The sequence below is a fragment of the Azospirillum isscasi genome (assembly GCF_030849505.1).
In the GTDB taxonomy this organism is placed as follows: Bacteria; Pseudomonadota; Alphaproteobacteria; order Azospirillales; family Azospirillaceae; genus Azospirillum; species Azospirillum isscasi.
Genome location: NZ_JAUJFI010000010.1, coordinates 1 through 56612, shown reverse-complemented (window position 1 = coordinate 56612; position 56612 = coordinate 1). Strand labels below are relative to the sequence as shown.

At 69.4% G+C, this 56612-nt stretch carries 53 protein-coding genes (1 of these 53 running past the window's edge); 32 read left to right on the top strand and 21 right to left on the bottom strand.

Features of this window, described 5'->3' with window-relative positions:
- Together QSG27_RS04290 and QSG27_RS04285 are read left to right on the top strand one after the other, a co-directional pair.
- Positions 1-817 carry the 3' portion of a DHA2 family efflux MFS transporter permease subunit gene (locus tag QSG27_RS04290; RefSeq protein ID WP_306703893.1) on the top strand. Its footprint begins 869 nt before the window's first position, so only the last 817 of its 1686 coding nucleotides appear in the window; its start codon lies off the left edge, out of view; its stop codon occupies positions 815-817.
- 116 nt (positions 818-933) lie between these two features.
- Positions 934-1443 (top strand): hypothetical protein, encoded by a 510-nt coding sequence (locus QSG27_RS04285; protein WP_306703892.1) that lies wholly within the window; start codon positions 934-936, stop codon positions 1441-1443.
- 36 nt (positions 1444-1479) lie between these two features.
- Here QSG27_RS04285 and QSG27_RS04280 read toward each other — a convergent pair whose 3' ends face one another.
- On the bottom strand, positions 1480-1863 hold the full coding sequence (locus QSG27_RS04280) for a hypothetical protein (RefSeq protein WP_306703891.1): 384 nt from the start codon (positions 1861-1863) through the stop codon (positions 1480-1482).
- A gap of 95 nt (positions 1864-1958) precedes the next feature.
- A complete protein-coding gene (locus QSG27_RS04275; protein ID WP_306703890.1) occupies positions 1959-4475 on the bottom strand; it encodes a sensor domain-containing protein in 2517 nt (838 codons plus the stop codon).
- Positions 4476-4679: 204 nt separating this feature from the next.
- Between QSG27_RS04275 and recO the strand changes: the two genes are divergently transcribed.
- From recO to QSG27_RS04260, 3 genes are all read left to right on the top strand, one after another.
- A complete protein-coding gene (recO, locus tag QSG27_RS04270; RefSeq protein WP_306703889.1) occupies positions 4680-5402 on the top strand; it encodes a DNA repair protein RecO in 723 nt (240 codons plus the stop codon).
- Between the two features lie 18 nt (positions 5403-5420).
- Positions 5421-7679 carry a DNA topoisomerase IV subunit A gene (gene parC / locus QSG27_RS04265; protein ID WP_306703888.1) on the top strand — a complete coding sequence of 753 codons (2259 nt, stop codon included), beginning with the start codon at positions 5421-5423 and terminating at the stop codon, positions 7677-7679.
- Positions 7680-8117: 438 nt separating this feature from the next.
- On the top strand, positions 8118-9215 hold the full coding sequence (locus QSG27_RS04260; protein WP_306703887.1) for a TRAP transporter substrate-binding protein: 1098 nt from the start codon (positions 8118-8120) through the stop codon (positions 9213-9215).
- A gap of 111 nt (positions 9216-9326) precedes the next feature.
- Here the strand turns inward: QSG27_RS04260 and QSG27_RS04255 are convergent, their stop codons facing one another.
- The 6 genes from QSG27_RS04255 to QSG27_RS04230 all read right to left on the bottom strand — a co-directional run bounded on the left by QSG27_RS04255 (position 9327) and on the right by QSG27_RS04230 (position 16131).
- On the bottom strand, positions 9327-10838 hold the full coding sequence (locus QSG27_RS04255; RefSeq protein WP_306703886.1) for a TRAP transporter large permease: 1512 nt from the start codon (positions 10836-10838) through the stop codon (positions 9327-9329).
- Between the two features lie 18 nt (positions 10839-10856).
- Positions 10857-11396, bottom strand: a complete 540-nt coding sequence (locus QSG27_RS04250; RefSeq protein WP_306703885.1) for a TRAP transporter small permease subunit — start codon at positions 11394-11396, stop codon at positions 10857-10859.
- Positions 11397-11619: 223 nt separating this feature from the next.
- Entirely contained in the window at positions 11620-12360 is a 741-nt protein-coding gene (locus QSG27_RS04245) for an arginyltransferase (protein ID WP_306703884.1), read from the bottom strand.
- A 43-nt stretch (positions 12361-12403) separates the two neighbouring features.
- On the bottom strand, positions 12404-13381 hold the full coding sequence (locus QSG27_RS04240) for an alpha-E domain-containing protein (RefSeq protein WP_306703883.1): 978 nt from the start codon (positions 13379-13381) through the stop codon (positions 12404-12406).
- Complete coding sequence (locus QSG27_RS04235) at positions 13378-14862, bottom strand: circularly permuted type 2 ATP-grasp protein (RefSeq protein WP_306703882.1); 1485 nt, start codon at positions 14860-14862, stop codon at positions 13378-13380. Before QSG27_RS04235 ends, QSG27_RS04240 begins: the two co-directional genes overlap by 4 nt.
- A 198-nt stretch (positions 14863-15060) precedes the next feature.
- On the bottom strand, positions 15061-16131 hold the full coding sequence (locus QSG27_RS04230; protein WP_306703881.1) for a flagellar motor protein MotB: 1071 nt from the start codon (positions 16129-16131) through the stop codon (positions 15061-15063).
- Between the two features lie 228 nt (positions 16132-16359).
- Here QSG27_RS04230 and QSG27_RS04225 point away from each other — a divergent pair, with 228 nt between their 5' ends.
- The gene (locus tag QSG27_RS04225) at positions 16360-16839 is read left to right on the top strand and encodes a flavin reductase family protein (protein ID WP_306703880.1); all 480 of its coding nucleotides are present in this window, start codon (positions 16360-16362) and stop codon (positions 16837-16839) included.
- Between the two features lie 12 nt (positions 16840-16851).
- Here QSG27_RS04225 and QSG27_RS04220 read toward each other — a convergent pair whose 3' ends face one another.
- The 3 genes from QSG27_RS04220 to QSG27_RS04210 all read right to left on the bottom strand — a co-directional run bounded on the left by QSG27_RS04220 (position 16852) and on the right by QSG27_RS04210 (position 22874).
- Positions 16852-18081, bottom strand: coding sequence for a threonine ammonia-lyase (locus tag QSG27_RS04220; protein WP_306703879.1), 1230 nt, complete (start codon positions 18079-18081; stop codon positions 16852-16854).
- Positions 18078-20498: a penicillin acylase family protein gene (locus QSG27_RS04215; RefSeq protein ID WP_306703878.1), complete on the bottom strand. Its 2421-nt coding sequence runs from the start codon at positions 20496-20498 to the stop codon at positions 18078-18080. The genes QSG27_RS04220 and QSG27_RS04215 overlap by 4 nt, the downstream gene beginning before the upstream one ends.
- An 81-nt stretch (positions 20499-20579) precedes the next feature.
- Positions 20580-22874: a hybrid sensor histidine kinase/response regulator gene (locus tag QSG27_RS04210; protein WP_306703877.1), complete on the bottom strand. Its 2295-nt coding sequence runs from the start codon at positions 22872-22874 to the stop codon at positions 20580-20582.
- 165 nt (positions 22875-23039) lie between these two features.
- Here QSG27_RS04210 and QSG27_RS04205 point away from each other — a divergent pair, with 165 nt between their 5' ends.
- The 6 genes from QSG27_RS04205 to pyk all read left to right on the top strand — a co-directional run bounded on the left by QSG27_RS04205 (position 23040) and on the right by pyk (position 28585).
- The gene (locus QSG27_RS04205; RefSeq protein WP_306703876.1) at positions 23040-23576 is read left to right on the top strand and encodes a hypothetical protein; all 537 of its coding nucleotides are present in this window, start codon (positions 23040-23042) and stop codon (positions 23574-23576) included.
- Between the two features lie 76 nt (positions 23577-23652).
- On the top strand, positions 23653-24462 hold the full coding sequence (locus tag QSG27_RS04200) for a lytic transglycosylase domain-containing protein (protein WP_306703875.1): 810 nt from the start codon (positions 23653-23655) through the stop codon (positions 24460-24462).
- Positions 24463-24496: 34 nt separating this feature from the next.
- Complete coding sequence (locus QSG27_RS04195; RefSeq protein ID WP_306703900.1) at positions 24497-25342, top strand: alpha/beta fold hydrolase; 846 nt, start codon at positions 24497-24499, stop codon at positions 25340-25342.
- Positions 25343-25450: 108 nt separating this feature from the next.
- Positions 25451-26053: a hypothetical protein gene (locus QSG27_RS04190; RefSeq protein ID WP_306703874.1), complete on the top strand. Its 603-nt coding sequence runs from the start codon at positions 25451-25453 to the stop codon at positions 26051-26053.
- A gap of 52 nt (positions 26054-26105) precedes the next feature.
- Complete coding sequence (gene rsmA / locus QSG27_RS04185) at positions 26106-26972, top strand: 16S rRNA (adenine(1518)-N(6)/adenine(1519)-N(6))-dimethyltransferase RsmA (RefSeq protein ID WP_306703873.1); 867 nt, start codon at positions 26106-26108, stop codon at positions 26970-26972.
- A gap of 194 nt (positions 26973-27166) precedes the next feature.
- The gene (gene pyk, locus QSG27_RS04180) at positions 27167-28585 is read left to right on the top strand and encodes a pyruvate kinase (protein ID WP_306703872.1); all 1419 of its coding nucleotides are present in this window, start codon (positions 27167-27169) and stop codon (positions 28583-28585) included.
- Positions 28586-28600: 15 nt separating this feature from the next.
- Here the strand turns inward: pyk and QSG27_RS04175 are convergent, their stop codons facing one another.
- On the bottom strand, positions 28601-29599 hold the full coding sequence (locus tag QSG27_RS04175) for an aldo/keto reductase (protein ID WP_306703871.1): 999 nt from the start codon (positions 29597-29599) through the stop codon (positions 28601-28603).
- Positions 29600-29733: 134 nt separating this feature from the next.
- Here QSG27_RS04175 and QSG27_RS04170 point away from each other — a divergent pair, with 134 nt between their 5' ends.
- The gene (locus QSG27_RS04170; protein WP_306703870.1) at positions 29734-30639 is read left to right on the top strand and encodes a LysR family transcriptional regulator; all 906 of its coding nucleotides are present in this window, start codon (positions 29734-29736) and stop codon (positions 30637-30639) included.
- 4 nt (positions 30640-30643) lie between these two features.
- Here the strand turns inward: QSG27_RS04170 and QSG27_RS04165 are convergent, their stop codons facing one another.
- Both QSG27_RS04165 and QSG27_RS04160 read right to left on the bottom strand, forming a co-directional pair.
- Positions 30644-31504, bottom strand: coding sequence for a metallophosphoesterase family protein (locus QSG27_RS04165; RefSeq protein WP_306703869.1), 861 nt, complete (start codon positions 31502-31504; stop codon positions 30644-30646).
- Positions 31505-31644: 140 nt separating this feature from the next.
- Entirely contained in the window at positions 31645-32322 is a 678-nt protein-coding gene (locus QSG27_RS04160; protein WP_306703868.1) for a hypothetical protein, read from the bottom strand.
- A gap of 191 nt (positions 32323-32513) precedes the next feature.
- Between QSG27_RS04160 and QSG27_RS04155 the strand changes: the two genes are divergently transcribed.
- Positions 32514-34175 (top strand): CorA family divalent cation transporter, encoded by a 1662-nt coding sequence (locus tag QSG27_RS04155; protein ID WP_306703867.1) that lies wholly within the window; start codon positions 32514-32516, stop codon positions 34173-34175.
- 163 nt (positions 34176-34338) lie between these two features.
- Positions 34339-34497, top strand: coding sequence for a DUF3309 family protein (locus QSG27_RS04150; protein ID WP_149467102.1), 159 nt, complete (start codon positions 34339-34341; stop codon positions 34495-34497).
- Positions 34498-34542: 45 nt separating this feature from the next.
- On the opposite strand, the gene QSG27_RS04145 is transcribed toward QSG27_RS04150, so the two are convergent.
- On the bottom strand, positions 34543-34779 hold the full coding sequence (locus QSG27_RS04145; RefSeq protein WP_306703866.1) for a hypothetical protein: 237 nt from the start codon (positions 34777-34779) through the stop codon (positions 34543-34545).
- Positions 34780-34978: 199 nt separating this feature from the next.
- Here QSG27_RS04145 and QSG27_RS04140 point away from each other — a divergent pair, with 199 nt between their 5' ends.
- Positions 34979-35455 (top strand): CYTH domain-containing protein, encoded by a 477-nt coding sequence (locus QSG27_RS04140; protein WP_306703865.1) that lies wholly within the window; start codon positions 34979-34981, stop codon positions 35453-35455.
- 320 nt (positions 35456-35775) lie between these two features.
- Complete coding sequence (locus tag QSG27_RS04135) at positions 35776-36375, top strand: BON domain-containing protein (RefSeq protein ID WP_306703864.1); 600 nt, start codon at positions 35776-35778, stop codon at positions 36373-36375.
- Between the two features lie 74 nt (positions 36376-36449).
- On the opposite strand, the gene QSG27_RS04130 is transcribed toward QSG27_RS04135, so the two are convergent.
- Positions 36450-36872 carry a bacteriohemerythrin gene (locus tag QSG27_RS04130; RefSeq protein ID WP_306703863.1) on the bottom strand — a complete coding sequence of 141 codons (423 nt, stop codon included), beginning with the start codon at positions 36870-36872 and terminating at the stop codon, positions 36450-36452.
- A 221-nt stretch (positions 36873-37093) separates the two neighbouring features.
- Between QSG27_RS04130 and QSG27_RS04125 the strand changes: the two genes are divergently transcribed.
- Positions 37094-37876 carry a Fic family protein gene (locus tag QSG27_RS04125; protein ID WP_306703862.1) on the top strand — a complete coding sequence of 261 codons (783 nt, stop codon included), beginning with the start codon at positions 37094-37096 and terminating at the stop codon, positions 37874-37876.
- Between the two features lie 3 nt (positions 37877-37879).
- On the opposite strand, the gene QSG27_RS04120 is transcribed toward QSG27_RS04125, so the two are convergent.
- Both QSG27_RS04120 and QSG27_RS04115 read right to left on the bottom strand, forming a co-directional pair.
- Positions 37880-39568, bottom strand: coding sequence for a CocE/NonD family hydrolase (locus QSG27_RS04120; protein WP_306703861.1), 1689 nt, complete (start codon positions 39566-39568; stop codon positions 37880-37882).
- Between the two features lie 270 nt (positions 39569-39838).
- A complete protein-coding gene (locus tag QSG27_RS04115) occupies positions 39839-40354 on the bottom strand; it encodes an adenine phosphoribosyltransferase (RefSeq protein WP_306703899.1) in 516 nt (171 codons plus the stop codon).
- A gap of 200 nt (positions 40355-40554) precedes the next feature.
- Between QSG27_RS04115 and QSG27_RS04110 the strand changes: the two genes are divergently transcribed.
- The 5 genes from QSG27_RS04110 (at position 40555) to QSG27_RS04090 (ending at position 44988) form a co-directional block, all read left to right on the top strand.
- Complete coding sequence (locus QSG27_RS04110; protein ID WP_306703860.1) at positions 40555-41706, top strand: ABC transporter permease; 1152 nt, start codon at positions 40555-40557, stop codon at positions 41704-41706.
- 6 nt (positions 41707-41712) lie between these two features.
- The gene (locus QSG27_RS04105) at positions 41713-42522 is read left to right on the top strand and encodes an ABC transporter ATP-binding protein (RefSeq protein ID WP_306703859.1); all 810 of its coding nucleotides are present in this window, start codon (positions 41713-41715) and stop codon (positions 42520-42522) included.
- Positions 42523-42531: 9 nt separating this feature from the next.
- Positions 42532-43491: an MlaD family protein gene (locus tag QSG27_RS04100; RefSeq protein WP_306703858.1), complete on the top strand. Its 960-nt coding sequence runs from the start codon at positions 42532-42534 to the stop codon at positions 43489-43491.
- Complete coding sequence (locus QSG27_RS04095; RefSeq protein ID WP_306703857.1) at positions 43488-44147, top strand: ABC-type transport auxiliary lipoprotein family protein; 660 nt, start codon at positions 43488-43490, stop codon at positions 44145-44147. Before QSG27_RS04100 ends, QSG27_RS04095 begins: the two co-directional genes overlap by 4 nt.
- A gap of 79 nt (positions 44148-44226) precedes the next feature.
- Positions 44227-44988 carry a DUF6969 family protein gene (locus tag QSG27_RS04090; protein WP_306703856.1) on the top strand — a complete coding sequence of 254 codons (762 nt, stop codon included), beginning with the start codon at positions 44227-44229 and terminating at the stop codon, positions 44986-44988.
- A 151-nt stretch (positions 44989-45139) separates the two neighbouring features.
- On the opposite strand, the gene rpoH is transcribed toward QSG27_RS04090, so the two are convergent.
- The gene (gene rpoH / locus QSG27_RS04085) at positions 45140-46042 is read right to left on the bottom strand and encodes an RNA polymerase sigma factor RpoH (protein ID WP_306703855.1); all 903 of its coding nucleotides are present in this window, start codon (positions 46040-46042) and stop codon (positions 45140-45142) included.
- Between the two features lie 301 nt (positions 46043-46343).
- Here rpoH and QSG27_RS04080 point away from each other — a divergent pair, with 301 nt between their 5' ends.
- The 4 genes from QSG27_RS04080 (at position 46344) to pseG (ending at position 50630) form a co-directional block, all read left to right on the top strand.
- Positions 46344-47753, top strand: a complete 1410-nt coding sequence (locus tag QSG27_RS04080; protein WP_306703854.1) for a cytochrome ubiquinol oxidase subunit I — start codon at positions 46344-46346, stop codon at positions 47751-47753.
- Positions 47754-47758: 5 nt separating this feature from the next.
- Positions 47759-48766: a cytochrome d ubiquinol oxidase subunit II gene (gene cydB / locus QSG27_RS04075; RefSeq protein WP_306703853.1), complete on the top strand. Its 1008-nt coding sequence runs from the start codon at positions 47759-47761 to the stop codon at positions 48764-48766.
- 71 nt (positions 48767-48837) lie between these two features.
- On the top strand, positions 48838-49512 hold the full coding sequence (locus QSG27_RS04070) for a hypothetical protein (RefSeq protein ID WP_306703852.1): 675 nt from the start codon (positions 48838-48840) through the stop codon (positions 49510-49512).
- Positions 49513-49529: 17 nt separating this feature from the next.
- Entirely contained in the window at positions 49530-50630 is a 1101-nt protein-coding gene (gene pseG, locus QSG27_RS04065; RefSeq protein ID WP_306703851.1) for a UDP-2,4-diacetamido-2,4,6-trideoxy-beta-L-altropyranose hydrolase, read from the top strand.
- Here the strand turns inward: pseG and QSG27_RS04060 are convergent.
- Together QSG27_RS04060 and QSG27_RS04055 are read right to left on the bottom strand one after the other, a co-directional pair.
- Positions 50617-51387, bottom strand: a complete 771-nt coding sequence (locus tag QSG27_RS04060) for an SDR family NAD(P)-dependent oxidoreductase (protein WP_306703850.1) — start codon at positions 51385-51387, stop codon at positions 50617-50619. The two genes, pseG and QSG27_RS04060, sit on opposite strands and share 14 nt — an antisense overlap.
- Positions 51388-51399: 12 nt before the next feature.
- The gene (locus tag QSG27_RS04055; RefSeq protein ID WP_306703849.1) at positions 51400-52482 is read right to left on the bottom strand and encodes a 3-oxoacyl-ACP synthase III family protein; all 1083 of its coding nucleotides are present in this window, start codon (positions 52480-52482) and stop codon (positions 51400-51402) included.
- A gap of 105 nt (positions 52483-52587) precedes the next feature.
- Between QSG27_RS04055 and QSG27_RS04050 the strand changes: the two genes are divergently transcribed.
- From QSG27_RS04050 to QSG27_RS04030, 5 genes are all read left to right on the top strand, one after another.
- Complete coding sequence (locus tag QSG27_RS04050) at positions 52588-53727, top strand: aromatic ring-hydroxylating oxygenase subunit alpha (protein ID WP_306703848.1); 1140 nt, start codon at positions 52588-52590, stop codon at positions 53725-53727.
- Positions 53724-54482 carry an SDR family NAD(P)-dependent oxidoreductase gene (locus QSG27_RS04045; RefSeq protein WP_306703847.1) on the top strand — a complete coding sequence of 253 codons (759 nt, stop codon included), beginning with the start codon at positions 53724-53726 and terminating at the stop codon, positions 54480-54482. The genes QSG27_RS04050 and QSG27_RS04045 overlap by 4 nt, the downstream gene beginning before the upstream one ends.
- 29 nt (positions 54483-54511) lie before the next feature.
- Positions 54512-55063 carry a GNAT family N-acetyltransferase gene (locus tag QSG27_RS04040; protein WP_306703846.1) on the top strand — a complete coding sequence of 184 codons (552 nt, stop codon included), beginning with the start codon at positions 54512-54514 and terminating at the stop codon, positions 55061-55063.
- 146 nt (positions 55064-55209) lie between these two features.
- On the top strand, positions 55210-55935 hold the full coding sequence (locus QSG27_RS04035) for a sugar phosphate nucleotidyltransferase (protein ID WP_306703845.1): 726 nt from the start codon (positions 55210-55212) through the stop codon (positions 55933-55935).
- Positions 55936-55949: 14 nt separating this feature from the next.
- Positions 55950-56612: tetratricopeptide repeat protein (locus tag QSG27_RS04030; protein WP_306703844.1), on the top strand; the 663-nt coding region annotated here is incomplete at its 3' end.

Genomic DNA, 56612 nt, shown 5'->3' with positions numbered 1-56612 from the left:
GTCCGCGGTCGGCTTCTTCTGGCGGGTGCTGACCTATCACAACCCGATCGTGGAACTGCGCGCCTTCCTGGACCGCAACTTCGCCATCGGGTCGCTCTACAGCTTCATCATCGGCATCGGGCTTTACGGGGCGGTCTATCTTCAGCCGCTGTTCCTGGCGCGGGTGCGCGGGCTGAACAGTTTGCAGATCGGCACGATCATGTTCGTGACCGGCGCCTTCCAGTTCCTGTCCGCCCCGATCGCCGGCGCCCTGTCGAAAAAGATGGACCTGCGCGCCATGCTGGCGCTGGGGCTGCTGCTGTTCGGGACGGGGGTCTGGCTGAACGCCCACCTGACCAACCAGTCCGGCTTCTGGGAACTGTTCCTGCCGCAGGCGGTGCGCGGCCTGTCGCTGATGCTGTGCTTCATCCCGGTGAACAGCATCGCGCTGGGCACCCTGCCGCCGGAGCAGCTCAAGAACGCGTCCGGCCTCTACAACCTGATGCGCAATCTGGGCGGCGCCATCGGTCTGGCGGCGATCAACACGGTGCTGCTGGAGCGGGCGGCCCTGCACATGAACCGGCTGGGCGACAACCTGAACCTCGCCCGTCCGCTGGTGCAGGAGACGCTGGACGGGCTGGCCGCCAAATTCGACGGGCTGGTCGCCGATCCGCAGGCCGCCGCCATGAAGACGCTGGCCCGCATGGTGGAGCGCGAGGCCATGGTGCTGACCTTCAACGACTGCCTGCTGCTGATGGCCGGCGTGTTCTTCGGCGGGCTTCTGCTGATGCCGCTGGTGCGGCGTCCGGGCGGCAAGCCGGCGGCGGCGGATCACTGACCGCGCGGTTTCCGTCCCGCGGCGCCTTATCGTTGCGGCGGTGAAGCGTCCCGGTGACCGGCGCCCGTCTTCGTGCTATAGGGCAGGCCGTCGCGTCGAAGGGTCGGTCCGCCGTCATGAGCAAGCGTCAATACACCCGCGCCGAGGTCAAGGAACTGCTGTCCGCGCTGGAACGCCAGTGCCGGGAAGCGTCTAAGCTCGCCCAGCTGGCCGAGCACGAGGCGAGCAAGCACAGCTTCGGCGCCTACCGCGAGTTCCGCGACAAGGTGGGCGAGTTCCAGGCGCTGGTCATCCTGATCGAGCAGCGGCTGCGCAACCTCGTGGACACCCGCTCCGACGACCTGCGCGACCAGTTCGAGCGGCTGGACACGGTGATGCTGGCCCTCCTGGTGCGGGCCAGCATGCGCTTCTTCTTCGTGCTGTCGGCCAACCCGATCCTGCCCATGGGGGCGCGCGAGATCTTCGTGGCGGAGCTGCGCAGCCTGCACGACGCCCACGAGAAGCTGAAGCGCCCCAACTACGCCGGCAAGCTCGGCACGGATCTGGAGCGCGATCTGGAAACCGCCTCCCTGATCCTGGAGGAGATCATCGACAAGGCGCCCAGCCTGCTGAACTTCCGCGGGTGACCCGGCGCGGCGCCGGATCGCTCAGCGCCGAATCGCTCAGCGCTGGATCAGCGCGCTTTCCTTTCCGGACAGCACGAACACCTTGGCATAGGATTTCAAAAGCGCGTCGATCAGGGCGTTGACCGGCGGGCTGGACATGGCGCGGGGCTTGGCCGGATCGACGTGGAGGACGCAGCTGTCCTTCGTGTCGTTGAAGGCGGCCAGCGCGTGGATGCGGTCGGGGCGGAATTCGTCCGGGAAATTCTCGTCCATCAGCCAGAAGCACTGGAAGTTCCGGCAGGATTGCGGGCGCTCCTCATAGACGGTGCAGCCCTTGCCCTGGTCGCAGGAGACGCACCATTTGGCCGAGGGCTTCTTCAGTTCGGGCACGCCCATCAGCTTGCAGCACAGCGTGCATTCTCCGCAATTGCGGTCGGCCATAACGCGCGATCCTTGCCTGTCCTGGTGAGAAGGCGCGGACACTCGCACACATGGCGGTCCCAGGGAAAGTGTCCGTTGGACGGGGGCGGAAACGCCTACGCCAGGCTGGGAACGGCCAGCGGCTCGTCCGCCTCCCGGACCAGCAGCGCCTCGATGGCGTCGGCGGGGGCGGGGCGTGCGTAGAGATAGCCCTGCGCGTACTTGCACATGATGTCGCGCAGGAACTCCGACTCCAGCTCCGTCTCCACGCCTTCGGCCACGGCGTCCATGCCCAGGATGGCGGCCAGCGTGGCGATCACCTGCACGATGGCCGCGTTGCCCTCGCCCGACGAGATGGCCTGGACGAAGCTGCGGTCGATCTTCAGCGTGTCCGCCGGGAACTTGTGCAGATAGGACAGCGACGAATAGCCGGTGCCGAAATCGTCGATGGACAGGCGCACGTCCATGTCGCGGATGCGCTGCATCAGCACCCGGCACTTCGCCGGGTCCTTCATCAGCAGGCTTTCCGTGATCTCCAGCTTCAGGCTGGACGGCGGCACCCGGCTTTCCTCCAGAACCTCGCTCACCAGCCCGATCAGGTCGTCGTCGCTGAACTGGCGGGACGAGACGTTCACGCTCATGAACAGCGGGGCGGGGCGGGGGAAGCAGGACTGCCACCGGGCGAGCTGCCGCGCCGCCTCGCGCAGCGCCCAGCGGCCCATCGGCACGATCAGGCCCGATTCCTCGGCCAGCGGAATGAACTCGCCGGGCGGGACCAGCCCGCGTTCCGGGTGCTTCCAGCGCATCAGCGCTTCGAACCCGGCGATGCGGCCCGTGGCCAGAGCGACGATCGGCTGGTAGAACAGGACGAGCTGGTCCTGCTCCAGCGCCATGCGCAGGTCGGTTTCCGTGCGCATCTGGGCCATCGCCTGGCGGCGCAGGTTGCTGTCGAACACGTCGATCCGCGCCCGTCCGCCCGACTTGGCCCGGTACATGGCGAGGCTGGCGTCGCGCAGCATCTCCTCCGCCCGGTCGTAGCCGGACACGCTGAGCGCGATGCCGATGGAGGCGGACAGCACGAACTCGTGCCCGTCCAGCGCCAGCGGCATGGCGACGGCCTGGGCCATGCGTTCCGCCGCGGTCAGGGCGTCGCCCACGTCGTCGATGTTGTCCAGCAGCATGGCGAACTCGTCCGCCGACAGGCGGGCCAGCGTGTCGCCCATGCGGCGGGTGCCGTCCAGCCGCTCCGCGATGGTCTTCAGCAGCCGGTCGCCCACCGTGGAGCCCAGCGCGTCGTTGATCGACTTGAAGCGGTCCAGGTCGATGAAGATGACGGCGAAGGCCTTGCCGCCGGCCCGCCGGTTGCGGTCCAGCGCCTGCCCGATTCGGTCCAGAAGCAGGGTGCGGTTGGGCAGCCCGGTCATGCCGTCGTGGAAGGCGTCGAACAGAAGCTGCTGCTCCGCCCGCTTCTGGGCGGTGATGTCGGTCATCGAGCCGGCGATTCGCACCGACCGCCCCGACCCGTCGCGCACGGCAAGGCCGCGGACCAGCATCCACAGCTCGTCCCCATCGGCGGCGCGGATGCGGAAGACGTGCTGGAGATGCTCCCGCTCGCCGCTCAGATGCAGGTCGATGGCGGTGCGCAGCCCGGCCAGATCGTCCGGGTGCACGCGGTCGAACCATTCGGCGATGCGGTTGGACAGGCAATCCCCGTCGCAGCCCAGCATGGCCGCCCAGCGCGGGGAGTAATAGACCTCGTCCGTGTCCAGCCGCCAGTCCCACAGCCCGTCGTTGGCGCCCGCGGCGGCGAGCGCGTAGCGCTCCTCGCTCTGCGACAGGCGCTGTTCGGCGTTCTTGCGGCCGGTCACGTCGGCCTGGCTGCCGACCAGCCGCACCGGGCGGCCCTGGGCGTCCAGCACAGCGATGCCGCGGCAGGCCATCCAGCGGATGCCGCCGTCGGCGTGGCGCACGCGGTATTCGATCTGGAAGACGGTGCTGTCGCCGCCCAGCGCGTCCAGCGCCTCGCGCAGCGGGCGGCGGTCGTCCGGATGGACGCGCTCCATCCACTCGTCCGGGCTGCTGCCGACGCTGCCTTCCTCCAGCCCGAGCAGCGACAGCCAGCGCGGCGAGTAGTAGACGGTCCCGGCGTCGAGGTCCCAGTCCCACAACCCGTCATTGCTGGCCGCGGCGGCGAGCGCGTAGCGCTCCTCGCTCCGGCGGAGCTGGCGTTCGGCGTGCTTGCGGTCGGTGATGTCGGCGACCGAGCCGACCAGCCGGACCGGATCGCCCGCCTCGTCGATCACCGCCATGCCGCGGCACACCAGCCAGCGCCAGTTGGAGACGCCATCGCCCGGAGAAAGGCCGGTTCCCGTCCGGCGGACGCGGTGTTCGATCTGGAAAGGCAGCGAGACGCCGACCATCTGGCCTTCGAAGGAGGCGTAGAGCCAGTCGATGTCGTCCGGGTGCACGCGGTCGAGCCAATCTTCCGGGCGGTTGATCTCGCCCGGCGGCAGGCCGAGAAACTCCTTGAAGCGCGGCGACAGGAACATCGTATCGTTGCGGAGGTCCCAGTCCCAGACGCCTTCGGAGCCGGCTTTCTCGGCCAGCAGATATCGCTCGATCGTGCTGCTCAAAGCCCCCTCACCGCCGCGGCGTGCCCGCATTCTGCGCCCCGCACCATAGTGCCCGAATGGTGAATGAGAAATGAAGCCCCCTTGCGAAGGATTTGCGTCATGCTGGTGGAAAAGATGACCGGACCCGCCCCGCGGGCGCGTCGGGACCGTTCCGGACGCCATGGGCGAACCGGCTGTGCGCCGTCAACGTGAGGAAGCATGGGCATGGAATGGTCCGATCAAGCCGTTGTGCTGTCGGCGCGGCCGCATGGCGAGACCTCGGCGGTCGCCACCCTGCTGACTCGGGAGCACGGGCGGCACGCCGGCATGGTCATGGGCGGGCGGTCCAGCCGGATGCGGGCGGCGCTGGAGCCGGGCACGCTGGTGTCGGCGCGCTGGCGCGGGCGCCTGCCGGAGCATCTCGGCACCCTGACCGTGGAGGCGGTGCACGGCTATTCCGCCGCTTTTCTGGACGACCCGTTGCGACTCGCGACCTTGACCGCCGCCTGCGCGCTGCTCGAAGCCACCCTGCCGGAGCACCAGCCGCACCCCGCGCTGTTCGACGGCCTGCTGGCCCTGTTCGGCCTGCTGGGCGGCGACGCCTGGGCCGAATCCTACGTGCGGTGGGAGGTCGGGCTGCTGGCCGAGCTTGGATTCGGGCTGGATCTCGACCGCTGCGCGGTGACGGGGGCGAACGATTACCTCGCCTATGTCAGCCCGCGCACCGGGCGCGCGGTGTCGGCGTCCGCCGGGGAACCCTACCGCGACCGGCTGCTGCCGCTGCCCGGATTCCTCATCGGGCTGGGCGGCGGCGGGCCGCAGGCGGTGGAGGAGGGGCTGCGCCTGACCGGCCATTTCCTGGAGCGCCACCTGCTGAACGGCCCCCTGCCGCCCGCCCGCCTGCGATTAAGAGAACGTTACGCGAACGCGGTGGCGCGCCGCGGCTAGATTTGGTATCCACTCGCCATGACGTCCCAAGACCCCGTCCTCGACATCCAGGAGAAGCCGCTCCGCGACGCGCTGAGCGAGCGGTATCTGAGCTACGCGCTGTCCACGATCATGGCGCGGTCGCTGCCCGACGTGCGCGACGGGCTGAAGCCGGTGCACCGGCGGCTGCTCTACGCCATGAGCCAGTTGCGGCTCGATCCCTCGACTCCGCCGAAGAAGTCGGCCCGCGTGGTCGGCGACGTGATCGGCAAGTTCCACCCGCACGGCGACACCTCGGTCTATGACGCGCTGGTCCGTCTGGCGCAGGACTTCGCGGTGCGCTACCCGCTGGTGGACGGGCAGGGGAACTTCGGCAACATCGACGGCGACAACGCCGCGGCCATGCGTTACACTGAGGCACGCCTGACCGACGTCGCCAAGGCCCTGCTGGAAGGCATCGACGAGGACGCGGTCGATTTCCGTCCGACCTACGACGGCGACGGGGACGAGCCGGCGGTGCTGCCGGCCAACTTCCCCAACCTGCTGGCCAACGGCTCCAGCGGCATCGCGGTCGGCATGGCGACCAACATCCCGCCGCACAACGCCGCCCAGATCTGCTCCGCCCTGCGGCTGGTGCTGAAGCACAAGCAGGACTGCGTGAAGGCGGCGCTGGCCGGCAAGGAGAAGCCGGCCCCGACGAAGATCGAGGATCTGGTCACCCTGATCTCCGGCCCCGACTTCCCCACCGGCGGCGTGCTGGTCGAGCCGCGGGCCAACGTGGTCGAAGCCTACCGCACCGGGCGCGGCTCCTTCCGCCTGCGCGCGAAGTGGGAGGTGGAGAAGCTGGGCCAGGGCACTTGGCAGGTCGTCGTCACCGAGATCCCTTATCAGGTGCAGAAGGCCCGCCTGGTCGAGAAGATCGCCGAGCTTCTGACCAACCGCAAGCTGCTGCTTCTGGAGGACGTGCGCGACGAGTCGGCGGAGGACGTGCGCCTCGTCCTGGTGCCGAAGAGCCGCAACGTCGATCCCGAGGTTCTGATGGCCTCGCTGTTCCAGACGACCGATCTGGAAATCCGCTTCGCCATGAACATGAACGTGCTGGACAAGGACAACGTCCCGCGCGTCATGAACCTGTTCGAGGTGCTGGACGCCTTCCTGGACCACCGGATGGAGGTGCTGGAGCGGCGGTCCCGCCACCGGCTGGCCAAGATCGACCACCGGCTGGAGGTGCTGGGCGGCTACCTGATCGCCTATCTGAACCTGGACGAGGTGATCCGCATCATCCGCGAGGAGGACGAGCCCAAGCAGGCGTTGATGCGCGTCTTCTCGCTGAGCGAGGTGCAGGCCGAGGCCATCCTCAACATGCGGCTGCGCAACCTGCGCAAGCTGGAGGAGATGGAGATCCAGCGCGAGAACGACGCGCTGACCGCCGAGAGGGCCGGGCTGACCGAGCTGCTGTCCGACGAGTCCCTGCGCTGGAAGACCATCGGCAAGGAGACGGAGGAGACGCGCAAACGCTTCGGCGAGGACCGCCGGACGCAGGTGGCCGAGGCCGCCGCCATCATCGACATCCCCGTGGACGCCATGGTGGAGCGCGAGCCGCTGACCGTGCTGTGCTCCCAGAAGGGCTGGATCCGCGCGGTGCGCGGCCATCTGACCGAGGCCGAGCGCGACGACGTGAAGTACAAGGAGGGTGACAAGGAAGGCTTCTCGGTCCATTGCGAGACCACCGACAAGCTCCTCGTCTTCGGGACCAACGGCAAATTCTACACGCTGTCCGCCGACAAGCTGCCGCGCGGGCGCGGCTTCGGCGAGCCGGTGCGGCTGATGATCGACCTCGGCAACGAGGCGGACATCATCACCCTGTTCAAACACCAGCCGGACCGCCGCCTGCTGGTCGCGTCGGAGGACGGGCGCGGCTTCCAGGTCGAGGAGAACGAGGTCGTTGCCCAGACCCGGTCCGGCAAGCAGATCCTGAACCCCGACGACAACAAGGACGCCCGGATCTGCATCCCGGCGGAGGGCGACCATGTGGCCGTCATCGGCAACAACCGTCTGCTGCTGGTCTTCCCGCTGGATCAGGTGCCGGTGATGGCCCGCGGCAAGGGCGTCCAGCTCCAGAAGTACAAGGACGGCAGCCTGTCCGACCTGAAGGTCTTCACCATCGCCAACGGCCTGAGCTGGAAGCACGGCGAGCGGCAGTTCAACGTCACCAACCTGACCGGCTGGCTGGGCAACCGCGCGGGTGTCGGGAAAATGCCGCCGAACGGCTTCCCCAAGGTCAATCGTTTCACCTAAGGTTGCGCGCAATCGGGGGGCTGACGGCCCCCCGTTTCACTTTTGGCGGAATTCGGGACGGAAAATTCCCGAATTGGTAGGACCGAGCCATGCTCGGACTTGAACACTGCCCCGCGATTCCGGCATAGTCATGCCATCAAAACGGACTCGGTGCCGTCAGCCGAAGCGGTGCCCCGAACGGGGCGTCAGGGCCGGCGGAACATCGGGCATCAGGGGAGGCACGCGCATGGTCACCACAGATCCGTGTGAAGGCACAGAGGTGGCACGGGGACCCGGCGGTCCCGGCAGTTCCACCCAGTGACCCGCACGGTGACGTCGATCCGGCGTTGCCAAGAACTTTCACCAAACATCCTTTCGAATTGCACGCTGCGCTCCCTTCCGGGGGCCGGAATGGCGGCGTGCACCCGCGCCGGGACGAGAGGACCCAAGGAGACATCCATGAAACGCCGTGTTTTCCTCACCAGTGCCGGTGTCGGTGTCGCCGCCAGCACGCTGGCCGCCCCCGCCATCGCCCAGAGCAACCCCGAGATCAAGTGGCGCTGCGCCTCCAGCTTCCCAAAGAGCCTGGACACCATTTATGGCGGCGCCGAGCGGGTGGCCAAGCGCGTCGCGGAGATGACCGAGGGCAAGTTCCAGATCCGCACCTTCGCCAGCGGTGAGATCGTTCCCGGCCTCCAGGTTCTGGACGCCGTGAAGGACGGCACCGTGGAGTGCGGCCACACCGTGTCCTACTATTATGTCGGCAAGGACCCGACCTTTGCCTTCGACGCGGCGATGCCCTTCGGCCTGAACGCGCGCCAGCAGAACGCCTGGATGACTCACGGCGGCGGCATGGAGCTGATGCGCGAGTTCTTCAAGGGCTACAACATCATCCAGTTCGCGGCGGGCAACACCGGCACCCAGATGGGCGGCTGGTTCCGCAATGAGCTGAAGAACGTCGAGGATCTGAAGGGCCTGAAGTTCCGCATCGGCGGCTACGCCGGCACCATCCTTCAGCGTCTGGGCGTCGTGCCGCAGCAGATCGCCGGCGGCGACATCTACCCGGCGCTGGAAAAGGGCACCATCGACGCGGCGGAGTGGGTCGGCCCCTACGACGACGAGAAGCTGGGCTTCAACAAGGTCGCCAAGTACTACTACTACCCCGGCTGGTGGGAAGGCGGCCCGCAGGTGTCCTTCCTCGTCAGCCTGCCGCAGTGGGAGCAGTTGCCGAAGCACTACCAGGCCGTTCTGGAAGCCGCCTGCGCCGACGCGACCGCCGACATGGTCGGCAAGTACGACGTGGTGAACATGCACGCGCTGAAGCGTCTGGTGGGCGCCGGCACCGTGCTGAAGCCCTATCCGCGCGACATCCTGCAAGCCTGCTATCAGGCGACCTTCGATGTCTATGAGGAAGAGGCCGCGAAGAACGAGAAGTTCCGCAAGATCTACGAGCAGTGGCGCAAGTTCCGCGACGAGGAGTATCTGTGGTTCCGCGTCGCCGAGAACACCTTCGACAACTTCGTCTACTCGGCCCCGACGCCGAAGAAGAAGTCGTAAGGAAACAGGCCGAACACGAAAAAGCCCCGCGCAAGCGGGGCTTTTTTGTTGCCGGAACCATACCCCTCTCCCTGAACCCTCTCCCCGGCGGGGAGAGGGGGGAAGGGCCGGTTACTTGCCCTGCAACTGCCGCATGAGGTCGGCGTTGGGGTCCTCGGCGGGCTGTTCCGGCGCGCCGAAGGGCGGCGGAGGCTCGCCGGCATCGAAGGCCGGGATCTCGATCTTCACGTTGTCCAGATCGATCGGTTCGCCACGGTCCAGGCCGGAGAAGACCATCTCCGGGAACATGATGACCAGCGCCACCATGATCAGCTGGATGCAGACGAACGGCACCGCACCCCAGTAGATCTGGCCGGTCGTGATCTTTTTGATGATCTTTCCGGTGATCTTGTCCTTGTAATCCTCGCGCGGTGCGACGCTTCGCAGGAAGAACAGGGCGAAGCCGAAGGGCGGATGCATGAAGGAGGTCTGCATGTTGACGCCCAGCAGCACGCCGAACCAGATCAGGTCGATGCCCAGCTTCTCCGCGACCGGGGCGAGCAGCGGCACGATGATGAAGGCCAGCTCGAAGAAGTCGAGGAAGAAGGCGAGCAGGAAGACCATGATGTTGACGACGATCAGGAAGCCCAGTTCGCCGCCCGGCAGGCTGGTCAGCAGATGCTCCACCCACAGGTCGCCGTTCACGGCGCGGAACACCAGACCGAAGACCGTCGAGCCGATCAGGATGAAGATCACGAAGGAGGACAGCTTCGCCGTCGTGTCCATCGCCTGACGCATCAGCGACCAGCTCAGCTGCCGCTTCATGATCGCCAGGATCATGGCGCCCGCGGCACCCATGGCGCCGCCCTCCGTCGGCGTCGCGATGCCGAGGAAGATGGTGCCCAGCACCAGGAAGATCAGGACCAGCGGCGGCACCAGCGAGGTCAGCACCCGGAGGAGAAGCTGGAACCCGCGCAGGGAGCGCGCCTCCGGCGGCAGGGCCGGGGCGAATTCCGGCCGGACGATGCTGGTGACCAGGATGTAGCCGGCGTAGAGGCCGGTCAGCACCAGGCCGGGGACCAGGGCGCCGGCGTACATGTCGCCGACCGAACGGCCGAGCTGGTCGGCCAGGATGATCAGCACCAGCGACGGCGGGATGATCTGGGCCAGCGTGCCCGACGCCGCGATGACGCCCGACGCCAGCCGCCGGTCATAACCGTAGCGCAGCATGATCGGCAGCGAGATCAGCCCCATCGAGATGACCGACGCGGCCACCACGCCCGTCGTGGCGGCCAGCAGCGCGCCGACGAAGATCACCGCATAGGCCAGACCGCCGCGCAGCGGGCCGAAGAGCTGTCCGACCGTGTCGAGCAGATCCTCGGCCATGCCCGATCGTTCGAGGATCAGACCCATGAAGGTGAAGAAGGGAATGGCCAGCAGCGTGTCGTTGCGCATGATGCCAAAGACGCGCTCCGGCAGCGCCTGGAACAGCGCCGGGGTCAGCAGGCCCAGCTCGATGCCGATCAGGCCGAAGAGAAGGCCGTTCGCGGCGAGCGCGAAGGCGACGGGGAAACCCATCAGAAGGAAAAGAACAAGCGCCGCGAACATCAGCGGCGCCATGTTCTCGATGAGGAAGGCAGCCATCGTTTGGTCCCCGGTCTCTTAGGAGTGGCTGTGCATCTTCTCGCCGGGCTGGTCGGTGAGGCCGGCCAGGAAGGCGATGCGCTTGATCAGCTCGGACACCGCCTGCATGGTCAGCAGGAAGAAACCGGCGGGAACCAGGATCTTGGCCGGCCAGCGGATCAGACCGCCGGCGTCGCTCGACATCTCCTTGGTGATGAAGCTGTCCCAGAACATCGGCCAGGACAGCCACATGATCAGGATGGCCATCGGGAACAGGAAGAAGAGGATCCCGAAGATGTCCACCATGCACTGAACACGCCTGGAGAAGCGGCCAAGCACGATGTCGATCCGGATGTGTTCGTTGCGCAGGAACGTATAGCCCGAGCACAACAGGAAAATCGCGGAGAAGAGATACCATTGCAGCTCAAGCCAGGCGTTGGAGCTGTAATGGAGGCTGTAGCGGATGACGGCGTTGGCGGAACTGACGATCACGGCGACCAGCACCAGCCAATAGACGAGTTTGCCGATGCCGTTGTTGACAGCATCGATCAGCCCGCTGATTTGGAGCAGGAACCTCAACGGAGAGCCTCCCTGTTGGTTTGGACCGGGTCGCTGCCCGATCCGTTCCTTTTGTTGCCCTGTGAACGGTGGCGCTGGGCGCCGGTTCAATCTTTTATGGTAACACCAACGGGTGTTTTCTGCGGCAATATTCCGCAGGAGGCCCCGGTTGTGCAAGAGTTTGAAAGCCCTTATACGTGATTGCCCCAATATACCCATCGCAGGCAATCCGCCGGGCGGGCCGTCAGGCGGGCGGATCGTTCGGCAGGCGGAACCAGCCGTCCCGGCCCAGCGCCTCCAGCGGGCGGAACTTCGCCTTGTAGGCCATCTTCCGGCTCTGCTCGATCCAATAGCCGAGATAGACGTAGGGCAGCCCCTCGGCCTGCGCGCGCTCCAGCAGGCTGAGGATCATGAAGGTGCCCAGGCTGCGGCGGTCCTGGCGCGGGTCGTAGAAGCTGTAGACGGCGGAGAAGCCGTCGGTCAGGCGGTCGGTCAGCATGCAGCCGACCAGCCGCCCCTGGGCGTCGCGGGCCTCGAACAGGCTGGTGTCGGCCCGGCCCTCGTCGATCATGGCGGCGAAGTCGGCCATCGCCATGCGCGCCATGTCGGATTCGCCGTGGCGGGAATTCTGGTACAGGGTGAACAGCCGGTACTGCTCCGCCGTGGCGGCGGCGGGTGCTTCCGCCAGGGTCAGGTCGCCGTTGCCGCGGCTGACGCGCTTCTGCGACCGGGTGGGGGCGAAGGCGGCCACCGGGATGCGGACCGGGACGCAGGCCTGGCAGTTCGGGCAGACGGGGCGGTAGACGATGTCGTGGCTGCGCCGGAAGCCGGCGCGCGACAGGGTGGAGTTGACCTCCGCCGAATAGGGGCCCAACAGCCGGGTGAACAGCTTGCGCTCCACCCGCCCCGGCAGGTAGGGGCAGGGCATCGGCCCTGACCGGAAGAACTGCTGGAGCGGGCGGAGTTGCGGCTGGATGACCGACATCTGGATGACCGACTGAGGTCCGGCTGTTGGGGATCGGCGGCGGCTATTGCGACTGGCTCTGGGTCATGGGGACGACGGTCTGGCCGAAGAAGGCGCGTCCGATCTCGTTGGTGATCCCGCAAAGCTGGCCCTGCACCCCGTCCAGATACTCGTGCAGACCGTCCTGGATCACAACCTCGATCGGGCGGGCCAGCAGCGCGCCGAGCAGCTCGTCCACCTTCTCCATCGCCTCACTGCCGTTGCGCAGGGTGTAACGGGACTTCAGGCGGGTCAAGAGGCCGTCGATCTGTCGCACACACATCACAACGGACCGCGGAAACCCTTCGTTGAACATCATGAAGCCGGCGACCGTGGTGGGCGACATGCCGCGCGGGTAGACACGCCGGAAGGCGTGGTACCCGGCGGCGGAGCGCAGCACCGTCGTCCACTGGCTCATGTCCAGGGTCGAGCCGACCGCCACGGGGGAGGGCAGCAGCGTGTGGTACTTGATGTCCAGCAGGCGGGTGGTCTGGTCGGCCCGCTCGATGTACTTGCCGAGCTGGTAGAAGTACCAGCCCTGGTCGCGGTAGAAGGTGCCCTCGGTGATGCCGGTGTGGGTCTGGCACTCCTCCTTGATCCAGGTGCAGACCTTGGACAGGTTGGGCAGGGCCACGTCCTTGCCGTTCATCTCCACCAGCTTGTTGTGGAACACGTTGATCTGCGTCCACATCTCGGTGGAGATCCAGGGGCGCAGGACGCGGGCGTTCTCCCGCGCCATGCGCAGCATGGAGACCAGCGAGTTCGTGTGCTGGGTGTCGAACATGTAGTAGTGGACCACCGCTTCCGCCGTGGGGCGGTCGTGGCGGCTGAAGAAGTCCTTCTCGTCGGCGTTGAGCTGGACGATGGAGAACCAGTTGGTCATGCCCCGCGTGTCGCGCGCGAAGGTCTCGTGCACGTCGAGGATGCGGGCGAGATTCTCGGCGCGCTCCATGTAGCGCGCCATCCAGAAAATGCATTCGGCGTAACGGGCCAGCAGATTCACGACGCGCTCCCTTCCTGTGCCCCATCCTGGAGCACCCAGGTGTCCTTGGACCCGCCGCCCTGCGACGAGTTGACGATCAGCGTGCCCTTCTTCAGCGCCACGCGGGTCAGGCCGCCGGGCAGCACCCAGGTGTTCTTGCCCGTGATGGCGAAGGGCCGCAGATCGACATGGCGGGGATCGATGCCGTCGTCGGTCACGGTGGGGCAGACCGACAGGTCCACCACCGGCTGGCTGATGTAGTTGGACGGATCGGCCAGCAGCTTGGCCCGGCAATCCGCCAGCTCTTCCCTGCTGGCGCGCGGGCCGATGGTGATGCCGTAGCCGCCGGCCTCGCCGACCGGCTTCACCACCAGCTTGTCCAGGTTGTCCAGCGTGTATTGCAGCGCGTCGGCCTCGCGGCAGATGCGCGTGTCCACGTTGGGGATGATCGCCTCCTGGTCGAGGTAGTATTTGATCATCCGCGGGACGTAGCAGTAGATCGCCTTGTCGTCGGCGACACCGGTGCCGACGGCGTTGGCCAGCGCCACGTTGCCCTTGCGGTAGGCTTCCATGATGCCGGGGACGCCCAGCATGCTGTCCGGGTTGAAGGCCTTGGGGTCGAGGAAGGCGTCGTCGATGCGGCGGTAGATCGAATCGACCCGCGCCAGACCGTTGGTGGTCTTCATGTAGACGCGGTCGTTCTCCACCACCAGATCGCGCCCCTCGACCAGCGGCACGCCCATCTCCCGCGCCAGGAAGATGTGCTCGAAATAGGCGGAGTTGTAGGAGCCGGGCGACAGCAGCACGACCTGCGGGTCGGCCACGTCCTGCGGAGCGATCTCCATCATCGCGTCCAGCAGCTTGTGGCCGTAGTTGTCCACCGGGCGGATGCCGATGTCCTGCATCAGGTCGGGGAAGACGCGCTGCATCATGTGGCGGTTTTCGACCACGTAGGACACGCCGGACGGCACGCGCCCGTTGTCCTCCAGCACCCGGAAGGTGCCCTCGCGGTCGCGCACCAGATCCGTGCCCATGATGTGGATGTAGGTGTCGAACGGCACGTCCAGCCCGATCATCTGCGGGCGGAAGCAGCCGTTGCCCAGCACGAGATCGGCGGGAATCACCCCGTCCTTCAGGATCTTCTGGTCGTGGTAGATGTCGTGGAGGAACAGGTTCAGCGCGGTCACGCGCTGGGTGATTCCCGCCTCCAGATGCGCCCATTCCTTGGCCGAGATCACCCGGGGAATGATGTCGAAGGGGAGGATCCGGTCCACCGCGTCCTTGTTCGAGTAAACAAGGAAGGTGATGCCCAGATTGTACAGTTCACGTTCGGCGTCCTGCGACCGCCGCAACAGATCCCCGAAGTTCAGACCGGCCAGTCTCTGCCGGATCAGCGCCGTATGTTCGGCTGGGCAATCACGGCCTCCAAACAACTCGTCGAAATAAAGGCCGGGATCGTAGTTCGTCAAAAGGTCAGTCGCCTTGCCTTCGGGTACGCTCACAGACTCCCCCGCAGCTAACGCCCTTGATTGACCGATGCCGTATGGCAATGGTGTCTGCCGCGAAGTATGAACCATCGCTTCGCCTTTTGAACAGGGCAAACATTCCCCGCGTTGTGCGACGCAATGACAAAACAAGAAGGAGTATGGATAAAGGTAAGGAACTAACGCCTTGGTACCGGCGTCCGACCGGCTTTGGTATCAGCGCGGGACGGCGGCACCAGCCGAGGCTTCGCCTCCGGTCTTGCTTTCGCGCAGAAGGACCATGCTGATGCGGCGGTTGCGCGGGCTGCCGGGCTGGTCGGGCACCAGAAGCTCGCGGTCGGCGCGCCCGATCACATCCTGGACGCGCTCCTCCGGGATGCCCCCGGCGATCAGGGCGCGGCGCGTGGCGTTGGCGCGTTCCGTGGACAGGTCCCAGTTGTCGCGCCCGGCGCCCGACGTGAAGGGAATGCCGTCGGTGTGGCCGCTGATCGACAGCTTGTTCGGCAGCTTGGCGAGCGCCTTGGCCACCTGCATGACCAGCTGGCGGGTCTGCGGGTACATCTGGCCCGACCCGCCGGGGAACATCGAGACGCGGTCCTGGTCCACGATCTGGATTCGCAGGCCCTCCGGCGTCTGGTCGATCATCAGGTTCTGGGCCAGCGGCTCCAGCTCCGGCACGGACTGGATGGCCTGCCGGATCTCGGTGGCGGCCTGCTGGAACTGGCGAGCCTCCTTCTGGGCGTCCTGCAGCTTCTCGCCGCCTTCCTTCACGCGCTCGGCGAAGTCGGACAGCCGTTCCCCCGGCTTCTGGCCGGAAATGCCGAGCTGCTTGGCCTGCTCCTCCAGCCGCTTCTGGTAATCGAGCCGCGACTCGTTGGATTTCTGTTCGGTGGGCGTGGACGGCGGCGGGGCGGCGTCGGTCGGATCGTTGGCCTCCTCGTCCTCCTGGGTCGAATGGCCGGGCGGGCCGGAGACCGGAACGTCGGCGGACATCGGGGAGGAGGGGGAGATCTGGGCGCCCGGCGCGGTGATGGTGCGCCCGCCCAGCATGCCGCCGGACCCCGAATTCTCGCGGCTGACCGACATCGGCGAGAAATAGTCCGCGATGCCCTTGCGCTGGTCCGACGTGGTGACGTTCAGCAGCCACAGCAGCAGGAAGAAGGCCATCATCGCCGTCACGAAGTCGGCGTAGGCGACCTTCCAGGCGCCGCCGTGGTGGCCGCCGTGGCCGCCCTTCTTCTTCTTGATGATGATCGGCTGTTCGCCGCCGGACGGGTTCGCTGACATGAAGCCTTGCTGGGGTGGAGCCTTGCGGGGGCTGCGGTCGGGAATTCGTGGCCAGTGCGGACGCCCGAAGGTTGGCCTCTCATCCTTAAGATCCATTTAATGCGGCAGGCTGACGCTTCCGCCCCCTGCCGGGCAGATGCGGCTTGCGCCGACGGTCCGGCTGGGTTACTCCCGCTTCTTCGCCGCCGCTTCCTCGCCCCAATAACCGACGAGCCCACACAGGCCGCCATGACCTTCGATTCTCGGGCCTTCCGCAACGCCCTCGGATGCTTCGCCACCGGCATCACGGTCGTCACCACCATCGCCCCGGACGGGGAGCCGATCGGCGTGACCGTGAACTCCTTCTCGTCGGTGTCGCTCGACCCGCCGCTGGTGCAGTTCTGCCTGGGCCGGGCGGCGATGTCCTTCGACGCCTTCACCACCGCGCCGTCCTTCGCGGTGAACATCCTGGCGGAAGGGCAGGCGGAGCTGTCGAACCGCTTCTCCCGCCGCGATCTTCAGGAGCGCTGGGACGGGGTGGGGGTGGAGCGCTGGGACAGCGGCGTGCCGATCCTCACCGGCTGCCTCGCCAATCTGGAATGCGACCGGGAGCATGTCTATGACGGCGGCGACCACGTCATCGTCGTGGGCCGCGTGCGCCGCCTGTCCGGCAGCGAGGATGGAAAGCCGCTGCTCTATTTCCGCGGCGCCTACGGCCAGCTTCCCTGAGCCGGAACCGGGTCAGGAAATATCGGTCATCAGCTCGGTCGGGAAGCCCGCCTCCTCCATGCGGGCGACGAGGCGCTGGACGTGGCTGCGCCCGCGGGTTTCCAGAACCACGTCGATCTCCGCCATGCGCACCGGCACGTCGTGGAACAGGCGCTGGTGGTGCACCTCCACGATGTTGGCCCCGGCCTCGCCCAGCAGGCGGGCGACGCGGGCGAGCGCGCCGGGCGCGTCGGTGATGCCGATGCGCAGCCGCACCATGCGGCCCTCGTAGACCAGCCCGCGCGTCAGCACCTGCGCCAGGATGCGCGCGTCGATGTTGCCGCCGGACACGACGACGCCCACGCGCTTGCCGCGGAACCGCTCCGGATCGTCCAGCACGGCGGCCAGGGCGGCGGCCCCGGCGCCCTCGGCCACCAGCTTCTGCACGGTGGCGAGGCGGTAGACGGCCTCCTCCAGCCGCGGTTCGCCCACCTCCACCACATCGTCCACGTATCGGCGGACCAGCGGCAGGGTGACGGCGCCGGGGGCCTTGACCGCGATGCCGTCCGCGATGGTGGCGCCGCCGCAGGCGATGGGCTGCCCGGCCAGCGCCTGCCGCATGGACGGGAACATGGCGCACTCCACCCCGATCACCTGAACGCCGGGCCTCAAAGCCTTGGCGGCCACCGCCATGCCGCCGATCAGCCCGCCGCCGCCCACCGGCACCACCAGCATGTCCAGGTCCGGCGCGGCGTCGAGCAGCTCCAGCGCGGCGGTGCCCTGGCCGGCGGCGATCAGCGGGTCGTCGTAGGGATGCACGAAGACGAGGCCCTCGCGCTCCGCAAGCTCCCGCGCGTGGGCCGCGGCGTCGCTCAGCGTCTCGCCGTGCAACTCGACGCGGGCGCCCAGGCTTTCCGTGCGCTCCACCTTGGTGAAGGGGGTGAAGGCGGGCATGACGATGACCGAGCGGATGCCCAGCCGCGTGGCGTGGCAGGCCACCGCCTGGGCATGGTTGCCCGCCGACATGGCGATCACCCCGGCTTGGCGCTCCGCCTCGTCCAGCGACAGCAGCTTGTTGAGCGCTCCCCGCTCCTTGAACGAGCCGGTGAGATGCTGGTTCTCCAGCTTCAGGACCACCGAACAGCCGGTCATCTCCGACAGGCGGGGGGAAGCCTCGGTGGGGGTGATGGGCAGGCGGTCCCCGATCCGGGCGGCGGCGGCGCGGATGTCGTCCAGAGTCAGCGAAGGGGCCTGCTCGGTCATGGGGGACTCCCTGGAGTGCGGGGGGACAGCGTCAGCACCGTGGCTCCGTCGCGGGCCAGCGTGCCGCGGTCGCCGGCCAGCCGCAGGCCGGCGCCGTCGCGCCAGCCCCGCACCAGATCCCCCCAATGGGGCGACAACGGGTTGCCCGACTGGCCGGTGGCGATGGAGAAGCGGGAGTTGCCGAGGTCCGACAGGTCGTAGACCGCGCGCAGCCCCGGCCCGTGCACATGGGCGAAAGGGTCCTGCGGGTCGCGCACGCGGGTGGTGCCGCGGTTGACGGTGAAGGCGCCGCCGCCGGTCGGGACGGACAGGTCGAACAGGGGGCCGAGCAGCGGCACCCGGCCCAGCAGCCGGTGGTTCAGGGCGGCCTTGTGCTCATCCCCCCAGCGCCAGTTGGCCATGTCCGGTCCGTGGCGCCGTTCGATCTCGGCCAGGGCGGCTTTCAGCGCCCCGGCCAGCATGGCGGTGCAATCCTCGCGGGCCGGCGTGGTGCGGTCGTCGCACCATTGCGGCGATACGGTCAGCACGCGGTGGAGGGCGCGCGGGCGCAGGTCCCAATAGCCCTGGAACAGTGGCCCCAGCTCGTCGGCGAAGACGCTGCGGACCAGCTCCCGCTCCCACCAGGAGAAGATCAGCGGCTCCGCGCGGTCGCGGTCCATGCGCCCGTCCCAGCCGGCCAGCCGGTCCAGAGCGGCGCGGGCCTGCCCGTCGAGGCCGGGCGCCGGGCGCAGCGGTTCCAGCATCAGCGGCAGCAGGTCGCGCGCCGGCAGGGACAGCTCGTCCATCTGCTGGGCGGCCACCGCGTCGACCGTGTGGGGGCCATCGCCCAGCATCTGCACGATCCGCTCGGCGCGGGCGGGATCCGGCCATTCGGTCGCCAGGGCGTAGGGATAGCCGGGGCCGACCACCGCGTTGTTGGCGTTGACGAACTGGCCGGACGGCGGATCGACCGCCTGGGGCAACGCCTCGAAGGGGATGTAGCCGACCCAGTCGTTCTCGCCGGTCCAGCCCGGCACCGGCACGCGCCCGTCGCCGCCGCGCCGCACCGGAACCAGCGCCGGGGAGAGGAAGCCCAGCGTCCCCGCCGTGTCGGCGTAGAGGACGTTCTGCTGCGGCGCGACGTGGAGGAACAGCGCCTCGCGCACCGCGGCGGCGTCGGCGGCGTGGTTCAGCCGGTACAGCGCCTCCGCCGTGGTATCGGCGCCGGTCAGGCCGGGGAAGGCCAGGGCCAGCACATGGCCGTCCGGCGCGGCGGCGGCGGCCTCCGGCGTGGTCAGCACCGGGCCGTGGCGCGTCTCCCGAACGGTCAGCCGCTCCTCCGGCTGGCCGGCGATGCGGATGGTCTCGTTCCGGGTCTCGAACGGCGCGCTGCCGTCCGGGGTCAGGTAGCGTCCGGGGTCCTGCGGATCGAGCTTCTCGACGAACAGGTCCTGGGTGTCGCTGTGGGTGGTCGTGAAGCCCCAGGCGACGCGCCCGTTGTGACCCAGGACATGCAGCGGCACGCCGGGAATGGTCGCCCCGGCGATGCGGTGCCCGGGCGTCACGATGCGCGCCAGATACCAGAGGATCGGCGCCTCCAGCCCCAGATGGGGATCGTTGGCGAGGATCGGCTTGCCGGTCGCGCTGCGCGTCCCGGTCAGCGCCCATTCGTTGGACGCCGTGTCGAAGCCGAGGTCGGGCAATGCGGCCAGCGCGCTTTGCAGGTCCATCCCGTCCAGCGCCGCCGCCAGGGTCACCGGGGCGGCGGGGTCGGAATCGGGGAACAGGTCGCGCATCTGCTCCGGCGACAGGCTCTTCAGGGCGGCGGCGCGGAACAGCTCGTCCCGCGAATCGCCGGAAAGCTGGAGCGCCATCAGCTTGCCCCAGACGAGGCTGTCGGCGGGGCGCCAGGGCTCGGGGGTGTGGCGGAGGAGCTGGAACTCGATGGGCAGCGCCTCCGTGCGCGTCTCCATCCAGGCGTTCACCCCGGCGGCGTAGGCGTCGAAGGCGGCGCGGGCCTCCGGCGACATCTCCTCATAGGCGGCCTCGGCCCGGCGATAGACGCCCAGCGTGCGCATGGAGCGGTCGAGCCGCAGCGCCCAGTCGCCGAAGCGCGTGCCGACCAGCTCCGCCAGCCGCCCGGCGCCGCTGCGCCGCATCGTCTCCATCTGCCACAGCCGGTCCTGCGCGTGGACGTAGCCCAGCGCGAAATAGGCGTCCCGCTCGGTGGCGGCGAAGATGTGGGGAATGGCCTGCCGGTCGCGCAGGATCTCGACGGGCCGGTCCAGCCCCGGCACCGTGGCGGCGCCCTCATAGGCCGGCGTCTGTTGGCGGAGCCACAGCAGGAAGCCGCCCGCCCCCAGCGCTGGAACCACGGCCACCAGGGCGAGAAGGGCCAGCAGGACGGCCAGGGGCTTGCGGACGGCACGGGGAATCATTCAGGGACCGGGTCTTATGAGGCTTCTTGGATCGGTCCCCCATACATGGGTGCGCGGACCGCCGCCAGCCAGCCACGCCGCCTAGGCTGCCGATGTCAGCGCGTCGCGCAGCGCCTCGGGCGCCACCGGCTTGTGCAGCAGGCGGTGGCCGCTCTGCTGGACCTCGGCGATGCGGGCGGGGTCGGTGTCGCCGGTCAGCACCAGCGCCGGCACGCGCACCCCGCACACCCCGTAGATGTCGCGGATGGCCTGGAGCCCGGTCCGCCCCTCGCGCAGGCGGTAATCGGCGACGATCATGTCGGGCCGCTGCCCCAGGCTGGTCAGGGTGCCCACGGCCTCGTCGGCGGAGACGGCGGCCACCACCTCGTACCCCCACTCCTCAAGCATGGTCCGCATGGAGAGCAGGATGATCGCGTCGTCCTCCACCACCACGACCAGCCCCTTGCTGCCGTTGGCGGCGGGCTGGGAGGCGGGGCGGCAGGTCTTCATCACCGGGCGCGCCGCGACCGACGGCACGGTCAGGCCGAAGGCGCTGCCCCGCCCCGGTTCGGAGCGCAGCGTCACGCCATGGCCGAGCAGCCCGGCCAGCCGCCGCACGATGGCGAGGCCGAGCCCCAGCCCCTTGCGCCGGTCGCGTTCGGGGTTGGCGAGCTGGGAGAACTCGACGAACACCTCCTCCCGCTGGTCCTCGGGGATGCCGATGCCGGTGTCCAGCACCTCGATCCGCAGGCCGTTGCCGGTGCGGCGGCAGCCGATCAGCACCCGCCCGCTCTCGGTGTAGCGGATGGCGTTCTCCACGAGGTTGCGCAGGATGCGCTCGACCAGCGCCGGGTCGCTGCGCGTCCAGGCGCTGGTGGGGACGAGGCGCAGCGCGATCCCCGCCTCCTCCGCGCGGCCCCGGTACTCGTCGGCCAGACGGTGCAGCAGCGGCCCCAGCGCGAACTCCGTCACCGCGGGGGTGACCACCCCGGCGTCGAGCCGCGACACGTCGAGCAGGCTGTCCAGCAGCGTGCGCAGGCCGTTCAGCGACTCGCTCATGCTCGCCAGCAGGGGGGAGGCCGGGTGGCCGTTCAGCCGGTCGGACAGGGCGTGGGCGAAGAAGAACAGCGACTGCACCGGCTGGCGCAGGTCGTGGCTGGCCGCGGCCAGGAACTTGGTCTTCGCCATGTCGGCGCGCTGCGCGTCGTCGCGGGCGGCCAGGGCCTCCTCGCGGGCGCGCTCCGCCTCCGCCTTGGCGCGGTGCAGGGCGTCCTCCGCCGCCTTGCGGGCGGTGATGTCGCGCATGATGCCGGTGAACAGCCGCTGCCGCCCGTCGTGCCATTCGGCCACCGACAGCTCCAACGGGAAGGTGGAGCCGTCCTTGCGCCGGCCCTCCACCTCGCGCCCGATGCCGATGATCCGCCGCTCGCCCGTCTCGCGGAAATGGGCGATGTAGCCGTCATGGGCGGCGCGGTGCGGTTCCGGCATCAGGATGCGGACGTTCGCCCCGATGGCCTCCGCCGCGCCGTAGCCGAAGGTCGTCTCGGCGGCCCGGTTGAAGGACTGGATGATGCCCCTCTCGTCGATCACCACGATCGGGTCCACCGCCGTATCGACGACGGAGCGGTAGCGGGCCTCCTGCCCCGCCGCCCGTTCCGCCGAGAGGCGCCGGTCGAGCAGGACGGAGGCGAGCCCGAGCGACAGGATCAGCAGCGTCCCGACGCCCGTTCCGACCGCCAGCGACGGGGTGGACAGGACGAATCGGGCATCGTCCGCCAGATGGACCGCGTCCGGAAACGCGCCGTGCCCGGCGGCGCTGGCCGCGGCCATGCCGATGTAATGCATGCTGATCACCGCGGCGCCGAGCACCAGCGCGCCGGACAGGCGCTGCAGGGAACTGGCCGTGCGGAAGGCGAGCCAGAGGGCGGCGGTGGACGCGGCGATGGCGATGGCCACCGAAGCGGCGACCAGCGGCGCGTCGTAGGCCAGCGGCACCGGCAGCCGCATGCCGGCCATGCCGACGTAATGCATCGCCACGATGCCGAATCCGGTCAGCAGGCCAGCCGCCGGCAAGGTCATCCGCCGGCCCCGCCCATGCGCCACCGCGAACAGCCCGGCCCCCGACACCCCGACCGCCAGAAGGAAGGACAAGGCGGTCAGCGCGATGTCGTAGGACACCGGCACGGGCATGCGCATCGCCATCATGCCGATGAAATGCATGGACCAGATGCCCGCGCCCAGGGCGAGCGCCGCGGCGCCCAGCCAGCCGTTCCGCCCCCGTTCGGCATCCCGCGCGTGGGAGGCGAGGTCCAGCGCCACATAGCCGCCGAAGGACGCGACGACGACGGACAGCGCGACGAGGTAGGGATCGTAATGGCCGAGCACGATGGGACGCACCGGGAATTGCCGAAGGGACGGACGCGCGATGGCAGAAATGTTAGATAGTGGAAAGCCGCGCCGAACCCAACCCGGCGAAACGCCCCTGTACGCCTGACGAAAGACCTAATGGCTACCTCGAACGGAGAAAGCGGTTCTCAGACTTTGGGCCGGACGGTAGGCGTCTTGCTGCGCCGCTTCGTGTTGCGGCCCCTGCTGACCGCGGCGGCGCTGGTCTATTTCCTGATCGACGCGGTGGCGCTGGAGGCGCTGCGCCCGCTGGCCGCCTGGATCGGGCGGCAGCGCTTCGCCGAGCGGCTGGCGGCGCGCATCCGCCGGCTCGGCCCCTACCCGACGCTGGCCCTGTTCCTGATCCCGCTGGTGGTGCTGGAGCCGCTGAAGCCCGTCGGCCTCTATCTGATGGGGACCGGGCATCCGGTGCAGGGCACGTTGCTGCTGGGTGCGGTGGAGCTGGTGAAGGTCACCCTGGTGGAGCGGCTGTTCCACATCGGCAAGGACAAGCTGCTGACCATTCCGGCCTTCGCCTGGTGTTACGTCCGGGCGGTGCGCTGGCTCGTCTGGCTGACCGCACTGCCGCCCTGGCAGGCCGTGAGGCGGGCGGCGGGGAGGGTCCGCGAGGCGATTCGCCCGGCGCTGGCGGCGGTCCGCGGCTGGGCGCGGTCGCTGCGGACCCATGTGCGCGCCGTGTTGAAAAGGGGGTAATCACCTCCCGGACTTGCCGCTTCCCACGGGCGACCGCATATCAAGACGATTTTGCAGACCGTCCCAAGGCCCTCCCGTGCGTTTCCTCCCTTTGATTTTCGCCTGCCTCGCCGCCCTGGCGGCCCCCGCCGCCCTTGCCGCGGGCAAATCGGGCTCCGTCGCTTCGCGCGAAGCGCGCATGGCCGATTGCGAGGCGGCGGAGAAGGGCGACCCGGAAGCGTCCTACCGCATGGCGCGGCGGTTCCTGTTCGGCGTGGGGGTGAAACGCGACCAGCGCGTCGGCACGGCGTGGCTGCGCGCCGCGGCGTCGCGCGGCCACAAGGAGGCGCGGCGGCTGGTCGCCTATGTGCCGGGGCGCATGGGCCATGTCCGCCCCTGGTGCCGCCCCGGCGCCGCCCCCTTGCGCGAGGCGCTGCCCCCGCCGCCGGAAATCGTGGCGATGGTCCACAAGACGGCCACCCAGTACGGGCTGGACCCCGCGCTGGTGATGGCGGTGATCCGGGTGGAGAGCGCCTTCCGCTCCGACGCGGTGTCGCCGAAGGAGGCGGCGGGGCTGATGCAGCTCATCCCCGACACGGCGGAGCGCTTCGGCGTGTCCGACGTCTTCGACCCCGCCCAGAACATCCGCGGCGGCGTGCGTTACCTGCGCTGGCTCTTGGCCTATTTCCAGGGGGACGTTACGCTGGCCCTTGCCGGCTACAACGCGGGCGAGCGGGCCGTGGACCGTTACCGGGGCGTTCCGCCCTATGAGGAGACGCGGAACTACGTGCGCGCCATCCGCCGTCTGTACGACGCGCCGCGGCATCCCTTCGACGCCGCGGCGGCGGACCCGTCGCCGCTGGTCACCCGGCAGGCGGCGGAGCTGGCGCGGCCCGGCAAGGGCTAGGAACGAATCACAACAGGGAGGGCCGCCCGTGCCGATGTCCGAACGCAGCTTTCTCGGTCTCAGCGCGGCGGGGTTCCACCGCGTCGCCTACACCCAGTGGGGGCGGGAGGACGCGGCCCGCACCGCCGTGTGCGTGCATGGCCTGACCCGCAACGGGCGCGACTTCGACGCGCTGGCGCTCGATCTGGCCGACCGCTACCGAGTCGCCTGCCCGGACGTGGTGGGGCGGGGCAGGAGCGGCCGGCTGGGCAACCCGGCGCTTTACGGCTATCCGCAATACTGCGCCGACATGGCGGGGCTGATCGCCCGGCTGGGGGTGGAGTCGGTGGACTGGGTCGGCACCTCCATGGGCGGGCTGATCGGCATGCTGCTGGCCGCCCAGCCGGACAGCCCGATCCGCCGGCTGGTCGTCAACGACGTCGGCCCCTTCATCGCCCGCGCCGGGTTGCAGCGCATCGCCGATTACGTCGGCAAGGACCCGGTGTTCGAGGATCTGGCGGCGGTCGAGTCCTACCTGCGCTTCGTCCTGATGGGCTTCGGACGCCTGCCCGACGAGGCGTGGCGTCACATGGCCGAGCACAGCGCCCGCCCGCGCCCCGACGGCTGCTACGGCCTCGCCTACGACCCGGCCATCGCCGAAGCCTTCAAGGCGCAGCCGATGGAGGACGTGGATCTGTGGGCCGTCTGGGACCGCATCCGCTGCCCGGTGCTGGTGCTGCGCGGCGCCACCTCCGACATTCTGCTGGCGGACACCGCGGAGGAGATGACCCGCCGCGGCCCGAAGGCCCGCTTGGTGGAGTTCGCCCACACCGGCCACGCCCCGGCCCTGATGACCGAGGACCAGATCGCCGTGGTGCGCTCGTTCCTGCTGGAGGACTGACGGGTTACCCCGGCATGCGGCCCGGAATCGGGCTGGATATGGCGGCGGTCCTGCCGTAGCATCACGGGCACCCGTTGCGCCGCAACGATGGTCCGGAGGCCCGATGCCATGAGGGGTTTCGCCGCGCTCGTCCTGTTGCTGTCCTTCCTGTCCGGGCCGCCGCCCGCCCAAGCCCAAGCCCAAGCCCAAACCCAAACCCAGGCCCGTGACGGCACCCGCCGCGACGCGCTGGACTGGCTGTCGCAAGAGCCGGTGACCCTGCTCGACTGGGGGATGGCCCGGCTGCGCGGCGACCTGAACGACACGGTGGACGGGCTGTCCCGCGACCTGCGGACGGAGGTGTCGCGCAGCGGCGTCTTCTACCGTTTTCAGGACCGGCGGATCGTCGCCTACGCCAATTTCGTGGACCTGCCGCGCAACCGGACCGAGGCGGTGTGCAAGGACGTCTACGGCCGGCTGGCCGGCGCGCTGGTCCGCGGCGGGCCGCAGGGGGCCGGCGGGGCGGGCTGGTATCTGGAAAGCGTCTTCGGCCACGACTCGCACGCCGGCGACCGGCCCCCGGACCTGGGCGAGCAGCTGGCCGACCGGGTGGTGTTGCAGGTGACCATCGGGCCGGCGCCGTCCCTGGCCTTCGAAGACGGGCGCCGCATCACCTGCACGGGCCGTCTGGACGCCACGCCGGAGAACATCGCGCTCCGAAGCGAAGGGTGACGGCGGCGCGCGGAAGATGACGCGGGGCCTGCGCCGTCCTATAAGTGCGGCCATGACCGACGCCACGCCCGATTCCGCTTCCGCCTCTCCCGCCTTCGACCCGCAGGCCCTGCCGCCGCTGCGCGAGGTGATCGCCCGATTCGGGCTGGATGCCCGCAAGGCGCTGGGGCAGAATTTCCTGCTCGACCTCAACCTGACGGGCCGGATCGCGCGCTCGGCGGGCGACCTGACCGGCGTCACGGCCATCGAGATCGGCCCCGGCCCCGGCGGGCTGACCCGCGCGCTGCTGGCGACCGGGGCGAAGCAGGTGATCGCCATCGAGCGCGACCACCGCTTCATCGAGGCGTTGCAGGACGTGATCCGGGCGGCGGACGGGCGCCTGTCCATCGTCGAGGCCGACGCGCTGGACGTCGATCCGGTGGCGTTGGCTCCGGCCCCGCGGGCCATCGTGGCGAACCTGCCCTACAACGTGGCGACCCCGCTGCTGATCGGCTGGCTGGGCCGGATCGAGGAATTCGTCAGCCTGACGCTGATGTTCCAGAAGGAGGTCGCGGACCGTCTGGTCGCGAAGCCGGGCAGCAAGGCCTATGGCCGCCTGTCGGTCATCACGCAATGGCGGTCGGACGCGCGGGTGCTGTTCAACCTGCCGGCCAAGGCCTTCACCCCGCCGCCGAAGGTGGCCTCCACGGTGGTCCACCTGACCCCCCGCGCCAACCCGGAGCCGGCGGAGTGGAAGGCGCTGGAGCAGGTGACCGCCGCCGCCTTCGGCCAGCGCCGCAAGATGCTGCGCCAGAGCCTGAAGAGCCTGGGGGATGCGGAGGCGCTGCTCGCCGCCGCCGGCATCGAGCCGACGGCGCGGGCGGAGGAGGTGGATGTGGCGGGGTTCGCCGCGCTGGCCCGGGCGTTCCGGGCGCGCTGACGCAACGGGCACGCGGCTCGGGCCGCGGCGGGGAAGCCACAGCCGCGTCGATAATGCGTGCGCCGCGGTTGCCGGCGGGCCCACGCTCACCAATGTGAACGGGATCCGGGCGGTTCCTTGGCCGTCCGGGCTCCAACCGGCATGTCTGCCGTCCGACACTCCCCGAAGGAGGCGGCCCGAGAGGCCGAGACTGTATGCGTCGTCACCGCCGCGCGAAGATCGTTGCCACGGTCGGCCCCGCCAGCAACACGCCCGCGATGCTGAAGCGGCTGTTCCTGGCCGGCGTCGATACCTTCCGCCTGAATTTCAGCCACGGAACGCACGAGGACCACGCCCGGGTCCACGCCGCCATCCGCGCCCTGGAGGCCGAGATGGGCCGCCCCATCGGCATCCTTCAGGATTTGCAGGGACCGAAGATCCGCGTCGGCACGATCCGTGACGGCAAGCTCACCGTCGCGTCGGGCGAGACGATCCGCTTCGTGCTGTCCGGCGCCGACGGCGACAGGAACACCATTCCGCTGCCCCATCCGGAAATCTTCGCGGCGGTCATGCCGGGCCACAATCTGCTGATCGACGACGGGCGCGTGCGCGTCGCGGTGACCGGGCTGGGCGACGACTTCATCGACGCCAGGGTGGTGATCGGCGGGACCATCTCCAACCGCAAGGGCGTCAACCTGCCCGACACGGTGCTGGAGCTGTCGCCGCTGACCGCCAAGGACCGCATCGACCTCGCCTTCGGGCTGGAGTTGGGGGTCGATTGGGTGGCGATGTCCTTCGTGCAGAAGCCGGCGGACCTGCTGGAAGCTCGCGGGCTGATCGGCGACCGCGCCGGGCTGATGGCGAAGATCGAGAAGCCGGCGGCGCTGGAGCGGATCGACGACATCATCCGCCTGTCGGACTCCATCATGGTCGCCCGCGGCGACCTGGGCGTGGAAATCCCGCACGAGGAGGTGCCGGGCCGCCAGAAGGAGCTGGTGCGGGCCTGCCGTCTGGCGGTCAAGCCGGTGATCGTGGCGACGCAGATGCTGGATTCCATGGTCAACGCCCCGACCCCGACGCGGGCCGAGGCGTCCGACGTGGCGACCGCCATCTATGACGGCGCCGACGCGGTGATGCTGTCGGCGGAATCGGCCAGCGGCGCCTTCCCGGTGGAGGCGGTGGAGATGATGGACCGCATCATCCGCAGCACGGAGCAGCACAAGCTCTACCGCTCCATCATCGACGCCTCCGACCCCGGCGAGGAGCAGACGGCCCCGCACGCGGTGCCCCCCGCCGCCGCCGCCCTGGCCGACGTCATCCGCGCCACGGCCATCGTCGCCTATACCTCCAGCGGCACGACGGCGGCGCGCATCGCCCGCCGGCGTCCGGCGGTGCCGATCCTGGCGATCACGCCGCACGCCGCCGTGTCGCGCCGCCTGTCCCTGCTGTGGGGCGCGCACAGCGTCCTGTCCACCGACATCCACACCTACGAGGAGATGGTGGAGCGGGCGCTGGGCTTCGCCAGGGAGGAAGGCTTCGCGAAGCCCAACGACCAGATGGTCGTGGTGGCCGGCATTCCCTTCGCGAAGGCCGGGACCACCAACAACCTGCGCGTGGTGCAGGTGGAGGGTTAGGGAGGGGGCAAGGTTTCACCCCCTGTGAGTCTCGCTGTCCATATGGACGAGCTGCGCCGCCGGGTAGCGCTCGCCCGCCGCGGCGCCCGGCGGCAGGGCTTCGGCCAGCCGCGCCAGATCCTCTGCCGACAGGGCGAGGTCCAGCGCGCCCAGCGCCTCGGCCAGACGGTCGCGGCGGCGGGCGCCGACCAGCGGCACGATGTCCCGGCCCTGCGCCGCCACCCAGGCGATGGCGACCTGCGCGACCGACCCGCCGATCCGCCCGGCGATCTCGCGCAGACGCTCCACCAGCGCCAGATTCCGGTCCAGATTCTCCCCCTGGAAGCGCGGGCTGCGGCTGCGGAAGTCCTGGCCGGTCCGGTCCTTGCTCCAATGGCCGCTGATCAGGCCGCGCGACAGCACGCCGTAGGCGGTGACGCCGATGCCAAGCTCCCGGCAGGTGGGCAGGATGGCGTCCTCGATCCCGCGGGAGATCAGCGAATATTCGATCTGAAGGTCGCTGATGGGATGCACCGCGGCGGCGCGGCGGATCGTCTCCGGACCGACCTCCGACAGGCCGATGTGGCGGATGTGACCGGCCTTCACCAGATCGGCCATGGCGCCCACCGTGTCCTCGATGGGAACGTTCGGGTCGAGCCGCGCCGGGCGGTAGACGTCGATGTGGTCCACCCCCAGCCGGCGCAGCGAGTAGGTCAGGAAGTTCTTCACCGCCGCCGGGCGGGAGTCGTAGCCGTTCCACCCCATCTCCGGGTCGCGCAGCGCGCCGAACTTGACGCTGAGCAGCAGCTTGTCGCGGTCGCGCCCGCGCAGGGCGTCGCGGATCAGCAGCTCGTTGTGGCCCATGCCGTAGAAGTCGCCGGTGTCGAGCAGCGTGATCCCGGCGTCGAGCGCGGCGTGGATCGTGGCGATGCTCTCCTCCCGGTCGGCGGGGCCGTAGAAGTCCGACATGCCCATGCATCCGAGACCGATGACCGAGCTGACGGGGCCGGCGGCCCCGAGCGTGCGCTGTTCCATGTCCTTGGTCCTCTCCGTCCGTCGCGGCGCCGTGTCAGCGCCGCCTTGCCCTGGATGATGACCCGGCTCCATTGATCCGATAAGCTGGACAATGCCGAACGGGCTGTTCGGCTGGATGAACAACGGTGCCGGGAATGGACCACGCCGATCTGCGCGACCTGCAAGCCTTCGCCGCCGTCGCCCGCCACCGCAGCTTCCGCCGCGCGGCGCTGGAGCAGCGGGTGTCCGTCTCCAGCCTCAGCCAGCGGATGCGGGAGCTGGAGGAGCATCTCGGTGTCCGGCTGCTGAACCGCACGACCCGCAGCGTCGCCCCGACGGAGGCCGGGGAGCAGCTCCTCCGCCGGCTGGAACCGGCGCTCGGCGAGGTGGCCGGCGCCCTGTCCGACCTGCGGGAGCGCCAGGGACGCCCGGCGGGGCGGCTGCGCATCAACGCGCCGGCCCCGGCGGCCGATCTGGTGCTGGCCCCGATGGTCACGCCCTTCCTGACCCGTTTCCCGGATGTGGAGCTGGAAATCACCGTGGACATCGCCCTGATCGACATCGTGGCGCAGGGCTACGACGCGGGCGTGCGCTATGAGGAACATCTGGCGCAGGACATGATCGCGGTGCCGCTCGGCCCGCCGCAGCGCTTCGTGCTGTGCGCCGCGCCGTCCGTGCTGGACCGTTTCGGCGTGCCGGAGCGGCCCGAGGATCTGCTCGGCAAGCCCACCGTCTCCACGGTCTACGCCAGCGGCGCCCACCCGCCCTGGGAGTTCGAGAAGGACGGGCGCACCGTGCGCATCCAGCCCGGCGGCCCCTTCCACGCCGGCCATACCGGCATCCAGATCCGGGCGGCGCTGGACGGGCTGGGCTTCCTGCTGACCTTCGACGCCTATGTGCGGGAGCACATCGCCGCCGGGCGGCTCGTCGCCGTGCTGGAGGACTGGAGCCAGAGCTTTCCCGGCCCCTTCCTCTACTACCCGTCGCGCCGCCAGCCCCCGGCGTCGTTGCGCGCCTTTCTGGACTTCCTGAAGGACTGGCGCCGGCAGGCCCCGCCGTGAAACGTCACACGGTGCAGAGGAAACGCCGCTCGCCGCCCTCCAGCACCAGCGCGGTCAGGCGGTTGGAGGCGTAGGCTCCGGTGTCGATGCCGATGCGGTTGAAACGGACCTCCGGCTGTTCGGCGATGGTGTGGCCGTGCACCACGACCTTCCCGTGGTCGAGGTGGGAGGTCAGGAACTCCCGCCTTATCCACAGCAGATCCTCGTCCCGCTGGCGGTGCAGCGGCAGGCCGGGGCGGATGCCGGCGTGGACGAACAGGTAATCGCCGATGGCGATGCTGGAGCGCAGCCCGGCCAGGAAGGAGCGGTGATGCGCCGGCAAGGCCGCGGCGAAGCGCTGGCGGGCCTCCGCCACCTGCTCCGGCGGGGCGTCCCCGGCGGGTGCCGGAACGCCGTAGCTGGCGAGAGTCGCCCGCCCGCCGTATTCCAGCCAGTCCGCCCCGGCCTCCGGCTTCCCGATGAAGTCCAGCATCGCGGCCTCGTGGTTGCCGCGCAGGTGGATGGCGCCGAAGCCGGGCAGAGGGGCGCCGGACAGCCGTTCGATCACCATCGCGGAGTCCGGCCCGCGGTCCACGTAATCGCCCAGGAAGACCAGATACTTGACGAGATCGGCGCCGCTGGCCGCGTCGCGCCCGATCTGCGCCAGCATCTGGTCCAGCAGATCCAGGCGCCCGTGGATGTCGCCCACCGCGTAGACGCGCACCCCCCGCGGCACATGGCTCGCGGCGGGTTCCGGGTCCGACCACAGTTTGCGCGCAAAGCCGAACACGCTCCGCTCTCCTCCGTCCTCGATGCCGTCCGCGATGGGTTGCGCCTGCGTTGACAGGATGGTTGACAGGATGGGGATGGCGGCGCGCTCTCTCAAGCCGGACCTCCGCTTTGCCCGGACCGCCTCCACCGTTTCATCCGCATGGGTTTACTTCGACCGGGAAGGCGGGGCGCCGTCAAGCGGGCGGAATGGTTACTCCGGACGCCGGCTCCGGACGCTATCTGCGGACTCTGCCGTCAGGAGCCGGGCATGGCCCGGTCGAGGGCCTCCAGCAGGCCGTCCAGCCGGAATTCCACCGTCCGCCGGTCGAGCCGCGCCCAGTGATAGACCTGCGTCGCGGTGTTCGCTTCCATCTGGAACTCCAGCCGCAGCGGGCGGCCCGAGCGGATCGGCGGCAGCAGCCGTTCCATCGGGCCGCAGGTCAGGCCGATCCGCCGCGGCTCCTTGACCGCGGCGAAGCGTTTCAGCATCTCCGGCCCGGCGTCGTCGTCGGCGATGGCGCCCTCGGCCACCTGGCTCAGGAACCGGGTGAATTCCGGCGGACCCGCCGGCGGAACGGCGCCGGGCTGCGGTCCTTCGTCCAGGGCGCCGGCGAGGTCGGAAAGCTGCCGCGGGGTGTAGAAGCGCTGCGGCGGGGTGCCGTCCACCGTCAGGGTGACGGGCCGGGTGAGCGCGATGGGTTCGTCGAAGACGATGTGCAGGGTGGTGCAGGCCGCGTCGCGCACCGCGCTGATGCTCAGCTCGCCCAGGCCGCCGCGGTTGTCGGCGAAAGGCTGGACGGCGGACACGGTGCAGCGCTGCCCGGCGCCCTCCCCGGCGCAGACGGCGCCGGAAATGGGGGCTTCCACGGCCAGGGCGGGGGCCGCGGCACCCAGCCCGGCCAGCAGCACGAACAGCCCGATCCGGCGCGTCATCGGCAAAACCCCTCCTCCGGCGAATGGCCCGAACAAAGGGGGACGGTACCAGGACCGGGCTTTCGTCCTGGTTAATGGCCCGATCCATGGGGGCGGCGCGAAAGCCCGGCGCTTGTACCTTGGTGCGGCGTTTCCGCCGGCCCGGTCTCTGCTACCATGTGGGAAAAGAAGGACAAGGGGGGAGGGGCGCCATGGACGAGAGCCCGATCCGCGTGCGCCGGTTCCGCGAGATCCTGCTGTGGCCGGTGCAGTTGATGCCGCTGAAGGCGGGCGCGCAGATCCAGAACCATTGGGAACGGCTTGGCGGTCCGGACTGCCCCTGGCAGGAGGTGGCGGACGAATTCACCCGGGACCCCCGCGATTTCAGCGAACGCCACTACAGCGAATTCGTGTCCTTCCTGCCCTATGTGCAGCGCTTCCTCTACGGCGAGGGGGAGTCGCGCGACCACCGGCCCGGCTATGGCGGCTCCCCCATCCGCGTCTTCCGGCGGCGCGACGTGGCGGCGCTGGCGGTGACCCTGCGGCGGGGGCAGGAGCCGCTGCGCTTCGCCATCGCCCATGTCGATCTGCATTTCTTCCACGACGTGGACGTGGCGATCCTGGTGGTGGAGCTGTTCGCCGCGGATCTGCCGCTGGACCGCGTGCAGGACACGCTGTTCCGGCTGGGCCGCACCTACCCGCCCGCCTGGGAGCCGGACGGCAGTGCCGCCCAATGCCCGCACCGGGTGGAGTGGATCGGCGCGGACGGCGCCGTGCTGGCCGTCTCCGACTATGAGCGCAAGGAGGAGTATCTGTCCTTCGTGTGCCGCCACCGGGCGCCGCGCATCGCCGCCCACTGGTCCTTCCTGCTGCGCCCGCTGGTGCACCACCATTCGGAGGAGGCCGGGCTGCTGCGCTATCGCCAGCTCGAATATCAGCGGATGCCGGCCATGGCCTATCTGTCGCTGGACGAGCCGGAACGGCTGGAGCGGGCGGACTGGGTGCGGCTGGGCTTCGCCACGTCACCGGGGCCGGGGGCGGGAGCGGCGATGCCCTTCGCCCCCGCCTTCCTGGAGGGGTTCGAACAGCGCTATTGCTACGACCGCTATTGGGACCCGCAGGCGCCCGGCGCCTGGACGCGCAGCCGTATCCTGTGCTGCGGCCACTCGCTGGTCATGGCGGGGCCGGACGGCGACGCCTTTTTCACCGATGCGGAAACCGGGCTGCTGGGCCAGTTCCGGCACCAGTATTTCCTGCTGGGGCTGGTGGTGCATTTCCACCGGGCGGCGCTGGTCATGCTGTCGGACCGGCTGGTGCTGGCGGTCAGCCAGCTCGACATCGGGAACGTGGAGTCGGTGAAGCTGTTCAAGCGCGACATCCGGCAGATGTTCGAGATCTTCCTGCGCTTCACCCACCGCTACTGGTTCCACGAGCTGTCGATCCAGGGGCCGCTGCGCGACCTGTTCCGCCTGTGGGCCGGCCATCTCGGCACCGACCGCCTCTACGCCGAGGTGCGGGACGAGGTGCAGGACATGAGCGACTATCTCGACAGCGACGGGCTGCGGCGGCAGGCCAACACGGTGCTGCGCCTGACCGTGGTGACGGTGGTCAGCACCATCGGGACGCTGGTCACCGGCTTCCTGGGCATGAACCTGCTCGCCATGGCGGACAATCCCCTGCCGGCGCGGGTCCTGTTCTTCCTGTTCGTTCTGCTGTCCACCGTCGGGCTGATCGCCTTCAGCGTGATGCGGTCCAAGCGTCTGGCCGATTTCCTGGAAGCCCTGTCGGACGAACGGCTGCCGGGGCGCAGCAAGCTGGCCCTGCTGGCGAAGGTGTGGGAGCGCCCCTCCCGCCGCGCGGGTCCGCCATTCTGAGCCTGGGGTTGGAAAAACGATCCAAATTCGGAAGACAACCGGAAGGGTAGGGCGGCGCTGCCCCGAATGGAGGCCCCGGGCGCCAAAGAACAGGTGCTAAACAGGAACAAGGCGGCCAAGCTTGCGTTCTGCTCAGCGAACGCTCCACATTTGGGAGGACGCCATGAGCCTCGGCACCATTCTGCTCATCATTTTGATTCTCGTTCTGATCGGCGCGGTTCCGGCATGGCCGCACAGCCGCGGCTGGGGCTACGGTCCCAGCGGGATCCTCGGCGTCCTGCTGCTGATCCTGATCGTGCTCCTGCTGATGGGCCGGATCTGACGGGCAGACCGGCGCCGTTCCCGCTCCGCCGGCGGTCCCCGGGCGTCACGCTCCGGGGCGGCGGCCGGGACGGGAACGGCGCCCGTTCCGCATGACGAACATCAGCCAGCCCACCGGCCCCAGAATCAGCACCATCACCACCCAGCCGGCCCGCGGGCCGAAGGGGCAGCGCGTGCCGGGCGGGGGACGCCACGGTCCGCCGCGCCGCGACAGCATCACATGCAGAAGGGGCGCGCCATAGAGCGCGAACAGGATCAGCCAGGGTGTCAGCTCTCGTGCCATGGCGGCATCCTACCCCAGATCGGATGACCGCTCCCACCACGGAGCGGCGGAAGCGCCGCTGCGCGCGCTTGTCCGATGGGCAAATCAAGTGGTAATACCGCAATGCAGGAACGGGCATCATGCGTAAGGGGCATGATTGCGCCGCAGCATGGGGCCGGCCTATCCTCACCGGCGTTCGATAAGCCGAAAGGCCGATGTCATGGCGATTGAGATCGAGCGGCGATTTCTGGTCAGGAAGGACATCCGTTCCCTGTGCCGGGACGGTCTGTCGATCGTCCAGGGCTATCTGCCTTCCGATGACGGGCGAACGGTGCGGGTCCGGGTCGCGGGTCCGGACGCCACGCTCACCGTCAAAAGCCCCCGCCGCGGCCCCTGCCGGGAGGAGGTCGAACACCCGCTGCCCCTCGACCTCGCCCTGGGCCTGCTGCGTCACAGTTGCCGGGGCGGGCTGATCGAGAAGACCCGCTATCTTTCCCATCACCATGGTCTCTGCTGGGAAATCGACGTATTCGGGGGCGAGAACGCCGGGCTGGTGATCGCCGAGGTCGAACTGTCCCGCCCCGACCAACTCGTCCCGCTTCCCGACTGGGTGGGGGCGGAGGTCACGAACCGGGCGGCCTACAGCAATTCGTCCCTGGCCCGCAGCCCAATTCGCGGTTGGGCCAGCGCCGCCTGATTCAATTCTTCCGGCCCTCCTTCCGATTTGGCAATCAATGGCATTGCCGCCGCATCCCCCGCGGAGGGGCGGAACCGCCGTCGTCACCGGGCCAAGCGCCGGTCCCGGTTGACCGGTGAAGCGGGAAAAAGGAGGCCCCGGTCCGAAGGGGAGCCGGGGCCAAGTCTGCGTGGATGACTGTGTGCAGTGCAGCAATCCGCGTGCCAGATTGTGCGGGATCTCCGGCGACCCGACGAAAGGGGAACGCAGCCCAGCGCCGTCCTGTTGAGAAAACGCCGCCCGGTGGGGCGGCGGGCAACGGCGAACGGGAGTCCGGCACGATGGTTCAGCACGAAAACCGGTGGAGGGACGAGGCCCGCAACCCGGACGAGGACGACCGCCAGGACGTCCGCGACCGCAAGGAATTCGGGCGCGGCGCCTACGGCGCAGGCGGTTCCCCGCGGAGTGACTACAAAAGCGGCGGTTACGATGAGCGCGATCCCGGCCGCCGCTGGGGGAGCGACTGGGGCCATGCCGAACGCGGCTGGCATCGCGACGAGCCCATCGGCATGGCGCGGGAGCGCGGCTTCTGGGAGCAGGCCGGCGACGAGATCGCATCCTGGTTCGGCAACGACGACGCTGAACGCCGCCGCCAGGACGACGAACGGCGCGCTCAACACCGGGGCCGCGGGCCGCGGGGCTATGCCCGGTCGGACGAGCGCATCCGCGACGACCTGAACGACCGGCTGACCGAGGACCCGTACATCGACGCCACCGACGTCGAGGTTTCGGTGGCGGGCGGGGAGGTCACCCTGGACGGTCGGGTGGACGACCGCATGGCGAAACGCCGGGCCGAGGATCTGGCCGACTCGGTCTCCGGTGTCCGTCACGTCCAGAACAATCTGCGCGTCCGTCCGCAGGGCGGCACGATGGCCTTCTGAGGCCGCCGCCGGGCCGCGCGCCGGACCCCCACACCGGCCCTCCCCTGCGCTGACGCGGCAGGGGAGGGGGGTGCTCAATGGGTGGCGCCGTTGCCGGTGTCTTCGGCCATGAAGGGGCTGTACTGCTTGTCCACCGACTGGATGTGCTCGATGAACCATTCCTTCAGAAGCAGGATCAGGTCGATGCGCAGCATCATCTCGTTGCTGTCGTCATCGTCCAGGCACAGCTTCTGCACTTCGTCGATGAAATAGCGGTGGGCGGCCCGGTGGGTGTCCAGGCCGGGATAGCCCTGCTGTTCCATCAGCATCTCTTCCCGCGCGAAATGCACGGTCGTGTATTCCCGCAAGCCCCCCAGCAGGCCCGACAGGCTGGCGCGGTCCTTCTCCGCGATCCCGGCCTTCAGAAGTCCATTGAACATGTCGAGCAATTTCCTGTGGTCGTCGTCGAGAACTTCGACGCCGACGCTCATTGATTTATCCCAGGCAACATCTTGCATCGGATCAATCCTTTCCGAGGGCCGGGTCACGCGAGTATAGAGGGTGCGTAAATCTTGCATCGGGATGTTAAGACCGGCAACCACGGAGGCACAAGCGGCAAAAAACCGCAGGCCACAGGTTGCACTGCACCCTGCCGGACTTGCGGACCGGGCAAGGATATGCTTTCCCGCGCGCCGTCCAGGCATTATGAAAATGCAAGGGATCTGCGGAGTTCGGGACGATGGCGCTGCTGGACGACATTCTGGAGAAAAAGCGGGTTCTGGACGACGCGCGGCCCTTGCCGATGACCGTGGTCCGCGATCTGGCGGACCGCTTCGAACGCGGCCTGACCGGCGCCTGCCTCATCGTGGAGGGGGTGGACCTGTCGCCCGAGGACGTGCGCATGGTGCTGGACCGCGGCGCCGCGCTGCGCAGCCGCCCGGCGGAACCGCAGCGCCTCGTGCTCAACCACCGCGCGGCTCTGGAACTGATGGCGCGCCTGTCCTTCCAGGGCGGCGGGGTGGTGACGGAGCGCACCATCGCGGCCTTCCACGGCGTGCTCTACCAGGGGATCGACGCGAACGCCGGGCGCTACCGGGAGGGCGCGCTGAAGGACGAGGCCGGCGCCTCGCCCGATCCGGCGAAGGTGCGGGTGTCGATGTCGGCCCTGTCGGGCTGGCTGCGCCGGACGGAGCCGGGGCCGGAGGCCGCCTTCGAGGCGCATCACCGGCTGATGAGCGTCCGCCCCTTCTTCCAGGGCAACGCCACCACGGCACTTCTGCTGTGCAACCTGATCCTGAACCGCGCCGGTTTCCCGCCGGTGGTGGTGACGGAAGAGGACCACGACATGTACGGCGCGATGGTGGAGCGCGCCTGGTCGCTGGGCGACAAGACGCCGTTCCGCGACCTGATGATGCGCCTGCTCGACCGCAGCCTGAACCTGTGCCTGCGCAGCGCCGCCCGCGCCGTCCGCGACTTCGAGCATCCGGACGAGGACGAACACGGCCAGCTCGAGCGGCGCTGAGGGCTAGTCCCTGGCCGGCAGCAGCAGGCGCGACGGGCGGGTGCCGCCGCCGTGGACCAGCAGGGTGATCGGCTGCGCGTCCACCAGCCGGGTTTCGCCCGGCTCCGCCCCCGTTCCCGGATTGACGGGATAGGCCGGGAAGCAGGACCCGGCGATGCTGAGCCGCAGCGCGCTTCCGGCGGGCAGGGTCGCGCAGAGCGCGCGCAGGGCCACCGGCAGGGGGCGCTGCTCGCCGCCCGGCTCCACCCGCGCGTGGCCCTGGCTCAGCGGCAGGACGCGCCCGTCCGGCAGGACGGCGGACAGGACGGCGCTGACGTCGAAGGACGGGGCGTCGGCCTCCACCCAGATCTCCAGGGCGGCCAGACCCGACAGGGTCAGCGGCGCGGCGAGCGGAGCCGTGTCGTAGACCGCCACGTCGGGCCGCGCGTCGATGGCCGCACGGTCGCGCGGGCCGGCGCCCGGCACCGCATGGCCGCCCACGGCGGGCACCGGGTTGCGCGGATCGTGGACCAGCACGTCGAGGAACGCCTCGTCCGGCGCACCGTCGCGCAGGGCGCCGCCGCCGTGCCGCGTGGCGAGGCCGTCGCTGGCCAGATGCAGGGAACGCGCCGCGGGCGGCAGGGCCGGCAGGTCGCGCCAGCGGCGTTCCAGAACATCGAACAGACGGATCGGACCGCCGCGCTCCGCGCCGTTCATCTCCCCCTTCAGGAAGCGCCCGAACCAGCCGAGTTGCAGGGCGTCGAAGGACGGCACGTCGGAGGGCGCCGGACCCTCGGTGCGGGCATGGGCCGCCACGCCGTGGCGGTCCCACGGGCCGACCAGCAGGCGGACGGCGCTGTCGCTGCCGCCGGACAGGGCGCCGGACAGGGCCTCATGCGCCTCCAGCGTGCCGGTCAGGCGCGGGTCGTACCAGCCGCCGATCTGAAGGATGGAAACCTCGCCCACCCCGCCGGACAGGGCGTGGCGCGGCGACAGCCCGTCCCAGCTTCCGCCCGGACCGGGGGTGGTCAGCCAGTCGTCGTAATGGCAATGGCGCGCGTATTCGCGCAGCACCCGCGGACGCGAGGGGATCTCGTCGTCCAGCGGCAGGGCGCGCGTCGCCTCCAGAAGCGCGCGGTAGGCCGCGCCATCCTCCAGCCGGCGGGCGGATTCCGCCGCGCAGTGCAGCGCCCAGCCCATGGCGTCGGCCAGCCGGAAGGCGCCGCCCTCCGTCGCCCAGTCGGTGAACACGTCCCAGCCGGCCAGCGCCGGGACCACGGCGCGCAGCGCGGCGGGCCGCTCGGCCAGGGCCAGAAGCTGCGCCATGCCGGCGTAGCCGCTGCCGTACATGCCCACCGTGCCGTTGGAACCGGGCAGGGACGCCGCCCAGGCCACCGCGTCGGCGCCGTCCTCCCGCTCCGCTTCGAAGGGGCGGAAGCGGCCTTCCGACGTGCCGCGCCCACGCACGTCCTGCACCACGACCACATAGCCGCGGGCGGCGTACCAGCGCGGGTGCGCATACTGGGTGGTCATCGCCGTGCGCCGCCCGCAGGCGAGCCGGAGCAGCAGGACGGGCCAGGGGCCGACCGCGTCGGGACGGTACAGGTCGGCGTCCAGCCGCAAGCCGTCGCGCGTCCGCATGGACACGGTTTCGGGGGGCCGGACGGCCAGGAGAGGCGGCTGTTCGAGAATCACCGGGGCCATATGGGTCATGGAGCGCCGTACCGAGCAACAATGACCGGAGATTCTCGCAAACCCTGTGCCACGACCGGACAGGCTGCCTTCGAGATGCCCTCTCCCGCCCCGGGAGAGGGAAGGGGCCCGCGCAAAACGCAGGAAGGGTGAGGGTATCGGCAAGAATCGGCGCCTCGATCCCCGGGCGACCCTCACCCGGCGCCTTCGGCGCCACCCTCTCCCGGGGCGGGAGAGGGATGCCCAAAGGATGGGCAGGCGCCCTTCTAGACGCCTTTCTATAGGGCGCCGTTACGAATCGTAGGCCATCAGCGAGACGCTGGGCACGTCCAACTTGTCCCGGCCGTTGAGGAAGGTCAGCTCCACCAGGAAGGCGGCGGCGCGCACGTCGGCGCCGACGCGGCGCAGCAGGCTGATCGCCGCGACCATGGTGCCGCCGGTCGCCAGCAGGTCGTCCAGGACCACCACGCGCTGGCCGGGCTTCACGGCGTCGGCCTGAACCTCGATGGTGTCGGTGCCGTACTCCAGGTCATAGGAATGGGCCACCTTGTCGCCCGGCAGCTTGCCGTGCTTGCGCACCATGATGAAGCCGGTGCCGAGCGCCAGGGCCAGCGGGGCGGCGATCAGGAAGCCGCGGGATTCGATGCCGACCAGCAGGTCCGGCTTGTGCGGGCGCAGCGCCTCGGCCAACTGGTCCACGGCTTCCTTCCACGCCTCGGCGTGGGCCAGCAGCGGCGAGATGTCGTAGAAGAGGATGCCGGGCTTGGGGAAGTCGGCGATGCCGCGGATGTGGTTCTTCAGGTCGATGGCGTTCGGCATGGTGAATAAGGTTCCTGTGCAACGGCGGCGCCATACTATCGGGCCGGCCAACCGGGTGCAAACCACCGTTGCGCGGCTGTTTTTTCCCGGGCTTGAGGTTGACCGTCGGGGGGGCTTGCGGCCAAGTTCTCCCCACAAGCACGAACAGCGCCGCAAGGCGGAACCGGACGGGAAGGGCAGGACGGGGCATGGCGCGCGAAAGGGCGTGGTTGGAATCGTCGCGCGCTGACGGCGGCGGTGGCGGCGGCGGCGGGTGGATGCTGACGGCCCTGGGCCACTGGGACCTGAAGGCCGCCGGTTCGCTGTCGGGCGCGCTCGACCGCTTCGCGCTGGACGGCGGCGGCACGGTCAGCCTGGACCTGTCGCGGCTGGACGCCATGGACACGGTGGGCGCCTATCTGCTGTCCACCCTGGCCGACCGGCTGAAGGCGGCGGGCCACGCCGTCGATCTGGCCGCCGTCCGCCCGGAGCACGCAGCCCTGTTCGACGCCGTGCGCAAGGTCGGCCCCGCGCCGGTGGAGCGGGCGGAGACGCCGCGCCCCATCCTCGACATGCTGGAGCGCACCGGGCGCACCGCCGTGGATGGCCTGCGCGAGGGGCGCGACCTGCTGTCCTTCCTCGGCCTGATCACCATCACCTTCGGACGGCTGCTGCTGAACCCGCGGCGGCTGCGGTTCCGCGCGGTGATGTTCCACATCGAGCAGACCGGGCTGAACGCCCTGCCGATCCTGGGGCTTCTGTCCTTCCTGATCGGCGTGGTGCTGGCCTTCCAGGGGGCGGACCAGCTCCGCCGCTTCGGGGCGGAGCTGTTCGTGGTCAACCTGCTGGGCGTGTCGATCCTGCGCGAGATCGGCATCCTGATGACCGCGATCATCGTGGCCGGGCGCTCCGGCTCCGCCTTCACGGCGCAGATCGGCACCATGAAGGTGAACCAGGAGGTGGACGCCATCAGCACGCTGGGGCTGGACGTGGTGGAGCTGCTGGTGGTGCCGCGCGCGCTGGCGCTGATGATCACGCTGCCGCTGCTGGCCTTCTACGCCGACATCATGGGGCTGTTCGGCGGTGCGGTGATGAGCTACGCGACGCTGGACATCACCTTCGGGCAGTTCATCCGGCAGCTTCACGGTGCCGTCACCCTGCCGCATTTCCTGGTTGGACTGGTGAAGGCGCCGGTCTTCGCGCTGGTGATCGCCATGGTCGGCTGTTACGAGGGGCTGAAGGTCTCCGGCAGCGCCGAGAGCGTCGGCACGCTGACGACCAAGTCGGTGGTGGAGTCCATCTTCCTGGTGATCGTGCTGGACGCGGTGTTCTCCGTCCTGTTCTCCTTCCTCAGGCTGTGAGGGGCCGTGGCGGCGGATAACGACAAACGGTTCGACGGCAAGCAACCGGATGCGCAGGATGCGGTGATCCGCGTCCGCGGGCTGGTCACGCGCTTCGGCCCGCAGGTGGTCCATGACGGGCTCGACCTCGACGTGCGGCGGGGGGAGGTGCTGGGCGTGGTCGGCGGGTCGGGCACCGGCAAGTCGGTCCTGCTGAAGGAGATCCTCGGCCTGATCCGCCCCGCCGATGGCCGGATCGAGCTGCTGGGCCGCGACACCGCCGACCTGCCGGAGGCGGAGCGGGTGACGCTCCAGGCCCGCACCGGCGTGCTGTTCCAGAACGGGGCGCTGTTCAGCTCGATGACCGTGGCGGAGAACGTCATGGTGCCGCTGAAGGAGCACACCGACCTGTCGGCGGCGCTGGCGGCGGAGATCGCGCGGGTGAAGATCGCCATGTCCGGCCTGCCGCCCAACGCCGGGGCGAAGTTCCCGGCGGAGCTGTCGGGCGGCATGGTCAAGCGCGCCGGTCTGGCCCGCGCGCTGGCGCTCGACCCCGACATCCTGTTCCTGGACGAGCCGACCGCCGGGCTGGACCCCATCGGCGCCGCCGCCTTCGACCAGCTCATCCGCAACCTGCAGCGCAGCCTGGGGTTGACCGTCTTCATGGTCACCCACGACCTGGACAGCCTGACCTCCATCTGCGACCGCATCGCCGTTCTGGTGGACAAGAAGATCCGCGTGGGCACGCTGGAGCAGCATCTCCGGGACCCGCATCCCTGGATTCACGACTATTTCCACGGACCGCGCGGCCGCGCCGCGCGCCATGCAGAAAGCTGACCGGACGCCATGGAAACCCGCACCAGCTACATCCTCGTGGGCAGCTTCGTGTTGGCCTTGCTGGCCGGACTGTTCGTCTTCACCGTCTGGGTTGCCAAGATCCAGTTGGAGGAGACGCGCCAGCCCTATTACATCTACTTCACCGGTTCGGTGACCGGCCTTCAGGAAGGCAGCCCGGTGCGCTACCGCGGCATCCCCGTTGGCACGGCGACCGACATCCGCCTGGACCCCAACGACGTCAGCCGCGTGCGCGTGCGGATCGAGGTGCAGGAAGGCACGCCGATCAAGACCGACTCCATCGCCTCGCTGGAGGTGCAGGGCATCACCGGCGGCGCCTACGTCCAGATTTCCGGCGGCACGGAGATGAGCGAGCTTCTGCGCACGGCGCATGACGGCGGCATCCCGGTCATCCCCTCGCGCCCTTCCTCCCTGACGGTGTTCGTGGACGCGGCGCCGCAGCTTCTCAACCGGGCGCTGGACCTGACCAACCGGGTGGCGGACCTGCTGACGCCGCAGAACCAGGCGGCCATCGCGGAAATCCTGGCCAACACCCGCACGCTGACCGCCGAGCTGGCCCGCGCCAGCCAGGGGCTGGACGCCACGATGGCGCAGGCCAACCGGACGCTCCAGGGCTTCGAGACGGTCGGGCCGCAGCTCGGCCAGACCATGGAGCAGGCGCAGCGCACCCTGGCGGCGGTGGAGAGCGGCACGAAAACCCTGACCGGCGACCTCCACACGCTGGCCGGTTCGCTGAACAAGACCGCCACGCAGTTGAACGCGATGATCGGGGAGAACCGCGGCGCGCTGCGCGACTTCACCGGCGGCGGGCTGTATGAACTGACCTTGCTGATCTCGCAGTTGCGCGACCTGTCGGGGCAGGTGTCCCGCGTCGTCACGCGGATCGAGAACGACCCGTCGAACTTCCTGTTCGGCGGAACCCGCCAGGGCGTGGAGGTGCGTGGACGATGACGAGCCGTTGGACGAACGCGACGGGGGCGGCGCTGCTGGCGCTCGGCCTGACCGGGCCGATGACCGGCTGCGCGGCGCTGAACCCCACCGCGCCCAGCCTCTACACGCTGACGCCGGGCGCGGTGGCCGATGCCGGTCTGCCGCGGGTGAACTGGCAATTGCTGGTGGAGCCCCCGGCGGCCAGCGCCGGGATCGACACGCCGCGCATCGCGGTCACCCGCTCCGCCACCGCGCTCGACTACTTCGCCGGGGTGTCCTGGGCCGACCGCGCGCCGGGCATGGTGCAGGGGCTGATCGTCCAGTCCTTCGAGGACAGCCGGCGGATCGTCTCGGTGGGGCGGGATTCCGCGGGGCTGCGTTCCGACTTCGTGCTGAAGACGGAACTGCGCGATTTCCAGGCGGAGTTCGCCGACGACGGCGCCACCGTGCCGGACCGGGTGCGCGTGCGCCTCTCCGCCAAGCTCGTCGCCATGCCCAGCCGGACCATCGAGGCGGGGGACACCTTCGACGCCATGGTGCCGGTGCGCGGATCGGACTTCACCGACGTGATCGCGGCCTTCAACGAGGCGTTGGGCCAGGTTCAAGCGGCGCTGGTGGACTGGACGCTGCGCAGCGGCAACGCCGTGTTCCGCACCGGTGCCAGCCGTTCCGGCTGAGGAAAGCGCTTGCTATGCGTACAAAGCCTCATACGTAATAGGGATCAAGGAAGGGCAGGGACACGGGGCAGAGCATCCGATGATCGGGCTTTCGGAGCTTTCGCGCGACGAGTTGCAGGCGATGTCCGAGGCCGCGCAGGAGGTCCGGCTGTGCCAGCGCGTGCTCGCCAAGACCGGCGACACGGTGGTGGGGGAGCTTCTGCGCGGGCACGGCACGCTCTACGAATGGCGGCATTACCCGCCGGGCGACGTGTACGATGCCGAATACCACGCGCAGTATTATTACCACTGCCACCCCGAGGACGAGCGGCCCGACGGCGAGCACGGCCATTTCCACACCTTCCTGCGCCCGCTGGGGATGCCGCCGGGCATGGAGCCGATGCCGCTGAAGGATTACGAGGAGCCGGACAACCCCAACGACGCCCTGTCCCATCTGGTGGGGATCGCCATGGACGTGGCGGGGCAGCCGGTGCGCCTGTTCACGACGAACCGCTGGGTGACGGGGGAGACGTGGTACGCGGCGGACGACGTGATCCGCATGCTCGACCATTTCACGGTGGATCACGCCCGCCCGTCCTGGCCGGCGAACCGCTGGATCTCCGCGATGATGCGGCTGTTCCGGCCCCAGATCCACAGCCTTCTGGAAGAGCGCGACCGGACCGTCGCCGCCTGGGCCGGCCGCCACCCGGACGGCTGGGTCTACGAGGACCGGTCGCTGGAGGTCACGTCGCAGATCCTGATTTCGGTGGAGGAGCAGGTCGCCGCCGTGGATCAGGCGCTGCGCGGCGTGCGGCGGCGGTCCTCCGTGCTGCCGGAACCGCCGCGCTTCGTCACGCCTTGAGCTCCCTCTCCCGTCCCGGGATAGGGAAGGGGCCCGCGCCGGAGGCGTGGGAAGGGGGAGGGTGCTGGCAAGGATCAGCGCCTTGATCCTCGTACGACCCTCACCCGGCGCCTCTGGCGCCACCCTCTCCCGGGGCGGGAGAGAGGTTTTCTCAAACCGGCAGCAGCGCCTTGCCCGCCGCAGTGCCCGGAACCTGCCGGGCCTGGGCCATCACCGCCTTCTGGACCTTTTCGAAGGCGCGCACCTCAAGCTGGCGCACGCGCTCGCGCGAGACGTGGAAGTGCTGGCTCAGCTCCTCCAGCGTCAGCGGCTCCTCGCGCAGGCGGCGGGCCACCAGGATCTGGCGCTCGCGGTCGTCCAGCACGCCCAGCCCCAGCTTCAGGAAGTGCTGTCGGCGCTTGCGCTCCTGCGCGCCGGCCAGAACGGTTTCCTGGTCGGGACGCTCGTCGGCCAGAAGGTCCAGCCATTCGCTGTCGCCATCCTCGGCCAGCGTGGCGTTCAGCGAGCGGTCGCTGCCCAGCCGGCGGTTCATCTCCACGACGTCGGCCTGGGACACGTCCAGCGTCGTCGCGATGCTCTCCACCGCCTCCGGCGACAGGTCGCCGCCGAACGTGCCGTTCTCCGCGTCCTGCAACTGCGCCTTCAGGCGGCGCAGGCTGAAGAACAGCTTCTTCTGGGCCGCGGTGGTGCCGATCTTCACCAGCGACCAGTTGTGCAGCACATATTCCTGGATCGCCGCCCGGATCCACCAGGAGGCGTAGGTGGCGAAGCGGAACCCCTTGTCGGGGTCGAACTTCTGCGCCGCCTGCATGACGCCGACGTTGCCCTCGGCGATCAGGTCGGACAGCGGCAGCCCGTAGCCCTGATAGCCGCGGGCCATTTTGAAAACGAGCCGGAGGTGGCTGCCGATCAGCCGGTCGAGGGCGCGGCGATCCTGCCGCTCCCGCCAGCGGATGGCGAGGTCGCGTTCCTGTTCCGGGGTGAGGTAGTCGTACTTGCGGGTTTCTTTCAGAAAGAGGGTAAGGGGTTCGCCAGAAACTGCCAGTTCCGTCAAAGAGCTTCTCCTGATTCCGGCATCCTCGGGAAACACCCTGCAAAGGGCCGATGAGCCCCGGCCCGGCTGGCCGGCGGGGCCATCGGAGCGGGGTGGGATCGGCTGTGGCCCAGGGCCGGCCGTGAATGAGCGGATGTCGGCAAGAGCTTAGAAATAAGAGACCCCGGCCGCGGTTCAAGGGGTGGGGGGAAAGAAAGTATCCGTAGCCGGAAAATGGGAACTCCCTGGAATGGGCCGCGTTTGGGGTCGGGGCGGGCCACCCGAATCCGGCCCGGACGACCGCCAACGGAGGACCGCGGCCATGGACCTCGATCCGCTGCTTCTGTCGCGAATCCAGTTCGCTTTCGTGATTTCTTTTCACATTCTTTTTCCCTCCTTCACGGTGGGGCTGGCCTGCTGGATCGCGGTTCTCGAAGCGCGGTGGCTGATGACCGGCAGGGCGCTGTACCGCAGCCTGTCGGAATTCTGGACGCGGATCTTCGCCATCTCCTTCGGCATGGGCGTGGTGTCCGGCATCGTGATGACCTACCAGTTCGGCACGAACTGGAGCCGCTGGTCCGACATCGTCGGCAACGTGCTGGGGCCGCTGATCCAGTACGAGGTGGTCACAGCCTTCTTCCTGGAGGCCGCCTTCCTCGGCATCCTGCTGTTCGGGCGGGACCGCGTGCCGCGGGGCATCCATTTCCTGGCGGCGGTGCTGGTGGCGACGGGGACGGTGCTGTCCTCCTTCTGGATCCTTTCGGCGAACAGCTGGATGCACACCCCGGCGGGGGCGGAGTTGCGGGACGGGCGGTTCTTCGTCACCGACTGGTGGGCGGTGGTGTTCAACCCGTCCTTCCCCTACCGGCTGGCCCACATGCTGACGGCGATGTTCCTGACCACCGGCTTCGTGGTCGCTGGCATCAGCGCCTTCTACCTGATCCGCAACCGCTTCCTGGAGCACGCGCGGGTCGGGCTCAGCATGTCGCTGGGGCTCATCACCGTCCTGGCGCCCCTGCAGATTTTCCTGGGCGACCTGCACGGGCTGAACACGCTGGAGCACCAGCCGGCCAAGATCGCCGCCATGGAGGGCCATTGGGAGGGCGGGGCGCGGGCGCCGCTGATCCTGTTCGCCATCCCCGACAAGGACGCCGAGACCAACCATGCGGAAATCGCCATCCCCGCCCTGTCGAGCCTGATCCTGACCCACGACTGGGACGGGGTGGTCCCCGGGCTGAAGCAGTTCCCGGCGGACGAGCGGCCCAACCCGGAAATCCTGTTCTGGACCTTCCGCATCATGGTGGCGATCGGCGTCGTCATGCTGACGGTGGCGCTGATCCATCTGGTCCAGCGGGTGCGCGGACGGCTCTACAGCCCGAACTGGTTCCACCGGGTGCTGGTCGGCTGCATGCCGCTGGGCTTCGTCGCCATCCTGGCCGGGTGGTTCACCACGGAGATCGGGCGCCAGCCCTGGGTGGTCCAGGGCATGATCCGCACCGCGGACGCGGTGACCCCGGCCCTGACCGGCGGGGCGGTGCTGACCTCGCTGGTCGTGTTCGTTCTGGTCTACGCCGTGATCTACGGGGCCGGGACCTACTATCTGTTCCGGCTGCTGACCATCGGCCCGGCGCGGCTGCTGGACGAGGATCTGGAGATCCCGGCGGTGACGCAGGGCCACCAGCCGAAGCGGCCCCTGTCGGTGCCCGGCGAATCCATCGAACCCGCGGAGTGACGTCCATGGAAGGCAGCCTGCTCACCCTCGCCTGGGTCGCCATCGTCGGCTTCGCGGTCTTCATGTATGTGCTGATGGACGGCTTCGACCTGGGCATCGGCATCCTCTACCCCTTCGCCCCCAGCGAGGAGGCGCGGGACGTCATGATGAACTCGGTGGCGCCGGTCTGGGATTTCAACGAGACGTGGCTGATCCTGGGCGGGGCGGGGCTGTTCGCGGCCTTTCCCATCGCCTACGCCGTCGTCCTGCCGGCCATGTATCTGCCGCTGCTGCTGATGCTGATCGCCCTGATCTTCCGCGGCGTGGCCTTCGAGTTCCGGTTCAAGGCGCGAAGCAGCCGCCATCTGTGGAACAAGGCGTTCTTCCTGGGATCGCTGCTCGCCACATTCGCGCAGGGGGTGGTTCTCGGCTCCTTCATCCAGGGGATCGAGGTCGAGGGGCGGAACTTCGCCGGAAGCATGCTGGACTGGGCCACGCCCTTCAGCCTGTTCTGCGGTTTGGCCCTGATCGCCGGCTATGCGCTGCTGGGAAGCACCTGGCTGATCTGGCGGACCATCGGCATCCTGCAGGACTGGTGCTTCCGCGTGGCGCGCCGGCTGCTGATCGTGGTGCTGGTCATGGTCGCGGCGGTCAGCCTGTGGACGCCCTTTCTGGAGCCGTCCATCGCCGCGCGCTGGTTCTCGGTCCCCAACATCCTGCTGCTGTCGCCGGTGCCGCTGATGGTCGGCTTCCTCGCCTTCGGCCTGTGGCGGGCGCTGGACGAGGGGCGGGAGGTGCTGCCCTTCGTCTTCGCCATGGGGCTGTTCGCCCTGTCCTATCTGGGGCTGGCCATCAGCCTGTGGCCGGTGCTGATCCCGCCGGGGATCACCGTGTGGCAGGCGGCGGCCCCGCCGGAGACGCAGGTCTTCCTGCTGATCGGCATGGCCTTTCTGGTTCCGACGATCCTGGTCTACACCGCCTACAGCTATTGGGTCTTCCGCGGCAAGGTGACGGGGGCCATCGGTTATCATTGAGCGCTGCTATCATTGAGCGCGCGGCGGCCCTTGGCGTACAACAGCCGACCCCTTGCGATGGAGACAGCGCCATGACCCCAGACACCGCCCCGGACATCAGCTTCGCCGAGGTGATGCTGCGCAAGGGGGCGGAGCTGTTGCAGGGCACGGTTCCGGAGGACATAGCGGAGGAGGCGGTGAACATCATGGCCCGCCGCCTGGCCATCGCGGCGACGATGGACGCGCCGCTGGTCGTCCACGCCGAGGGCGGCGGGCGGCCCGAGATGTTCGAGGAGGCGATGCGGCTGGTCGGCGTCTCCGCCGGGGAGCGCGCCGCCGCGCTGGCCGAGGCCCGGCAGACGGAGCGCGCGGTGGTGTTCGAGTTCGACGGCACCGGCCCGCTGACCGGCAACCGCGTGGTCGCCGCGGTGCTGCGCCCGGAGGACCGTCCGGACCTGCTGGAAGCCTATATCGCCATCGGGCGCCTGCGCGACGGCGCCGCCCAGATGACCGTCGCCCCGGCGACCCTGCGCCTCGACGCCCGCGCGCTGGGGGAGACGCTGGCGCTGATCGGCCCGGCGGCGCGGCAGAGCGCCAACGCCGCCAACGCCGCCATGGCCCACGCCGCGGGAATCACCGCCCTGCCGGGGCATGAGCTGGACAGCCTGCCGGGGGCGCTGGTCGCGCTGTACTGGCACGCCTTCTGCCTGTCCTCCGCCCGCACGCGGCTGCGGCCCACCGGGCCGGACGCGCCGACCCTGCATTGAGTGCGGAGGACGCGCCCATGAAGGTGTTGTTCCGCGCCGACGCCGGCCCGTCCATCGGGGCCGGGCATGTCATGCGCTGCCTTGCCCTGGCCGAGGCGGTGCAGGAGTTGGGCGGCGATGCCCTTTTCGCCGCGGCGAGCCTGCCGCCGGCGCTTGAGGACCGCCTGCGCGCCGGTGGCATGGAGATCCACCGGATCGGCGCGGAGCCCGGCAGCGCCGCCGACCTCGCCGCGACCCGCACGGTGGCGGCGCGGACCGGCGCTGCCGCCATCGCGCTGGACGGCTATGGTTTCGATGAGGGCTGGCGGGCCGGGCTGGCGGAGACGGGGCTGTGCGTCCTGGCCTTCGACGACGCCGGGACGGGGGAAGCGATTCACGCCGGGCTGATCGTCAACGCCGCCCCGGACGCCGGGTCGTTGCCCTATGGGAAGGGGAATCCGGACGCCCGCTTGCTTCTCGGTCCCGCCTACGCCCCGCTGCGGCGGGAGGTGAGGGAGGCCGCGGCGGCGCACAGGGCTCCCCTGGAGGAGCGCCGGGGCCTGCTGGTGACCTTCGGCGGCTCCGATCCGCTGGGGCTGACGGCCCCGGTGGTGGAGCGGCTTGCTCCCAGGCTGCCGCCCGGCGTCCGGCTGGACGTGGCGGTCGGCGGTGCGGTGCGGGACGCGGGGGCGGTGGAGGCCGTGGCCCGGCGTTTCAAAGACAGCGTGCGGCTGCACCGCGACACGCCGCGCATGGGGCAACTGATGGCGCAGGCCGGGCTGGCCGTGTCGGCGGCGGGAACCACGACCGGCGAACTGGCTGCCATCGGCACGCCCGCCGTCCTCGTCACCATCGCCGACAACCAGCTGGAAGCCGCCCGCCAGTCGGAGGCGCTGGGCTGGTGCGCCCTGGTTCCCGGACAGACGGAGGGCGCGCCGGAGCGGATCGCCGCGGCGGCGCTGGGGCTCTGGGCCGATCCGGCGCGGCGGCGGGCCATGGCGGGCAAGCTGGCCGGCATCGTCGATGGTCGGGGTGCCTTGCGCATCGCACAGGCGTTGTCGGAGGCGGTCACAAGCGCATTCGATTACCCCTCTCCCGGAGCGGGAGAGGGGAAGGAAGCCGATGTCACCCCGCGGTGAAGCCGCCGTCCACCGGAAGCACGGTTCCCGTCACCCAGCGCCCGCTGTCGGCCAGCAGATAGGCCACCGCGTCGGCCACATCCTGCGGCGCGCCGTAGCCCAGTGGGTGGGCCGCGGCGAGCGCGGCGTTCTGCTCCGCCGGCAGCATGGCGAACTGCTTTTCCGCCTTGGCGCCCAGAACCACCGCGGGGGCCACGACATTGACGCGGATTCGCTTGTCGGCCAGTTCCAGCGCCAGCGACTGCGCCACCGACACCAGCGCCGCCTTGCTCGCGGCGTAGAGCGAGCGGCCCTTCTGCCCCTTCAGCCCGGCGACCGATCCGACATAGACGATGGACCCGCCGCCCGGCGCGAAGACGCCCTTCTGGTGGAATCCGCGCGCCAGCATCAGCGACGCCCCGACGTTCAGCGTGAAATAGCGGTCGAACTGCGCCCGGTTGACCTGCCGCAGCACCGAATAACCCTGCTCCGACGCGGAATGGATCAGCCCGGCGAAGGGACCGCCCGATTCCGCCAGCCCCTTCATCCAGCCGGGAATGGCGTCCAGATCGGTCAGGTCGAAGGGGGCGGCGGCGTGCCGGTCCGGGTCGTCCAGCAGCGCGCGGGTGGCCTCCAGCGCGTCGGCGCGGCGGCCCACCAGCGTCAGGGCGGCGCCCAGCCCGGCCAGCGTCCGGCAGATCTCCCGTCCGATGTCGCTGTCGGACGAGGCCCCGGTCACCAGCAGGCGCCGTCCCGTGAGGTCGAGCGGGTTGCGCATGGTCCGGCGGCCTTACGGGGTCAGCAAGGGGAAGTCGTCGGGGATCTCCTGCACCGCCGGGGCCGGGATCGGCCCGACGTCGGCGACCACGGCACCCCAGGACCAGCCGACGCCGAACCCGGCCAGCAGCATCTTGCGCGTGCCGGTGGACAGCGCCTCGCCCAGCCGGTGGCTGACCGCCAGCGGGATGGAGGCGGAGCTGGTGTTGCCGAAATCGTGCATGTCCACGATGAATTTTTCCGGCGGGAACTTGGTCTTCTTGCGCAGATGCTCCAGCATGAAGGCGTTGGCCTGGTGCATCACGCAGAGGTCGATGTCCTCCACCCCCACCCCCGCGAAATCGAGCGTCTCGCGGACCAGCGGCGGCACGGCGCGCAGCGTGAAGGCGAAGACCTCCGCCCCGTTCAGCGACAGGCGCGAGTCGGTGAACATCCGCTCCTGCTTCTCCGCGGACCAGGGCTCGCGGCCCGGCACCAGCGAATTGCGGCGGCCGCCGGCCTTGACCCAGATGTTCTTCGCCCCGCCGCCGTCCGTGCCGACCACGACGTGGATCGGCGTGGCCCCTTCGGTGACCTCCAGCGCCACGGCGCCGCCCGCGTCCCCGAACAGGGGCAGGGTGGAGCGGTCGCCCGGCACGAGGTGGCGCGAGCTGGTGTCGCCGCACAGCACCAGCGCCCGCCGGCCCGTCGATCCCCCCAGCAGCCGCCCGGCCATCCACAGGCCGTAGACGAATCCCGAGCAGCCCAGATTGACGTCGAAGCAGGCCGCCCCCGACGCCAGCCCCAGCCGCTTCTGCATGACGCAGGAGGTGGCCGGCACGTTGTAGTCCGGGTCCTGCGACACGAAGATCAGCACGTCCACGCTGGCCGGGTCCCAGCCGAGCTGCGCCAGCAGCCCTTCCGCCGCCGCCACGCCCATGTCCGACGCGCAGATGTGCGGCGGGGCGATGCGGCGCTCATACACGCCGGTGGTGGCGAACAGTTTCTCCGCCTCCTCCGCCGTGAACAGGGAATGGTCTTCCATGAAGGAATGGCGGTGCGGCGGCACGGCGGCCCGGAACCCCGCGATGCGCACGCCCTCGATGATGGCCTTCAACGGATGCTTCCTCCCTCCGGTGCCCGTCGTCCGGCCTGGACTTGGGCGAATTCGGAGACTATTAACCGAAAGAACGCTAGGGTCGAATGATTAACGAACCGATAAATGGGATCAGCCATGGATGACCGGGTTCAGATGAAACAACTCGCGTACCCGCCGGACACGGTGATCCCGCCACAACGATATTCCGGCGATGCGACGTTCGCCGAAGAAGTGGCCAAAATCTTCCGCCGGGCCTGGATGTTCGTTGGTTTTGCAAATGATTTGCAGAATGACAACGATTTCATCACGGCGGAAATTGCCGGAACGTCGGTTCTGGTCCAGAACTTCGGCGGAGAGTTGCGGGCCTTTCACAACGTCTGCACCCACCGTTACGCGCAGATCCATCTGAGACCTTGTGGAAACGGCAAGCCGGTCTGCCCCTACCATGGCTGGATTTTCAACCGCGACGGTGTTCCGGTCGGCATTCCCGGCAACCGCGAGCATTTCGGGTTCGACGAGGCGGCCAGGAAGCGTCTCGCCCTGCCGCGATTTGAGGTCGGGGTGCGCGGCCGATTCGTCTTCGTCCGGCTGGAACCGGGCGGGCGTGGGCTGGATGAGCAGCTTGGCGCCTATGGGCCGGTTCTGGACCATCTGTCGGAGATGTTCACCGATCGCATCGACGAGGACGTGCTCCCCTGGGACGCGAACTGGAAAACGGCGCTGGAAAGCGCGCTGGAAGTTTACCATGTCGACGCCACCCACCCGGAAACCTTCAAGAAATTCGCCAAGAAGATCTGGATCTGTTCCTACGAAGGGGAGCATTCACGGGGCACGACCCATCTGTCGGACACTTCCGCCCGCTGGTGGGACGGGGTGATCGAGCGGCTGGGGCTGCCGCGCAGCGAGATGCTGCGGAACTACGACCACTTCATGATCTTCCCCAACCTCGCCATCGGCGTCACCCATGGCGCGCTGATGAGCGTGCAGACCTACGACCCGGTCGGGCCGGATCGCAGCAACCTGCATTTCCGCCTGTTCCTGGGCGAGACCTCCAAGCCGAAGACCAAGGGCGGGCCGACGCGCAAGGCGGTGGAGGCCAACGTCTGCGGCTTCAACCGCACCGTTTTGGACGAGGACCGTCGAGTCGCCGAATCCGCCCACCGCGGGTTGAAGCAGGTGCAGGTCCCGGCGGCCCTCGGCTCCTGCGAGGAGCGCATCGCGGCCTTCCACCAGGCGTGGTTCGCGCGCATGGCCGCCGAATGAATCCTCTGGTCGATCTTGCCGGGCGGCATGTTCTGGTCACCGGCGCCTCCGCGGGGATCGGGCGAGCGACGGCGTTGCTGGCCGCCCGGCTTGGCGCACGGGTCACGGTGAACGGACGGGACGCGGGGAGGCTGGAGGAAACGCTGGCCCTGCTGCCGGGGGAGGGGCACCGGCCGGCCGCCTTCGACCTGTCGGACAGCGACGCCGTCCCCGGCTGGGTCAAGGCGCAGGCGGACGCCGGCGGCCCCATCGCCGGGCTGGCCCACTGCGCCGGCGTGCAGGTGGGCAAGCCGGTGCGCGGCGTGGACCGGGCCTTCTTCGACGGCATCCTGCACGCCAACCTGCTGAGCGCGCTGGCGCTCGCCCGCGGCCTGCGGCAGAAGGGCTGCCACGCCGAGCCGGCGGCGCTGGTGCTGGTCTCCTCCGTCGCCGCCGAGATCGGGCAGCCGGGCAACGTGGTCTATTCCGCGGCAAAGGGCGGGTTGGTGTCGGCCACCCGCGGGCTTGCCATGGAATTCCTGCGCGACGGCATCCGCGTCAACTGCGTCGCCCCGGCGATGGTCGAGACGGAGATGATGGAGCGTTTCCGCCGCACCACCACCGCCGACCAGTTCGAGGCGATCCGCGCCGCCCACCCCATGGGATTCGGCAGGCCGGAGGACGTGGCATCGGCCATCGCCTTCCTGATGTCGGACGCCAGCGGCTGGATCAACGGGGTAATGCTGCCGGTGGACGGCGGCTATCTGGCGAAGTGACGCCGCATTTTTTCGAAGGGCAGGGGTCCATGTTCCGCTTCCGCCGTCCGGCGCTCGACGATGCCGAGATGATTTTGCGCTGGCGCACCGAGCCGTCAATCACCCGGTTCATGTTCACCGATCTGGAAAACCCGGACGTGGAGCGCCAGCGTGCGTGGCTCGCCGCCATGGAGACACGCCGGGATTTCCGCCATTTCATCATCGAGTATGAGGATCGCCCGATCGGCTACCTGTCCTATTCCGACATCGACTGGGTGCATCTGCGCTGCTCCTCCGGCTCCTACATCGTGGAGGAGCGGGACCGGCGGAAGCTCGCCGGCTTCCTGCACAATTTCATCATGGATTACTGCTATTACGGCATGGGGATGAACAAGATCGTCAACTACTTCATAGAAGGGAACGACACGGTCATCCGCATCCAGCGCGTGCTGAAAACCCGCGAGGTCGGGGTGCTGCGGCAACATGTCCACAAATACGGCCGCTTCCATGACGTCTATGTCTTTGAGACGCTGCGCAGCGAGTGGGAGGGGCACATCCGCCTCTTCCCACGCGAAACCACGCTGGCGGCCTTCGCGGAATAGGCCATGCGGAGAGGGGCTTACGATGGGCGGTCCGCCGGGAAAGTTCGCCATCACCCCCACCGAATGTTTGACCAATCCACCGCCGACGCGGTATGCGGCGGATGTGGGTGCGGCGCGTTTGCGCCGGGAGCATGAGGGGAAGCACGGTGCGGCCTGAGGAAGCCCTGACGGACATCGACGTCACGCTGCTCGCCGGCGGTCTCGGCTCGCGCATGCGCGGCGTGTCGGGCGACACGCCCAAGGTGTTGGCGCCCATCGCGGGCCGCGCCTTCCTTGGGCATCTCCTGGACCATCTGGCGGCCTACGGCGCGCGCCGGGTGGTGCTGTGCCTGGGCCATCTGGCCGACCGGGTGACGGCGTGGCTGGCCCAGGGCGACACCAACCGCTCGCTGGACGTCGTCTGCCAGATCGAGCCGAGCCAGATGGGCTCCGCCGCGGCGCTGGCCTACATCCGCAAGGACCTGACGTCGAGCACCGTCCTGGTGATGAGCGGCGACACCTTCCTGGACGCCGACCTGCGCGCCTTCGTCGCCTCGCACCGCCTGTCGGGGGCGGAGGCGTCGGTCCTGTGCGTGGAGGTGGAGGACGCCGCCCGCTTCGGCCGGGTGGAGGTCGGGCCGGACAGCCGGGTCCGCCGGTTCCTCGACAAGGCGCCGGGGCGCGGGGTCATCAACGCCGGGGTCTATCTCTTCTCCGCGGCCTTCCTCGACCGCATCGCGGCTTCCGGGGCCAGTTCGCTGACCCGCGACGTGCTGCACCGGATGCCGCCGGGCACGCTGCACGGCCACATCGCCAAGGCACGCTTCATCGACATGGGCACGCCGGAAAGCCTGGCGGTCGCCGCCAGCGTCATCGGCGGCCGCGAGACCTGAGCGGAACGGGCGCCGTGGCGACGCTGGACGAGGCGCTGGCCATCGCGCTCGACCTTCACACCGCCGGGCGGACGGAGGAGGCGGAAACCCTGTACGGGCGCATCCTCGACGTCGTCCCGGACGAACCGAACGCCCTTCACCTCTACGGCCTGCTCTGCGCCCAGGGCGGGCGGCTGGATCAGGCCGCCGGACTGCTGGTCCGGGCGGTGGCGCTGCGCCCCGGCGTGGCCGAATACCGCGCCAACCTCGCCATGCTGCATCAGGCCCGCGGCAACCCCGCGGCGGCGGCGGAGGAATACCGGGCCGCCCTGACCCTCTGCCCCGACTCGGCGGCGCTCGCCTTTCCGCTGGCGGGAACGGCCCGCGAGGCGGGGCACGGCGGGCTCGCCGTGGCGGCCTATCGCCGCACCACCCTGATCCAGCCCGACCTTGCCGAACCCATGGTCCAGGCCGGCATCCTGCTGCGCTACGAGGGGCGGACGGGGGAGGCCGTGGGCGCCCTGCGCCGCGCCGTCCGCCTGCGCCCCGACCATGGGGAGGCGTGGCATCATCTCGGCGTGGCGCTCCAACGGGCCGGGGACCCGGAGGCGGTGGCGGCGCTGGAGCATGCGGCGGCCCTGCTGCCGGAGGACGCCGGGGTCCGGCTGAATCTGGGCCGCGCCCGTTTCGAGGCGGGC

Coding starts and splice junctions, on each gene's coding strand:
- QSG27_RS04285 (WP_306703892.1), top strand. CDS start 934: ATGAGCAAGCGTCAATACACCCGCGCCGAGGTCAAGGAACTGCTGTCC.
- QSG27_RS04280 (WP_306703891.1), bottom strand. CDS start 1,863: ATGGCCGACCGCAATTGCGGAGAATGCACGCTGTGCTGCAAGCTGATG.
- recO (WP_306703889.1), top strand. CDS start 4,680: ATGGAATGGTCCGATCAAGCCGTTGTGCTGTCGGCGCGGCCGCATGGC.
- parC (WP_306703888.1), top strand. CDS start 5,421: ATGACGTCCCAAGACCCCGTCCTCGACATCCAGGAGAAGCCGCTCCGC.
- QSG27_RS04260 (WP_306703887.1), top strand. CDS start 8,118: ATGAAACGCCGTGTTTTCCTCACCAGTGCCGGTGTCGGTGTCGCCGCC.
- QSG27_RS04255 (WP_306703886.1), bottom strand. CDS start 10,838: ATGGCTGCCTTCCTCATCGAGAACATGGCGCCGCTGATGTTCGCGGCG.
- QSG27_RS04245 (WP_306703884.1), bottom strand. CDS start 12,360: ATGTCGGTCATCCAGCCGCAACTCCGCCCGCTCCAGCAGTTCTTCCGG.
- QSG27_RS04230 (WP_306703881.1), bottom strand. CDS start 16,131: ATGTCAGCGAACCCGTCCGGCGGCGAACAGCCGATCATCATCAAGAAG.
- QSG27_RS04225 (WP_306703880.1), top strand. CDS start 16,360: ATGACCTTCGATTCTCGGGCCTTCCGCAACGCCCTCGGATGCTTCGCC.
- QSG27_RS04220 (WP_306703879.1), bottom strand. CDS start 18,081: ATGACCGAGCAGGCCCCTTCGCTGACTCTGGACGACATCCGCGCCGCC.
- QSG27_RS04215 (WP_306703878.1), bottom strand. CDS start 20,498: ATGATTCCCCGTGCCGTCCGCAAGCCCCTGGCCGTCCTGCTGGCCCTT.
- QSG27_RS04195 (WP_306703900.1), top strand. CDS start 24,497: ATGTCCGAACGCAGCTTTCTCGGTCTCAGCGCGGCGGGGTTCCACCGC.
- QSG27_RS04190 (WP_306703874.1), top strand. CDS start 25,451: ATGAGGGGTTTCGCCGCGCTCGTCCTGTTGCTGTCCTTCCTGTCCGGG.
- rsmA (WP_306703873.1), top strand. CDS start 26,106: ATGACCGACGCCACGCCCGATTCCGCTTCCGCCTCTCCCGCCTTCGAC.
- pyk (WP_306703872.1), top strand. CDS start 27,167: ATGCGTCGTCACCGCCGCGCGAAGATCGTTGCCACGGTCGGCCCCGCC.
- QSG27_RS04175 (WP_306703871.1), bottom strand. CDS start 29,599: ATGGAACAGCGCACGCTCGGGGCCGCCGGCCCCGTCAGCTCGGTCATC.
- QSG27_RS04170 (WP_306703870.1), top strand. CDS start 29,734: ATGGACCACGCCGATCTGCGCGACCTGCAAGCCTTCGCCGCCGTCGCC.
- QSG27_RS04160 (WP_306703868.1), bottom strand. CDS start 32,322: ATGACGCGCCGGATCGGGCTGTTCGTGCTGCTGGCCGGGCTGGGTGCC.
- QSG27_RS04155 (WP_306703867.1), top strand. CDS start 32,514: ATGGACGAGAGCCCGATCCGCGTGCGCCGGTTCCGCGAGATCCTGCTG.
- QSG27_RS04150 (WP_149467102.1), top strand. CDS start 34,339: ATGAGCCTCGGCACCATTCTGCTCATCATTTTGATTCTCGTTCTGATC.
- QSG27_RS04145 (WP_306703866.1), bottom strand. CDS start 34,779: ATGGCACGAGAGCTGACACCCTGGCTGATCCTGTTCGCGCTCTATGGC.
- QSG27_RS04140 (WP_306703865.1), top strand. CDS start 34,979: ATGGCGATTGAGATCGAGCGGCGATTTCTGGTCAGGAAGGACATCCGT.
- QSG27_RS04135 (WP_306703864.1), top strand. CDS start 35,776: ATGGTTCAGCACGAAAACCGGTGGAGGGACGAGGCCCGCAACCCGGAC.
- QSG27_RS04130 (WP_306703863.1), bottom strand. CDS start 36,872: ATGCAAGATGTTGCCTGGGATAAATCAATGAGCGTCGGCGTCGAAGTT.
- QSG27_RS04125 (WP_306703862.1), top strand. CDS start 37,094: ATGGCGCTGCTGGACGACATTCTGGAGAAAAAGCGGGTTCTGGACGAC.
- QSG27_RS04120 (WP_306703861.1), bottom strand. CDS start 39,568: ATGACCCATATGGCCCCGGTGATTCTCGAACAGCCGCCTCTCCTGGCC.
- QSG27_RS04110 (WP_306703860.1), top strand. CDS start 40,555: ATGGCGCGCGAAAGGGCGTGGTTGGAATCGTCGCGCGCTGACGGCGGC.
- QSG27_RS04100 (WP_306703858.1), top strand. CDS start 42,532: ATGGAAACCCGCACCAGCTACATCCTCGTGGGCAGCTTCGTGTTGGCC.
- QSG27_RS04095 (WP_306703857.1), top strand. CDS start 43,488: ATGACGAGCCGTTGGACGAACGCGACGGGGGCGGCGCTGCTGGCGCTC.
- QSG27_RS04090 (WP_306703856.1), top strand. CDS start 44,227: ATGATCGGGCTTTCGGAGCTTTCGCGCGACGAGTTGCAGGCGATGTCC.
- QSG27_RS04080 (WP_306703854.1), top strand. CDS start 46,344: ATGGACCTCGATCCGCTGCTTCTGTCGCGAATCCAGTTCGCTTTCGTG.
- cydB (WP_306703853.1), top strand. CDS start 47,759: ATGGAAGGCAGCCTGCTCACCCTCGCCTGGGTCGCCATCGTCGGCTTC.
- QSG27_RS04070 (WP_306703852.1), top strand. CDS start 48,838: ATGACCCCAGACACCGCCCCGGACATCAGCTTCGCCGAGGTGATGCTG.
- pseG (WP_306703851.1), top strand. CDS start 49,530: ATGAAGGTGTTGTTCCGCGCCGACGCCGGCCCGTCCATCGGGGCCGGG.
- QSG27_RS04060 (WP_306703850.1), bottom strand. CDS start 51,387: ATGCGCAACCCGCTCGACCTCACGGGACGGCGCCTGCTGGTGACCGGG.
- QSG27_RS04050 (WP_306703848.1), top strand. CDS start 52,588: ATGGGATCAGCCATGGATGACCGGGTTCAGATGAAACAACTCGCGTAC.
- QSG27_RS04045 (WP_306703847.1), top strand. CDS start 53,724: ATGAATCCTCTGGTCGATCTTGCCGGGCGGCATGTTCTGGTCACCGGC.
- QSG27_RS04040 (WP_306703846.1), top strand. CDS start 54,512: ATGTTCCGCTTCCGCCGTCCGGCGCTCGACGATGCCGAGATGATTTTG.